The following is a 57,671-nucleotide window of genomic DNA, read 5'->3' on the forward strand; positions in this document are numbered from 1 at the left end:
TTAATAAACCAATAACAATTCAAGGAAAGGCCAACGCCATAGGCAACCAGACAACAAAGCGCCGCGCAAGCAACAAACTCAACGAAAACCCAACCACCACAAGCAACCAGATAAAATACCCAGCACCCGCGCCGCCGCGCACCAGCCTCCCCTTGGGTATCAGACCTTGAAACGCAAAATGCCCGCGCTGAACGCGCTAAAAGCCTTCGAAGTTGCTGGCCGCACGGGCAGCTTCACCCGCGCAGCGGAACTACTGAACGTGACGCAAAGCGCGGTCAGCCGGCAAGTCCGGCAACTGGAAGCGCAACTCGGCGAGACCTTGCTCCAGCGTCACCATCATCACCTGGAGCTCTCGGCCGCCGGCCGCATCCTCCTGCAAGCCCTGCAACAATCGTTCGACCGGATCGAACTCACGGTCCGCAGCCTGCAGGAGAAAACCCACCGCAATCGTCTGCGCATCAACGCGCCGCCCACTTTTACGAGCCGCTGGCTAATGCCGCGTCTCGGGCGTCTGCGTGACGCGCATCCGCATCTCGAACTCAGCCTGTCGACCCGCGTCGACGACAACCTCGCCGAATCCGGTGTGCTCGACTGCGCGATCCGCTTCGGCAACGGCGAGTGGGAAGGCGTCGATAATCGTCTGCTGATGAACGAACGGCACATCGCCGTCTGCGCGCCCGCGTTGCTCGCGCGGCAGGCAGGTCGCGCGGCCATCGACCTGAATCAGTTCACGCTGCTGCATGTGCTCGCGAGCGCCGATCAGCGCTATCTGACGTGGCAGCATTGGTTGAAAGCCGCCGGTATAGAAAACGTCGACACGCGCGGCGGCTATGAATTCGATCTGCTCGATCACGCTATCCGCGCGGCTGTCGACGGACTTGGCGTGACCATCGCTGATCGTCACATGATCGGCCGCGAACTCGCGGAAGGCCAACTCGTGCAGGTGCTCAACGTGCATGTCGACGGTCACCAGTCGTACTGGCTCGTTACGCGCGCGGAACAGGACGAGTTGCAGCACGTCGCATTGTTTCGCGACTGGCTGCAACAGGAGATCTGGCTGACCGAGCGTGCGCTCGATTCATCGGAGTCCGCGCAGTTGGGTTCAGAGGGTTGAGTCGCCGCTAACGATGAATTTCCATCGGTCAGGCAGCCGCCGCCAGCTCCGCCGCGTCAGGTCTGAAGGCGACTTCAGTGGCGGCGTCCTCGAGAATCATCTCGGCGCCCTTCTCCGCCACCATCATCGTCGGCGCATTGATGTTGCCCGACGTGATGTTCGGAAAGATCGACGCATCGACTACGCGCAAGCCAGCAATGCCGTGCACCCGCAAACGCGTATCGACCACGGAGGTGCGCGGGTCGTCGCCCATCGCGCACGAACCGCACAGGTGATAGATCGAACCTGATTGCTCACGGAAATACTGCAGGAAGCCTTCACGCGTATTCACCTGCGGCCCCGGCGAGATTTCCTCGACCGTGATCTCTTTCAGCGCCGGCGATGCCATCACCTTGCGCACCAGTTCGCAGCCCTGAATCACTTCGTCGATATCTTTTTCCGTCGTCAACGCATTGATACGGATTTTCGCGGCGTCTTCCGCGCGATTCGATGCGATCTCGATCGATCCGCGGCTCGTCGGCCGGCACGGATTGAATGCCAACAGGAAGCCCGAGTATGGTTCGGGTTCGAGATTCGCCTTACTGCTCTTTGGAATCCGGTACGACAGCGGATTGAAATACAACTGCAGATTCGGCTGCGCTTCCTGATCGTTGCCTCTGAAGAATCCTCCCGACTGGTTCACGCTCATCGCGAGCGGCCCCTTGCGCGTCAGCAGATACTGCAGGCCGAGCTTGAGCTTGCCAAGCAGCGGACGCATCTCGTCGTTCAGCGTCTTCACGTTCGCGCGATAGTAGAAACTCACGCACAGATGGTCCTGCAGATTCTGCCCCACAGCCGGCAGTTCCTTGACCATCGCGATGCGATGCTTCGCCAGCAATGCGCTGTCGCCCACGCCCGAGAGTTGCAGCAGCTTGGGCGAATCGACCGCGCCCGCCGACAGGATCACCTCACGGGTGGCCATGAACTGCCGCGTAGCGCCGTTCTGTGTCACGCTCACACCAATTGCCCGTTGGTAACCGTCGAATAGAACGCGGCTTGCCAGCACGTCACGTTCGACCGTCAGGTTCTTGCGCGTGAGCACCGGATGCAGATACTCGAAGCTGCTCGACGAACGCTGACCATTGCGTGTATTCACGTCGTAGATGCCGGCGCCTTCGAATTGCGCGCCGTTGAAGTCGTCGCTGCGCTTGTAGCCGGCCTGGTCGCAGCCCTTCAGAAACACGCGACAAATCGGATGCACTGCGTCCTTCATCGGCGAGATGCGAATTGGACCATCCGCGCCGTGATATTCGGTGTTGCCGAGCGGATGCGATTCGAGCTTGCGGAAATACGGCAGCACGTCGCGAAACGCCCATCCCTTGTTACCTGCGGCGGCCCAATCGTCGAAATCGTGCGGCTGGCCGCGTACGTAGATCATCGCGTTGATCGAACCGGAGCCGCCCTGAACTTTGCCGCGCGGACAATAGATCGGCCGGTTGTCGAGTTCTTTTTCGGGCTCGCTGTAGTACATCCAGTTGTAGGTTTCGTTGTAGTACGTCTTGGTGAAACCCACCGGGACCTTGAACCAGAACGAGCTATCTTTGCCGCCTGCTTCGAGCAGCAGCACTGAGTATTGGCCTGACGCCGAAAGGCGATTGGCGAGAATGCAGCCCGCCGAACCTGCGCCGACGATGATGTAATCGTAGTTCATGCTCTATGTCGCCAGACGGCGCCCAATCCATTGAATGCGTAAGGCAGATTAAAACCCGCAGATTAAAACCCGCAGCTTGAAACCCGCAGCTTGAAACCCACAGGTTCAATCCAGGTTCAACCCCTGGCCGGCGCGAGGTCTTTCACGTCGGCGGGTTGTGCCGCCATTTGCAGATGCAGACGCTCGCCGGTGTACGGCGTGTGCTGCCTGACGACGTCCATGTTCAACTCCACACCCAGGCCCGGTTCCTGCGAAGGAATGATGTAGCCGTCTTCCCATTGAATCGGCTTCTTCAACACCGCCGCGTGGAAACCGTCCCATGTGCCGATGCTTTCCTGAATCAGAAAGTTCGGCGTGCAGGCTGCGAGCTGAATACTGGCCGCCGCGCCGATCGGCCCGTTGTACAGATGCGGTGCGATCTGCGCGTAATACACCTCGGCGATCGCGGCAACTTTCTTCGCTTCGAGCAGGCCACCCACGCGCGCCACGTTCAGTTGCAGGATCGACGCCGCGCCCGCTTCGAGCAGCTTGAAGAATTCATATTTGGTGGTCAGGCGTTCGCCCGCAGCAATCGGAATACTCGTGTGCTGCGCGACTTGCGCCATCGCGCCTTCCTGCCCCGGCGGCACCGGTTCTTCGAACCACAACGGATCGTATTTTTCGAGCCGTTTAGCGAGCCGGATTGCCGACGACGGCACCATCTGCCCATGCGTGCCGAACAGCAGATCGGCCTTGCTGCCGACAGCTTCGCGCACGCGCTTGCAGAAAATTTCGCAACGGTCGAGCACTTCCATCGACAGTTGATGACCCGAGTAAGCCGTATACGGCCCCGCCGGATCGAACTTCACGGCAGTAAAGCCGCGTTTTACGTTTTCAACAGCGCATTCGGCGGCGAGATCGGGATCGTCATAGTCGTATTCGCCCTTGCTGTTCTTCGGATACAGGTAGGTGTATGAGCGCAGACGCTGGTTCACCATGCCACCCAGCAGTTCATACACCGGCTTGTTCGCCGCCTTGCCGATGATGTCCCAGCACGCCATTTCCAGCCCGCTGACCACGCCCATCATCGTCAGATCGGGGCGTTGCGTGAAACCGCTCGAATACGCTTCGCGCCAGAGCCGCTCGATATGGTGCGGATCTTTATCGAGCAGGTAGCGGCTGAATACATCGTCGATGATGTGAGTCATCGCCTTCGGATGAAACGTCGCCGAATAGATTTCACCGACACCCTCAATACCGCAATCGGTCTTGAGCTTGACGAAAATCCAGTACATGCCGCCCACGTGCGGCGGCGGTACGGCGACGATATGCGTTTCGAGCGAGACGACTTTCATTTACGCAACCCCTTTCCTGTTAAGCATGTTTCTCAGCGCAAGACCGGCAAAGCCGCCGAGCGCCGCCATTCCGGCCACATAGCCGAAGTAAAGCTGGTAACCGAAGACGCCCGGGAAGTTCTGCGTCAGATAGCCGTTGATCAACGGCAAGAACACGTCGGGCGAGTAGCCGAGTACGGAGATCAGGCCGATAGCAAGGCCCATCGTTTCGACCGGGATATGGCAGCGATCCAGCAGCGACCAGTACAGACCGCGAATCGCGTAAGTCAGAATGCCGATGAACAGCACGAGGAACACCAGCAGAACGTGGCTCGCGATACGCGGCGCCGCCATCAGACCCAGCAGCGACAGTGCAGCGAGGAAGAGTGCGATCACCAGCACCGAGACCTTCGAATAACGGTCGCCGAGAAAGCCGCCGCCAATGCCGCCGATCGGCCGCATCCACAGCTTGAGCGTGGTGATCGTGCCGGCCATCACCACCGTCAAACCGATTTCGCCTTCGTGCAGATACGCGGAGAAGCTGTAGGTGGCCCAGAACACCTGATAGCCGCAGAACACGATGGCCGCGACCAGCCACAACTCGGGAATCGACGCGAGCGTTTTCAGATCGACCAGTACATTGCTGCGTTTCCTCGTGGCGCGATTGGCGGCCGCGTCTTCCGTGCCTTGCGGGTCTTTGACGAGTGCGAGCACCACGCCGAGCCCGATGCACAGAAACGCGTACATGTAGAGGACCAGCTTGAAGCCAGCCGTAACGGGTTCGCCTTTGGTCTGCGTGAACCACGCAAACAACGTGATCGCGACGGTTGCGAGCATCGCTTCGATCAAACCGCGTCCGCCGTCGAGCAAACCGAAGAAGCGGCCCTGCTCGTGCGTGCCGGCGATCATCGTCACGCGTTTGATGACGGCGGCCCAGAACGTCAAACCCGTCGACAGTCCCCAGCCGCCGAAGATCAGCATCAGCATATTGAAGGACGGTGCGGTCGAATACCACAGGCCGAGCACGCCGGTCGCGACCAGCGAAAAGCAGATCAACAGACGCGGTGCGATCCGGTCGGCGAGCCAGCCGCTCGGCAGGTAGCTCAGTAGAAAGATCGTACCGAGCGACGAATACAGATAGCCGAGCTGACTATCGGTGATGTGAAACACTTCGAGCATCGTCGGCTGATAGACCTGCCGAAGATACAGAATCGGGTAAATCGCACCGGCCGCCACGACCAGCAAGATGAGCTGGATGTAGCGTTGAGCCTTGTTGGCTTGCAATGCGGTTTCCGCGGCGCTTGAGGCGAGCGAAGCGGTGGTTTGAACGGGCTGAGATGACACGTGAGCGCTCCTGGAAGACACAGCGCCGGTTCACCGGGCCGCCGGGTCTTCAAATATTTTTATAAGTGCAGCGGATTGCTGCGTTTCTGCGGGTTTCAAGGCGACGCGTGCCGTCTACTCCGAATCGCGCGGCACGCGCCGGTTGCAGCGTCAGTACTTCATGACCACAAGACGGGTCTGGGTGAATTCGAGCATGCCGTGCTTGCCGTCGTCGCCACCGAGACCCGAGCGTTTCCAGCCCGCGTGGAAACCTTGATACGGGTCGGCCGGCGTGCGGTTCACATACAGCTCACCTGCCTCGATGCCGTTGGCGATCTTCATCGCGCTACGATAGTTCTCGGTATAGAGCACCGACGACAAACCAAACTGGTGGTCATTGGCCATCTCCAGCGCTTCGTCGAGCGTGCGGTATTTGACGACCGGCATGATCGGACCGAAGGTCTCTTCCTGGATGATTTCCATGTTCTGACGGCAGTTCGACAGCAGCGTGGCCGGATAGAAGAAGCCCCTGCCTTGCGGAAGCCTGCCGCCGGTTTCAAGCGTGGCGCCCGCCGCGATCGCGCGCTCGACCATCCCATGAATCGACTGGCGCGATGCCTCGTTGACGAGCGGCCCCATCAGCGAAGGCTGTTCGCTGCGATCGCCGCTTTCCACCGCGCTCATGTGCTTCTTCAGCAGCGCGACGAAACGGTCATGCACGCTTTCCTGCACGTAGACCCGTTCGATCGCTGTGCAAAGCTGCCCGCAGTGGGTGGTTTTGGAGGCGACCAGATCGCGCGCGGCTTTCTCCAGATCGGCATCCGCCTCGATGATTGCGGGCGTCTTGCCGCCCAGTTCGAGTGACGGCTTGGCGATGTTCGCCTTGCAGTATTCGAGTACCTTGCGGCCCGCACCGACGCTGCCGGTCAGCGTGATCATGCCGACCTTGGGATGCGTGCAGAGCGCCTCGGCAGTCGCATGGTTCATTGCGAGAATGTTCACGACGCCGGCCGGCAGCCCGGCCTTCTCAACCGCCTTCGCGATCTCGAATGCGGAGGTCGGCGTGTTATTGCTTGGGCGCACCACCACGGTATTGCCGGCGATCAGCGCGGGCGCCACCTTGCGCATGAACGTATAGACCGGGTAATTGAACGGAATCAGGCACGCGACCACACCGATCGGCTCGCGATGCAGCACGAGGTTTTCGTCGGGCGTGTCGCTCGGAATCACCTCGCCTTCGATGCGGCGCGCCCATTCGGCGTGGTAGCGGGTGATCTGGCCGGCGTAGATCGCTTCGTTGGTGGCGTCGGCGACGCTTTTACCCGACTCCAGCGCGAGCGCCGCACCGATGGCGGGCGCGCAGTCGGTGAGCGCGTCGGCGAGCTTGTGCAGATAGACCGCACGCTCCGCCGAAGGCAGCTTGCGCCAGCCCTTCTGGGCGGCTGATGCGGCGTCGACCGCGGCGATAGCCTCGGCCTGGGTGGCGCCCGTGACATGGGCAATCACGGCTTCATTGGCAGGGTTGGTGACGGCGATGAGCTCGTCGCTTGCCGCATCGATAAAGCGGCCGTTAGCAAAATTCCGATCGAGTCGCATGGTCGTCTCCTGAAAAACCTGGTGCAGTGGCGCATTGCCTTCGGCTATCGCCTTCATGCCAAAGGTGCATGAACGGAATTTTTCTCTCCGGCGCGGCCCGCCACAAGCGAATAATTTGCGGGGCAAACATTCGAAAAAATCACGTTTAACCAGGGATGTGCCTCATACGCGAATCCCATCTCGAATAGCAGAATCCGGGCTTTGCCAATAAGCAGCGGCCTTTGAACCCGTTCGAACCCGTTTCGAACCATTGGGTCGCTCATTACCAATGTCTGGAGCTCACAATGAAAAAGAATGTCATCGCTACCGCGGCAATCACCGCACTCGCCTCGCTGGCGGCCCCGTCCGCCTTCGCGCAAAGCAGCGTGACCCTGTACGGCGTGCTTGATGAAGGCATCGACTACACCAACAACGCCGGGCGCGGCGCGGTCTGGGAAATGGCGAGCGGCTATGCGCAAGGCAGCCGCTGGGGCATGAAGGGCTCGGAAGATCTGGGCGGCGGCATGAAGGCGGTGTTCCAGCTGGAAAACGGCTTCGATGTGAGTTCGGGGCGGCTTGGCCAGGGCGGCCGCATGTTCGGCCGCCAGGCCTACGTAGGCTTGAGCGACGATCGGTTCGGCACGGTCACGCTCGGGCGCCAGTACGACTCGGTGGTCGACTATCTCGCGCAGACCACCGCTAACGGCAACTGGGCCGGCTACCTGTTTGCGCACCCGTACGACAACGACAATACGGACAACTCGTTCCGCCTCGGCAACAGCGTGAAGTACGCGAGCCCGGAGATCGCAGGCTTCCAGTTCGGCGGCGTGTACAGTTTCAGCAACGACACGAACTTCGCGAACAACCGCGCCTATAGCTTTGGCGGCCAGTATGCGAACGGCGGACTGCTGATTGCAGCCGCGTACCTGCAGGCGAACAATCCGGGCGCGGGTTCGAGCGGCGCGATCACCGCGAACGACGCGAGTTTCATCGCCGGACGCATGCGGGTGTTCGGCGGCGGCATCAACTACACGTTCGGTGCGGCGACCGCTGGTTTTGCTTACACCAACTCAAACTATAAGGATCCCACCGGCAACGGCTATATCGGCATCCCGCTGGCGGCGTCCGGTGTCAGGTTGAATACGCTGAAGTACCAGAATTTCGAAGTGAACGGCAAATACCAGTTCACGCCGACTTTCTTTATCGGCGCGCAGTATGTGTACACGATGGAAAACTACGATGCGTCGACCGGCAGCGTGAAGCCGAAGATTCACTCGGTCGGTTTGATGGCGGATTACAACCTGTCCAAGCGCACGGACGTATACGTGCAGGGCGAGTACCAGAAGGTCGCGGGCGATTCGACCAACTCGATTCTCGACAGCGCGTTCATTCCGGGCGTGCAGGCGCCGTCGTCGACGGGGAATCAGGTTGCCGTACGGGTCGCGCTGCGGCACAAGTTCTAAGACCCCTCACTCCTCCACCGCCGCCTTCAACCTCAGCAACGCGTGATCCCACTGCTGCGAGATCGCTTCGAGCGCGCGCCGCGCTTCGTCCAGGTGTGCCGGTTCGAACGCCCATAAGCGTTCACGGCCCACCTTGACGTCGCGCACGAGGCCCGCGTCGGCGAGCACCTGCAAATGCTGCGTGATCGACTGCCGGGTGATTTCCGTGCCGGCAGTCAACTGCGCGATCGACATCGCACTGCCCGCGCACAACACTGCGATCAGACGCAGGCGCGTCTCGTCGCCGAGCGCCGCAAAAATCTGCGCGGAACTTCGCAGCATGGCCGCCTTCACTCGCGCATGACCGGTCGCCGGCTTATCCCTTGGCGACATGTTTTTCGATATTGACCATCTGCTGTTCCCAGCCGCCGCTATTCAGGCGGAACGCCTCTTCACGCCGTGCGGCTGGAATCCGGTCGAAGCCTGATTCGACCACGCGCAGCAAGGTGCCCGAGTCGACCTCGGTCAGTTCGAATGCCACCAGCGTGGTCGGCTCCGGTGAGTAGTCGATCGAGATATCCACCGCGGCCGGATGCCAGCGAAACGACAGATGATGTTCCGGTTCGACCCGCTCGACCAGCACGTCCATAACAAGATGTTCGTAGCCCGGATACGTGATGTTGCCTTGCACGGACTGGCCGGCGACAAACTGTTTGCCGCTGAAATTCACGCCGAACCAATTGCCGAATTCTTCGGCGTTGGACAATGCGCGCCACACTCGCGAGCGCGGCGCCTTCAGCAGAATCTGTTTTTCGATGCGATCGGTTGATGAGTCAGATAACGGATTCATATGCAGCCTCCTGACTGCATATTAGGCGCACAACCCGCAACATGCAAGTATTTGCCTGCATATTTTTGGCTCACGGCAAACGCCGCCGAGGCATGGCAGCGCCGCCGTCTCAACCGCCGATCTCGACCACTATCTTGCCGAACGCGCCGCGCGACCGCCATTGGCAGACACGCATCGGCGCGGATGCCGAATTACCTTACTCCGTTGCGTGTGCATGCATCACGTTAGTGTGCATGGACCACGCCATCCACGGACGGCGCAGTGCGACGATCGCGAGGAACGCGCAAGCCGCCAGCGCGCCGAAGGTCGCAAAGCCCATCTGATAGCTGCCCGTGCTTTCCTTCGCGATGCCCATCACGACCGGCAGATAGAATCCGCCGATGCCGCCCGCGGCGCCGACGATGCCCGACATCAGGCCGGTGCGGCCGGCCCAACGATGCGGTACCAGCTGGAAGGTCGCGCCATTACCGAGACCGAAGGCCAGGTACAGGCATAGCAGCAGCGCAATTCCGCCCGCCATCGAAGGCATTGCAGCGGCGAACACGAAGTCACACAGCGAAATGACCGCCAGCAGGAAGGTCAACGCACGCACCCCTGACACCTTGTCGGCGATCAAGCCGCCGAACGGCCGCACGATCGCGCCGGTTGCGGCAAGCAGCGCCATGAACAGACCCGCGTCGATCTTCGACAGTTGATACAGATTGGTCAGCAGCAGCGAAACATACGAGGACATGCCGACAAAACCGCCGAAGGTGATGCTGTACACCAGCATGATCACCCACGTGTCGCGCTCGCCCAGCACCGTGCGATAGCGCTTGGGCAGCACCGCAATCGCCAGCAGCGCGCCAATCACCGGCAACAGCAGCACACCGGTCTTGCCCGAACCGAACAGACCCGCTTCGACCAGCAGCACGAGCACGATCAAACCGACGAGCGTGACGGCAAAGCTGCCGAACGCGCGCAGTACGCTGCCCGATTTGATACCGGAATCATTGGCCCAGAAGTACAGCGTGATTGCGGCAATCGCGAGCAACGGCAGTGCGCCGGCAGTCGCCATTTGCCAGCCGTAGTGCGTGGCCAGTTGCGGGAACATGAAACCGTCGAGTACCGCACCGATGTTGCCTGCTGCGGCAAGACCGAGCACCAGGCCCTGCACCTTCGGCGGATAGTTGCTCCCTGCCATTGGCAGCGCCACGGCGAAGCTTGCACCGCCCACGCCAAGGAACACGCCGAGTACCAGCAGCACGGTGTACGACGGCACGGATGGCATCAGCGGCAGCACGATCGTCGGTACTGCCGAGAGCAATACGCCCATTAACGCGATGCGTTTGCCGTGCGCCGATTGATACAGATTACCGAGGGTCACGCGCAGAATGGCCGCCGACAGCACCGGCACGGCGACCAGCAAACCCTGCTGGGCGGGTGTCATCGCAATGCTCTTGCTGATGAACGGCGCGAGCGGCCCGTACAGCACCCAAACGGTGAAGCCAGTGTCGAAATAGAGAAAGCACGCCACTAACGCTCGCCAATCCCCGCTCTTCAGAGAGCTCATCACGCTTTTCATTAGACATCCTCACATATACTGATTGTTCGATTACCAGGTTCGCGGCGCCTGGCACGGCGCACCGAAACGGTCGCGATGTTGAATACCGGCATTAACACGCAAGCTCCATGCCATCCGGGTCCATCTACTGAGGCGTTATTGGGTGCTCTCTGAAGCCGTGAAACCGCACCGGTTCCGTCTACTTAAAAAATCAATAAACGTCGCGTACGTAGCGCTTTTCCTGCGCCAAACGGGCCACATAATCGGCGGCCTTTTCTTCGCTCATGCCACCGTGCTGGGCGACCACCTCCTTGAGCGTCGTGTCGACGTCTCTCGCCATCCGGCTTGCGTCGCCGCAAACATAGAAATGCGCACCTTCTTCGAGCCATGCCCACAGTTGCGCACCCTGCTCGCGCATGCGGTCCTGCACATAGATCTTTTCCGTTTGATCGCGTGAGAACGCCACGTCGAGCCGGGTCAACACACCGCTGTCGCGCATCGCTTCAAGTTCGTCGCGGTAGTAGAAATCGGTGGCCGCATGTTGTTCGCCGAAGAACAGCCAGTTACGCCCCTTGTCGCCACCTGCACGCCGCTCGTGCAAAAAACCGCGAAACGGTGCAACGCCGGTGCCGGGACCGACCATGATGATCGGCGTATCCGAAACGTGAGGAGGCCGAAAGTGTGCGGATTTCTGCACGAATACCGGTACGCTGACGTCGCCGGCACGGTCGGCGAGAAACGTCGACGAGACACCCTTTCGATGGCGACGGCCATTGCTGTAGCGAACCGCTGAAACCGTCAGATGAACTTCACCGGGATGCGCCTTCGGACTCGATGCAATCGAGTACAAACGCGGTTGCAGACGCTTGAGCACGCCGGTCAATTCGGTGGCCGTCAGCGTCACCGGAAATTCGTGGAGCACGTCCGCGAGTTGCTGACCCCATAGCCATTGTTTGAGATCGGACTTGCGCTCCGGCATCAACAGGTCGCGCAGTGAGCTGTTGATGCTGCGCGCAGCGATAAACGCGAGCGAATCCGGGCTGGGACGCGCGATCTCGTAGTGCTTGCCGAGCGCATCGGCGAGACGCATTTCGCCGACGCCTGACACGTTGACCGCCACCTCGGCGCTCAGGCCGCTCAGACTGATCAACTCGTCGACCAGTTCGGGGCAATTACTCGGCCATACACCCAGTGCATCACCCGCTTCATATTCGATACCCGAATCACCCGCACTCAACGAGAAGTAGCGCGTATCCTTCGCCGCGCCCTGCTTGTTCAGTTGCAGGTTCCTGACGAGCCGCGATGCGGCCGGGCGCGTTTTGGTCGGCACGGCGCCTGGCACCACGGCGTTGATCATGCCGCCCGGCGGCACGGCATGCAGCGCCGCATCTTCTTCGTTGATGCGCACGATGATGCATTCAAGCCAGGCATCGGCACTTTCCTGATACTCGCTGTCGCAGTCGACGCGATCCATCAGACGCAGCGCGCCTTGTTCGGCAAGACGCTCATCAAGCCGACGGCCGTGGCCGCAAAACTGATCGTAATTGCGATCGCCCAGCGCGAGCACCGCATAGCGCACGCCGTCGAGACGAGGCGCTGCGCCGCTGCTCAACTGGGACCAGAAACTTTGCGCGTTGTCGGGCGGATCGCCGTCGCCGAATGTGCTCGTCATGAGCAACACGTATTGCGATTTCGCGAGTGCCGATACCGGATAGTCCGCCATGCATGAGGTGCGGATTTCGAAGCGCGACTCCATCAGACGCGTGGCATAACGCTCCGTAAGCGATTCTGTGTTGCCGGTTTGCGAGGCCCACAGCAGCGTGACTTTGGGCCTTGCGCGCACAATGCGCACGCCGGCAGCGTGCGCGTCGGCCTGCGGCGCGGCAAGCGCACCCACAGGCGCGGCCGCATTCGTTCCGACGCGGCTATAAAGTCCGGCCAGCATGCCGTCCACATATAGACGATTCGTCCGCTCAAACGGTGCGCTGCCCGGCAACACCGGCACGCTGACGATGCCCTGTGCTTCGGCCGAACGCAGGCCGCTGACGAAACCCGTCAGATACGTCCGCTCGGTCTCCGTGAAGGACGGCGCGGGTGTCTGCGGAAGTTGCAACAGGCGGCAAAGTGCTTCGATACGGGGCATGTCCTGTTCCTCGGCGTTCGCCGATATAGCGCTCGCCGGCATAGCGCCGGTTGCAACGGCAGGCTCGTCGGTAAGCGTCTCGTCATCGGTAATCGAAATCGGCTCGATGGCTTCAACCGCAACCGGGCTCAGCGCGACCGCACAGAACTTGAGTTCGGGTTGCTGCGAGATCGGATCGATTGCATCACTGGTGACTGCGTTGATACACAGATCGTCACCAAACACGTCGTTCCAGTGCATCGGCGCAAAACAGTTGCCTGCCTGCACGCGCTCCGTGACGACCGCGGGCAATACGGCGCGTCCGCGCCGTGAACGGATCTCGACGTGGTCCTTGGCCTTGATGCCGAGCGTGGCCGCATCTTCGGGATGAATCTCGACGAACGGGCCAGGGTTGAGTTTGTTGAGCATCGCGACCTTGCCGGTCTTGGTCATGGTGTGCCATTGATGCTGCAAGCGGCCCGTATTCAGCACGATCGGAAATTCCCGATCCGGCAATTCGGCCGGGGCCGCAAAAGCACGGGCAAAGAACACCGCTTTGCCGCTTGCGGTCGGAAATACCAACCGCGGACGGCTACCGTCGGCGAGTTCCTTCAGCGTCTGACTGACGCCGTCGTTGATGTAGCGAATCGGATTGCGGTCAGTCGTGTTGTCAGCGGCAAGCGGCCATTGCAGCGGCTTGCCCTTCAGCCGGCGATGGTTTGCGCCGCGCAGGTCGTAACCCGTTTTCGGATTCGACACGCGGGTAATTTCCGCGAAAACTTCTTCGGCGCTCGCATAGGTGAACGCCGCGGCGAAACCCATTTCACAGGCGACACGCGCGATGATCTGCCAGTCCGGCAACGCGGCGCCCGGCGGCTCGATGCCCTTCTGCATCAACGTCAGGTTGCGCTCCGAGTTGATCATCACGCCTTCGGCTTCGGCCCACAGCGCGCCGGGCAACAACACGTCGGCGTAACGGTTGGTCTCGGTGTCGAGGAACGCGTCCTGCGAAATCACGAGCTCCGCCGCGCGCAATCCAGCGATAGCGTTCTGACGATTCGCGACACTCGCGACCGGATTGGTGCAGATGATCCAGCACGCCTTGATCTCGCCCGCGGCCATGCGGGTGAACATATCAATCGTACCGTTGCCGACTTCGGTCTTCAGCGTGCCCTTTGGAACACCCCACAGATCTTCGATAAATGTGCGGTCTTCTTCGACCAGTACCGAACGCTGTCCGGGCAAACCCGGACCCATGTAGCCCATTTCACGGCCGCCCATCGCGTTGGGCTGGCCCGTCAATGAGAACGGACCGCTGCCGCGGCGGCAGATCTTGCCGGTAGCGAGATGCAGATTGCAGATCGCGTTGGTGTGCCACGTACCGTGCGTACTCTGATTGAGGCCCATGGTCCAGCAGCTCATCCACTCCGGCGCGGCGCCGATCATCTGTGCGGCCCGGCGAATGTCCTCTGCGGCGAGGCCCGTGATTTCCGCGACTTTCTCCGGCGTGTAGGCCGCGAGGAAAGCCGGCATCGCGTCCCAGCCTTGAGTCGCGTCCGCGATAAAAGACGCATCCGTATGGCCGTTTTCGTGCAGAAGATGCAGCAGGCCATTGAGCAAAGCCAGATCGGTACCCGGCTTGATCTGCAGAAAGAGATCGGCCTTGTCAGCCGTCGTATTGCGGCGTGGATCGACCACGATCAGTTTCGCGCCGGCCTTCACGCGATCCATCATGCGCAGGAACAGAATCGGGTGACAGTCAGCCATATTCGCACCGATCACGAAGAACAGGTCGGCGTGATCGATGTCTTCATATGACCCTGGCGGCCCGTCCGCACCGAGCGAGAGCTTGTAGCCGCTGCCCGCGCTCGCCATGCAAAGACGCGAATTCGATTCGATATTGTTGGTGCCGACAAAACCCTTCGCGAGCTTGTTGACGAGGTACTGCGCCTCGATCGACATCTGCCCGGACACATAAAACGAGAGCGCGTCCGGTCCATGCGCGTCGAGCAGGCCGCGCAAACGCGCCGCTGTGTCGCTGATTGCCTGCGCCATCGGCAACGGCACCGGATCCTGGTCGCGGGCATGACGCACGAACGCGCCCTCCAGACGCCCCGACTTGCGCAACGCGACATGCGCCGACTGACCCTTCGTGCAGAGCCGTCCGAAGTTAGATGGATGCTCTTTATCGCCAGAGATTTTCACGACCTGCCCGTCCTCGACGTGCAGCACCATTCCGCAGCCGACGCCGCAGTAGGGGCACACCGTTTTTACGCTGCTGGAGGACATGGCAGGCGGCATCGCTCGGTAAAGTTGGCAAGCAATCAATGACTCACATCGCGACCCACACCTGCCCGTTTTCCACTCGCGCGGCGAACGCGCTGACGGAATACGCCGGTGTTTCGAGGCACTCGCCGGTGCGCAGATCGAAGTGATGCTTGTAGATCGGCGAAGCGACCACGAGACGGTCGCCGAGACTGCCGATCAAGCCGCGCGAAAGCACCGCCGCTTGCGAGCCCGGATCATAGTTTTCGATCGCATACACGATGCTGTCCGCGTCACCGTTTTCCACATGAAACACCGCGACCTGTTCACCGTTGACGAGCGCGCACACGCCCGTGTTGGGAACGATCTCGTCGAGCGGGCAAACCGGTGTCCAGGCAAGCGGAACGCGGTCAAGGTTCATGGCGGAGGTCCTCGGTGAATGACGCAAAAAAGAATCAAACGGTTTCCGCAACCACAGGAATCGAAGCGAGCTTCGAGCGCCGTTCGGTCGTTGTTGCGGGCCGGATCTGCCCACGTTCCTCGACGAAGGTGACATTGCTGTCCGGCTCGCCGCTGTTGACGAAGTGACGGAAGCGCTTGCGTGTCTCAGGATCGGTGACGGCCTTCTTCCATTCGCATTCGTAGGTTTCGACCACGTGCTGCATTTCCGCTTCGAGGTCCGCGGCCACACCCAGACGATCGTTGACGACCACGTCGATCAGATAGTCGAGGCCACCCTCGAGGTTGTCGCGCCACACGCTGGTGCGTTGCAACCGGTCTGCCGTGCGCACGTAGAACATCAGGAAGCGGTCGATGTAGCGCACCAGCGTTTCTTTATCGAGGTCCGACGCGAGCAATTCAGCATGGCGCGGTTTCATGCCGCCGTTGCCGCAGACGTAGAGATTCCAGCCCTTCTCGGTGGCGATGATGCCGACGTCCTTGCCTTGTGCTTCCGCGCATTCGCGCGTGCAGCCGGATACGCCGAACTTGATCTTGTGCGGCGTACGCAGGCCCTTGTAGCGGTTTTCGAGTTCGATCGCGAGACCCACCGAATCGCCGACGCCATAGCGGCACCATGTCGAACCGACACACGACTTCACCGTGCGCAGCGATTTTCCGTACGCATGGCCCGACTCGAAACCGGCTGCGATCAGTTCTTCCCAGATGAACGGCAGTTGCTCGACCCGCGCACCGAACAGGTCGACGCGCTGGCCGCCGGTGATCTTGGTGTAGAGGCCGTATTTCTTCGCCACCTGGCCGACGGCGATCAAACCGTCAGGCGTCACCTCACCCCCTGCCATGCGCGGCACCACCGAATAGGTGCCGTCGCGCTGGATGTTGGCGAGGTAGTAGTCGTTGGTGTCCTGCAACGAAGCGTGCTCCTTCTTCAGCACGAATTCGTTCCAGCACGACGCGAGGATGCTCGCCACGGCCGGCTTGCAGATATCGCAGCCGAGGCCGTGTCCGTGCTTCGCCAGCAATTCGCCGAAGCTGCGCGTGCCTTCCACGCGCACGAGGTGATACAGCTCCTGACGTGAGTGCGGGAAGTGTTCGCACACGTGATTATTGACCGCGAGGCCCTGCTTCTTCATCTCGGCCTTCATCACCTGCGTGACGAGCGGCACGCAGCCGCCGCACGAGGTGCCGGCCTGGGTCGCGCACTTCAACGCGCCAATGTCGGTCGCACCCGCGCAGACGGCGGCGCACAGGTCGCCCTTCGAGACGTTGTTGCACGAGCAGATCTGCGCGGTGGCGGGCAAGGCCTCGACGCCGAGCGCCGGTTTCGCCTTGCCGTCGGACGACGGCAGAATCAGGAATTCAGGCGACTCCGGCAATTCGATCCGGTTCAGCATCATCTGCAGCAGCGTGCCGTACTCGCTCGCGTCGCCCACCATCACGCTGCCGAGCAGATACTTGCCGCAATCGGACACCACCAGCTTCTTGTAGACCTGCTTGCGTTCGTCGCTGAACTGATAGGTACGGCTGCCCGGCGTGTTGCCGTGCGCGTCGCCGATGCTGGCAACGTCCACGCCCATCAGCTTCAGTTTGGTGCTCATGTCGGCACCGGTGAATTCCGCCGAGTCGCCGAGCAGTTGCTTCGCCACCGTGCGCGCCATGTCATAACCGGGCGCGACGAGGCCGAACAGTTGACCGTTCCACAGCGCGCACTCGCCGATCGCATAGATGTGCGGATCGCTGGTGCGGCACGCGTTGTCGATCACGATGCCGCCACGTTGCCCGAGTGCCAGGCCGCTTTCGCGTGCGAGGTCGTCGCGCGGCCGAATGCCCGCGGAGAACACGATCATGTCGGTGTCGAGGAAACTGCCGTCGGCAAATTGCATGCGGTGCGTGCCTTTCTCGCCGTCGACAATCGCCGAGGTGTTCTTCTGCGTGTGGACCGTCAGGCCGAGTTCTTCGATTCTGGTGCGCAGCACGCGGCCGCCGCCGTCATCCACCTGCACCGCCATCAGGCGTGGCGCGAATTCAACCACGTGCGTTTCCAGCCCCATGTCGCGCAATGCTTTCGCACATTCGAGACCCAGCAGACCGCCGCCGACCACCGTACCGGTCTTCGAGCGTGCGCCGCACTCCTGCATGGCTTCGAGGTCGTCGATGGTGCGATAGACGAAGCAATCGGCCCGCTCGCGGCCTGGCACGGGCGGCACGAACGGATAGGAGCCCGTGGCGAACACCAGCTTGTCGTACGGCAATGTCTCACCGGTCGAGACCGTCACGATGCGCGCCTCGCGATCGATCGCCACCGCTTTCGCATTCAGCTTCAGCAAGACGTTCTGGCGTTCGAAGAAACCCGGCTCGACGAGCGACAGATCGTCAGCCGTCTTGCCCGCGAAGAATTCGGACAGGTGCACGCGATCGTATGCCGGCCGGGATTCTTCGCACAGCACAGTGATGTCGAGGCCATGCGCCGCGTCCTGTGCCAGGCATTCGACCAGTTTGTGGCCGACCATCCCGTGACCGATAACGATGATTTTCATGACCGCGGCTTCCTCAATGTGCTGTGCTTCGATCGCTGACGTGGGCATCTGGCGAAAGCGATTCCGGAAATAAAAACGGCGTCCCGCGAACCCAGTCGATGACTGAATTCGGGGGACGCCGTTGTCCTGACCTGTGCTGCAGCGAGTACGTTGTTGTCGCACTCACGACGAATCTACGTTGATCCGCTGGCAAGGCTTAACGCAAAGGCTGTGCCAATTGCGCGAAATTCCCGTTGAAGCCCCGTGGCACGTGGCCTGGGGACGAATGGCACAGGCGTGCCGCGGACATGATGCGCGGCTCGTTTTGATGCAGCGAAGCACATGGATGGTGCGACGCAGCACTGTACGCGTGCGAGCGGCGAGTACCCGGTGCGTGGCCGACACGCCGGCGCCCACGCTGGTCGCCGTGACTCGCCTCGTGCGCGACGAGGACAGGAACGAATCGTTGCGCTCCGGATTCAACCATCATTTCGTCAAGCTCGTGTCGACGCAGGTGATCCTGGCGGCGCTGACCGGGCTTGGCCGGCATGAGTCCCAAGCTAGTCGCCAAAACCCAATTCGGCTTCGACCGCCTGCCCGACCCGTAGCCACGCCCCCGCGCCCCGCGCGACGATTGCATTGTTGCCGAACGTCAACGCCCCGTCCCGCTGCGGATTCGCCCGGTAAACACTCATCGTGTCGGTGGGTTCGTTCGGCCAGTCGGGATCGGGCGCGCCCCTTGCCTGATCGATGGTCGGCATCGGACAGCGCGAGCACGGCTTGACCAGTTGCAGTTGCACGGTTTGATCCTCTACGCCTTCGACACTCAGGCTCTCGACATAATCCTCTTCGTACGCATCGAGTCCCGCCAGCACGACGTTGGGGCGAAACCGGTTGATCGCAATCGACGGTGCACCCTTGCTGTTGAGGCGTACATTCAGATCGTCGAGCGAGGCTTGCCCGATCACGAGTAGCGGAAAACCATCGGCGAAATACGTGGTGGCGCCACCCACGCTCCCGGTGTAGTCCGGATCGACTATCCGTTCGCGCTCGGGATTGAAGCGCAGAAGCCGCGCCGGCACGCCGAGAAAAGTTGAAAACCATGCCGCGCTTTCTTCTCCGGTGTCGAGCCCGTAGGCCGCGTCACGCCACACTGCGGTTTGCACCTTTTGCGGTGCGCTGAGTCCGGCTGCGTCGAGCGGCGTGCGCAGTTCGTTCATGCCCGGCGCGCGCATCACGAGTGCATGTTCGCCGAGTTCGACCTGAATCAGCGCCATGCGTGGAAACGCGCGCTGCGTGAACATCGCGCCGCTCGGGTCGGTGACCATCCAGCATCGATCGTATTCGAGGCCCGTGGCGAGCAGGCGCGCTTCATTGAGCGCAATGCCGGCGCAGGATTTGATCGGATAGACAAACAGCTCGCTGATCGTAGGCATGGTGTGGAGCGTGGGGAACACGCGATTTCTTGTGTTAATACCCGATTGTAAAGCGCATATCGGCAGCGTTGTGGCACCCGTCTGCATCCCATCTGCACTACCCGCACCATCTGCGTTGAAAACGCTGCGCCGGAAACTTCGCGCCTTCGAGCGCAAACCGCTGTGCGACGCTGTGCCGCTATTCCCAACCTTCCAGCCGCAGCGTTGCGCGCACAAGCCGCTGCTCTTCCTGTTCGATTTCCCGTAGGTTCGCACATACGCTATCGATATGATCGGCCGCGGCCTTACGCGCCTGTCCGGGCAGCTTGCCGGTGACGGCGTTGTAGAGCCGTGCATGCTGACGATCGATTACCCGCTTTTGCGGCTCGCGGTGATAAAGATTGTTCACCGACGCGAACACCGAACTCAGCAGCAGATCGGTCAGCGTGCTCAACGTATGCACCAGCACCGGGTTATGCGAGGCCTCGCAAATTGCGAGGTGAAACGCATGATCGAGCCGCGCGTGGGTAGACGCACTCGTCTCCTTGCCGTGCGCCGCGAGCATTTCTTCGTAGCGTCGCGTGATCAGCACGAAGTCGGCAGGCGTGCCGCGCAGCGCCGCAAGCCGTGCGGACTCCGCTTCGAGCAACGCGCGCACTTCGAACAGATCGTAGAGCGTGCGCGGCTGCGAGCCGAGCAAATGCATCATCGGCGTGAGCGTGGGTTGCGCGGTGAGGCTTGCGACAAACGAACCCTTGCCGTGCGAGGTCTCGATGATGCCACGCGCCCGCAAGAGCTTGAGCCCTTCGCGCAGCGCTGTGCGCGACACGCCGAGCTTGTCGGTGAGGCGCCGCTCGGACGGCAGCGCTTGCCCCGTTTTCAGCACGCCGTCGACGATCAATCGTTCGATACGCTCGGCAACGACGTCCGCCACCTGCCGCGAGCTTTCCTGATCCGCTGTCTGCATTGCAATTCCAACTGGTATGACCACCTTGGAATGCTAACACGCAGGAATGAGCTACATCCTTTGTAACCCATATATATCAATTCATCTGGCGTATCCAGTCTGGAGCCATCAATTCAAAAACTGGTACGACCACTTGCTTCATCTGTCGACACCAACCGCCATAGCCGCAACAATCCCGCCTGAGACACGCTCGCACGCCCGTGCCCACGGGTGCGACCACCAGGTTCGCGCGGCACCAGGAGACTCCCCCATGAGCTATCACTACGACGAGCGCATTGACGGCGCGCTTGCGACACACGACAAATCCGCGGTCGTCGCGCAACTACAAGCGCTGATCCCCGATCTGCAACTCCTGCATGAACAGGAAGATCTACGTCCGTTCGAATGCGACGGCCTCGCCGCTTATCGCGCGACGCCGATGCTGGTCGCGCTGCCCGACAAGGTCGAACAGGTCGAAGCGCTGCTGAAATTCGCCAATGCCCAAAAGATTCCAGTGGTCGCGCGCGGTGCCGGTACTGGTTTGTCGGGCGGCGCACTGCCATTGGACAAAGGCATTCTGCTGGTGATGGCGCGCTTTAACCGGATTCTCGGCGTCGATCCCGAGGCCGGCATCGCCCGCGTGCAACCCGGCGTGCGCAATCTCGCGATCTCGCAGGCCGTCGCGCCCCACGGCATGTATTACGCGCCGGACCCCTCGTCGCAGATTGCCTGCTCGATCGGCGGTAATGTCGCGGAAAACGCCGGTGGCGTGCACTGCCTGAAGTACGGACTGACCGTCAACAATATCCTGAAGCTCGAGATCCTCACTATCGACGGCGAGCGCATCACGCTCGGCTCGGATGCACTGGATGCACCCGGTTTCGATTTCCTCGCACTCTTCACCGGCTCGGAAGGCATGCTCGGCATCGTCACCGAAGTCACCGTGAAACTGCTCACCAAGCCGCAAAGTGCGAAGGTCCTGCTCGCCAGTTTCGACGACGTCGAGCAAGCCGGCGCGGCGGTCGCGCAGATCATCGGCGCGGGCGTGATCCCGGGCGGGCTCGAAATGATGGACAACCTCGCGATTCGCGCCGCGGAAGACTTCATCCACGCAGGCTACCCGGTCGACGCCGAAGCAATCCTGCTGTGCGAAGTCGACGGCGCGGAAAGTGACGTACGGGAAGACGTGGAACGGGTCGAAGCGCTCCTGCGCGCGGCGGGCGCAACCGATATCCGGCTTGCGAAAGACGAAGCCGAACGCCAGCGTTTCTGGGCCGGTCGCAAAAACGCATTCCCCGCGGTGGGCCGCATCTCCCCGGATTACTACTGCATGGACGGCACGATCCCGCGCCGCGAATTGCCGCGTGTGCTCAAAGGCATCGAAGACCTCTCGAACGAATATGGGCTGCGCGTGGCCAACGTGTTTCATGCAGGCGACGGCAACATGCATCCGCTGATCCTGTTCGACGCGAACGCGCCTGGCGAGACCGAACGCGCCGAAGCCCTCGGCGCGAAGATCCTCGAACTCTGCGTGGCGGTGGGTGGCAGCATCACCGGCGAACACGGCGTGGGCCGCGAAAAGATCAACCAGATGTGCGCGCAGTTCAATAGCGACGAACTGAGCTTCTTCCACGCGCTGAAAGCCGCTTTCGACCCGAGCGGCCTCCTGAACCCTGGCAAGAACGTGCCGACCCTGCACCGCTGCGCCGAATTCGGCTCGATGCATGTCCACCACGGCGCACTGCCCTTTCCTGAACTGGAGCGTTTCTGATGCTGATCGAACCGGTATCGATGGACGATAGCGAACGGCTCGTCGCCGAAGTCTCGCAAGCATGGGCAAGCGGTACGCCGCTGAAGATTCGCGGCGGCAACAGCAAGGTTTTTCTCGGCCACCCGATGCCAGGCAAGCCAATCGACACGCGCTCGCATCGCGGCATCGTCAGTTACGACCCGACTGAACTCGTGATCACGGCGCGCGCGGGCACGCCGGTCGCTGAACTGAACGCCGCGCTGGATGCGGCCGGTCAGATGCTGCCATGCGAGCCACCCACTTTCGACGGCGCGGCCACCGTCGGCGGGATGGTTGCCGCCGGTCTCGCCGGTCCGCGCCGGCCGTGGTCCGGTGCGGTACGCGACTTCGTGCTGGGATGCCGCGTCATTACCGGTCAGGCGAAGCAACTGCGCTTCGGCGGTGAAGTGATGAAGAACGTTGCGGGCTACGACGTCTCGCGTCTGCTGGCCGGCAGCTTCGGCTGTCTCGGCCTGATCACCGAAGTCTCGCTCAAGGTGTTGCCGAAGCCGCGCGCGACCGGCAGTCTCACGCTCGATCTCGGCGCAGCCGAAGCGCTGCGCGAACTGTCCGTGTGGCGCAAGGCGGCGTTACCGGTCAGCGGCGCCTGTCACATCGACGGACGCCTGCATGTACGGCTCGAAGGCGGTATGGGGTCGGTGGCTTCGGCCGTGGACCGCATCGGCGGCGCCGAACTCGATGTGCGGTTCTGGGACGCGCTGCGCGAACACCGTCTGGCGTTTTTTGACGACCCGCGGCCGTTGTGGCGCCTCTCGCTGCCGAACGCTTCGCCGCTGACCAGTTTGCCCGGCGACACGCTGCTCGACTGGGCCGGCGCGCAACGCTGGCTGAAAAGCGACGCGCCAGCCGCGACGATCCGCCAGATCGCGCATGCTGCCGGCGGCCACGCGACCTGCTTCACGCCCCGCGCGGACGCCGAGCCGTTCACGCCACTGCCGGATGCGCTGTTGCGCTTTCACCAGCAGTTGAAGCAGCAACTCGATCCGCGCGGCCTCTTCAACCCCGGCCGTCTTTATGCCGGTTTGTGAACGCCGGCCTGTGAAGCCCTGAAGGCAAACGACACCATGCAAACCAATCTCAGCGATGCCGCCAAAACCCTGTCGCGTGCCGACGAAGCCGAACAGATCCTGCGCTCGTGCGTGCATTGTGGCTTCTGCAACGCGACCTGCCCGACCTATCAACTGCTCGGCAACGAACTCGACGGGCCGCGCGGGCGCATTTATCTGATCAAACAGATGCTCGAAGGCGAGCCGGTCACGCAGAAAACCCAGTTGCACCTCGACCGCTGCCTGAGCTGCCGCAACTGTGAAACCACCTGCCCGTCAGGTGTCACCTATCACGCGCTGCTCGATATCGGCCGTGCCGAACTGGAGCGGCGCATTATTCGCCCTGCTTCGGAACGCCTGCTGCGCGAGGGTTTGCGCCGTGTGATCCCGAATTCCGCCGTATTCCGCGCGCTGCTTGAAACCGGCCGGGCCATACGTCCATTTCTTCCGGCCGCGCTTGGACGTAAAATCCCCAAGCGAAGCGCTCGGGCAAACGCTGGGACAAAACTGAGGCCGGCGTCGCGGCATCCGCGCAAAATGCTGATGCTGGAAGGCTGCGTGCAACCCGCGCTGTCGCCGAACACCAACGCGGCCGCCGCGCGTGTGCTGGATCGGCTGGGCATCAGCATCGTGGATGCCAGCCGGGCCGGCTGCTGCGGGGCAACCGATTATCATCTGAATGCGCAAGCGGCAGGCCTTGCGCGGGCACGGCGCAATATCGACGCGTGGTGGCCCGCCATCGAGGCCGGCGCCGAGGCGATCGTGCAAACCGCGAGCGGCTGCGGCGCGTTCGTCAAGGAGTACGGGCATCTGTTGCGCGACGACCCTCGCTATGCGTCAAAAGCGCAGCGGGTCAGCGAACTGGCGCGAGACCTCGTGGAGGTATTGGCTAACGAGCCGCTCGATCAGTTGCAGGCGAGTCAATCGCCGGCGAAGTTGCCCACGCAGGGGCTAACGGCGTTGCCAACGCAGGTGTCAACGCCGTTGCCAGATGAGGCGCGGCGGAAAATCGCGTTTCACTGCCCCTGCACGTTGCAGCATGCGCAGAAGCTGGGCGGCGCGGTCGAGTCGATCCTGCAACGGCTCGGCTTCGATCTCACCGCTGTGCCTGACGCCCATCTGTGTTGCGGATCGGCGGGCACGTATTCGATCACCCAGCCGGAGCTTGCGGAAAGATTACGGAGCAACAGGCTCGATGCGCTGGAAAGCGGCAAACCGGAGATGATCGTCACGGCCAACATCGGTTGCCAGACGCATCTGGACGGCGCCGGGCGCACTCCGGTGCGCCACTGGATAGAACTTGTAGAAGCATCCCTACCATAAACGAAACAGGAAATTCATTATGCTGAGCAAACCCGTTTTGACCGTTGCCGAAACGACCCGAATCCTCGAAGCCGCCCGCGCGGAAGCCGAGAAGAACCAGTGGGCCGTCGCTATCGTGGTGGTCGACGACGGTGGCCACCCACTCGGCATGCTGCGTCTGGACGGCAGCGCGCCGGCCAGCTCGTACATCGCGACGGAAAAGGCCCGCACTTCGGCGATTGGCCGCCGCGAGACCAAGGTGTACGAAGACATGATCAACAACGGCCGCACGGCATTCCTGAGCGCGCCGTTGCAAGGCACGCTGGAAGGCGGCGTGCCGGTGATCGTCGACGGCCAGGTGGTCGGCGCGGTCGGCGTGTCGGGCGTCAAGTCGGATCAGGACGCGCAAATCGCCAAGGCGGGTATTCAAGCGATCGCAGCTTAAGTTCGACATCCGTTCGGATGCGTTCAAAGCGGCATCAATAAAAGCAAGAAGCACAACAGGGACCGATGCCCCCACATCGGTCCCATTCAGATGGAGCAGTCGATGACTCAGATGAACCCGCGCGGTGGACTGCAAGTCGCCGCCAACCTCGACCAGTTCGTCGAAACCGAAGCCCTGCCCGGCACCGGACTCGACAGCGCCGCATTCTGGTCGGGTTTCGACGCCCTCGTACACGAGCTGGCGCCCAAAAACCGTGCGCTGCTGGCCGAGCGCGACCGCCTGCAAACCGAACTCGACACCTGGCATCGCGCCAATCCGGGTCCGGTGCGCGATCTGCACGCGTACCGCGCCTTCCTCGAAGGCATCGGCTACATCGTGCCGTCGCCGGCAAGCGTCAAAGCCACGACCGACCACGTGGACACCGAAATCGCCGAACAGGCCGGCCCGCAACTCGTGGTGCCGCTGTCGAATCAGCGCTATGCGCTCAACGCGGCCAACGCACGCTGGGGCAGCCTGTACGACGCGCTGTACGGCACCGATGCGATCCCCGAGACCAACGGCGCTGAAAAGCAGAAGGCCTTCAACCCCGTGCGCGGCGCCGCGGTGATCGCTTATGCCCGCAAGTTTCTCGATCAGGCCGCGCCGCTCGCGAACGGCTCGCACGTCGATGCCACGCTTTATAGCGTCGAGGGCGGCAAGCTCGTGGTTACGCTGAAGAGCGGCAAGACCGAACTGAAGACGCCGGCGCAGTTCATCGGCTATCAGGGCGACGCGAGCGCACCGTCGGCCGTGCTGTTGAAGCACAACGGCCTGCACTTCGAAATCCAGATCGACGCGAACGATTCGATCGGCAAGACCGATTCGGCGCACGTGAAGGATGTGCTGGTCGAAGCCGCGGTGAGCACGATCATCGATTGCGAAGACTCCGTTGCCGCGGTTGATGCGGACGATAAGGTCCAGTTGTATCGCAACTGGCTCGGCCTGATGAACGGCAACCTGACGGAAGAAGTCACGAAGGGCGGCAAGACCTTCACGCGCCGTCTGAACGCCGATCGCGAGTACACCGGTGCGGATGGAAAATCGCAAGTCAAGCTGCATGGCCGCTCGCTGCTGTTCATCCGCAACGTCGGTCATTTGATGACGAACCCGGCGGTGCTGACGAAAGACGGCCTGGAGATTCCGGAAGGCATTCTCGACGGCGTCATCACCACGCTGTGCGCACTGCACGACCGCAAGCACAAGCTGAATTCGCGCACCGGCTCGATCTATATCGTGAAGCCGAAAATGCACGGTCCGGCCGAAGTCGCATTCGCGAGCGAGCTGTTCGCGCGCGTCGAAGACCTGCTGAAGCTGCCGCGCAACACGATCAAGATGGGCATCATGGACGAGGAGCGCCGCACCTCCGTCAATCTGCTCGCCTGTATCGGCGAAGCATCGGAACGTGTCGCGTTCATCAACACGGGTTTCCTCGACCGCACCGGCGACGAAATGCACACGGCGATGGAAGCCGGTCCGATGATGCGCAAGGGCGACATGAAGTCGAGCGCATGGATCACCGCGTACGAGCGCAGCAACGTGCTGGCCGGTTTGAGCGCGGGCCTGCGTGGCCGCTCGCAGATCGGCAAGGGTATGTGGGCAATGCCGGACCTGATGCACGCCATGCTCGAACAGAAGATCGCGCATCCGAAGGCTGGCGCGAACACCGCATGGGTGCCCTCGCCGACCGCCGCGACGCTGCACGCGTTGCACTATCACCAGGTCGACGTGCAAGCGGTTCAGCAGGAACTCGAACGCACAGACTACGCGAAAGTACGCGACGAACTGCTCGACGGCCTGCTGACGATTCCGGTGGTCGCAGAGGCGAAGTGGAACGCGGACGAGATCCGCAGCGAAGTCGAGAACAACGCGCAAGGCATTCTCGGCTACGTGGTGCGCTGGATCGATCAGGGTGTCGGCTGCTCGAAGGTGCCGGACATCCACAACGTCGGCCTGATGGAAGACCGTGCGACGCTGCGTATCTCCAGCCAGCACATCGCCAACTGGCTGCGTCATGGCGTGGTGACGCGTGAGCTGGTCGAAGAAACTTTCAGGCGCATGGCGAAGGTGGTCGACGAGCAGAACGCGGGCGATCCGCACTACCAGCCGATGGCGCCGGGCTTCGACACGCTGGCCTTCAAGGCCGCGCAGGCGCTGGTATTCGAAGGACGCCAGCAGCCGAGCGGCTATACGGAACCGTTGCTGCACAAGTTCCGGCTGGAAGTGAAGAAGGCGCAGTAAAGGCTGTTTGGGCCGCGGCCTGGGTGTAAGGCTCGATTTTTTGGGCTCGGACCATAGCCGCGGACCACGCCGGAAAGAAAGACGGGCGCCGCATGATGCGGCGCCCGTTTTAATTTGCGCGGTAGTGCTGCGCGTTGCTTCTGCGTGAAACATTTGCGGCGGTGAAATCAGGCCGTGCGTTCAAACAGCGCGTTCCGATGACGTGTTCGCGCCGTGGATTAGCACCCCGCGCTCGTGTTTGTGTTCGCGCTCGTGTTCTGAATTCGAACCGCCTGAAATCTTCGGACTTCCGAAGAAGCCCTCGTCTCCTCAGTCTCCAGCAATCAAGCCGCTTCAGCCGTGTACTGCGCCGGCACGCTGGCTTGCATATTCGCCTGCATATACGATTGCAAATACGCTTCGAACTCCGCCTTCACTTCCGGATGGCGCAGCGCGAATTCCACCGTCGCCTTCAGATAACCGAGCTTGCTGCCGCAATCGAAGCGTGTGCCGAAGTAGCGATAGGCGAGCACCTGCTCCTCGGTCAGCAGCGATTGCACCGCATCGGTCAACTGCAGTTCACCGCCCGCGCCCGGCTTGAGCGCGCGGATATGCTTGAAGATAGTCGGCATCAACACATAGCGGCCCACCACGCCCAGGTTCGACGGCGCCTTGTCCGGTGCCGGCTTTTCGATGATGCCGGACAGCTTGATCACATTGTCTTCCCACTCCTTGCCATCCACCACACCGTACGAACGGCTGTCTTCGCGTGCGATAGTTTCGACGCCGATTACCGAGCTGTGATAGTGATTGAACGTGTCGACGAGCTGGCTCATTACCGGCTTCGAGCTATGCAGCAGGTCGTCGGCCAGAATCACGGCGAACGGGCTTTCGCCGACCAGTTTCTCGGCGCAGAGCACTGCGTGGCCCAGACCGAGTGCTTCGGCCTGACGGACGTAGAAGCAATCGACGTTGGCCGGCTTGATGCTGCGCACGAGGTCGAGCAGCTTCTGCTTGTTGCGCGCTTCGAGTTCCGCTTCGATCTCGTAGGATTTGTCGAAATGATCTTCGATAGCGCGCTTGCTGCGGCCCGTCACGAAGATCATCTCGGTGATGCCGGCGGCAATGGCCTCTTCAACCGCGTACTGGATCAGCGGCTTGTCGACGATAGGCAGCATTTCCTTGGGGCTTGCTTTGGTAGCCGGCAGGAATCGTGTCCCGAGGCCCGCTACGGGAAACACGGCTTTGGTGACTTTCAGCATGGTAGGCATTCCCACATCGGTTAGAAATTGGTGTGTTCGCGGGCCTGGCGGCCACTCGATGTCGCCGAAAAGACTAACAAAAAATTAATCCATTTCATGCGTGAAATTTTCTCGATTCGAATAAATAAATCGATTCCATTTCGATATTCCGGATCGTGGCAGGCATCAGGAAACAATTACGTATCTAAATTGAATTATTTTCGGAAATTCCGAAAATTTTACGCATCCGGCGCAGCGGATAGCGGGCTGCCTGGGCGAGTCCTGGCGCGAATCGAGACCGCCCTTGAACGCTCTCCGGCACCGCTCATTCGTTTTCGTCGAGCTGGGGCAGCTTGGCCGGGTTGATGCGAAAACGGCGGATCGGCTCGTTGCGCAGCGCCTCCCGGTAAGCGGAGGCGGCGACAAGGATCAGTAGCACGGCAATGCCGGCGAGTAAATGCAGGTTCATGACTTCACCTCAGGTCAAGAGAATCCATGCCTTAAATTAGCACGACAAAACCGGCAAATAATTCGATGTAGCAAGTACTTATACGTAATTACAATTCGTCACAAAATCGCCATTTAATTCAAATTGGCATGCAATTTTTTATCGATTTTTTGCCGCCACGGTGCACTAGCATGTCATGCATCGCGGGCGCGTATGGCGCCCGGGAATAAGCTTTTCCCTCCGTCAGAATAAGGACCGCGCATGAGCGACTCAGCACTGGATGCCGCCGGCTCATCCCTGCCCCTCTCCCCGTCACGACCGGCTGCCGCGCCGCGCGCGCAGAGCGAAGCGCGCGCCGACAGCGCCGGCAAGGAACATGTAATCGACGCAATGCGCGGCTTCGCAGCGCTTCTGGTCGCCTATTTTCACTGCCGCCAGGTCGAATGGGTCGGTATGCAGACCTTTCACCAAAGTGTCGGCCATTCATTCAGTCTGAGCACGATTGCCGCCTATCTGACGTTCCCAATTGCATGGGGTTCTGCCGGCGTGCCGATTTTCTTCGTGATCAGCGGCTACTGCATTCATCGCGGCGGCGCACTGCGACTGGCAAAAAATCCCGACTACCGGCTCGACGCCGGCAATTTCTGGGTGCGCCGCTTCGCGCGCATTTATCCGGTATTGCTGGCGGCGCTCGTGCTGACGCTGGCACTCGACTGGGTCAGCTTGCAGTTACCGCCGGTCAATCACAAGATCCGTGAGATCGGCCTGCAGGCGTTCCTCGTTAATCTGGTTTCCCTGCAAGGCTTGGCCGGCAAGACGTATGGGTCGAACGGCGCGCTCTGGACGCTCTCGCTCGAAGTGCAGTTCTATGCGATCTATCCGCTGCTATTTGCATTGCGCCGGCGTCTGGGCATGACTTCCGTGCTGGCGATCGTCGCGGTGATCAATGTGGTGTCGGCCTATGTGCTCGAGCGCCACGATATTCAGTTCTTCACGTCCTATTGGTTTTCGTGGATGCTCGGCGCGTGGATCGCCGACGCGAAGGCCCATGCCGCGCCGGATGCGCGCTCGCCGGTCTGGCTCTACGCGCTTGCCGCGGCGTTCATCGCGCTCGGTTGCGCTGCGTTCCATTTCGGCCAGTACGGGGCATTCCAGTTCTGGGCGATCGGCTTCGCGTTCTATCTGTACAAGGCGCTGGAGCGCCGTAATGCCGACACGCCAGGCGTGCGCCTCCTGTCACGGTTCGGCGATTTCAGCTTCTCGCTCTATCTGATCCATCTGCCGATCTTCGTGCTGCTGTCGTCGATCCTGTTCCGTTCGTCGCTGCAGATGTCGATCTGGCCGTCGTTCGGCTACATGCTGGTGGCCGTGCCAGTGGCGTATGTGTTCTACCGGCTGGTCGAACTGCCGGCGATGAAGTGGTCCGCGAGTTTCAAACCGAAGCGTGTAGTAAAGCCAGCCTGAGAGCGATGCGGTAGACAGGTCGGGGAAACACAATGTTCAGTCCAGAAACAGGTTTCTCCTTCAACCATGTAAGCGGGCCGTGACGTGCCGCCGGGACCACGCTGTACAACCCGGTTGCATAGGCGGCGCGCGGCGCAAAAAAAACGGAGCGGAAGTCCCTGGGACTTTCGCTCCGCTGCGCTAACGGCAGGAACCGGCCGAGTCCCTGCCTACCCCCCGCGTTAATTCAACCGGTCAATCACACCGCTGAATCGCCCGCGCAAGCGCCTTAGCGCCCCGCCACGCGCTTCAGAATCCGCTCGACACCCTCGACATACGTCGCAGTGCCGAACCGGCTCAACGCCGTCTGATAGCCGTTCCTGACCAGCTTGTTGCGCAGATCGTCGTTCGAACGCAATTCGGCGAGCGTGTCGGCGAGACCATGCGCGTCGCCGGGGGTGCATAGCACGCCATTTTCGTAATCGTCGATGATCTCCAGCACGCCGCCCGCGCGTGCCGCCACCACTGGCCGCTGTGCCAGCATCCCCTCGACGATCACGCGGCCGAACGGCTCCGGCGTGATTGACGTATGAACGACGGCATCGACCGCGCACATGCAAGCAGCAATATCGTGCTGGAAGCCGAGGAAATGCACCCGTCCGCCGAGGTTGTGTGCGGCGACGAAGGCATGCAGTTCGATCTCGTACGCGTCTTCGCCGAACAGCGGCGCACCCACCAGCACCGCATGCATGTGGGGATTGAGGACCATCGCTTCGAGCAGCACGTGTTGCCCCTTCCAGCGCGCGAGGCGGCTGAACGAGCCGACCAGAAATGCGTCCTGCGGCAAGTTCAGGCGCTGGCGCAGTGTCGCTTGCGGGACTGTGCGCAACGCATCGAACGGTGCCGCGGAAATGCCATTGAACACCACGTCGATACGCTTTTTGTCGAAGCGCGTCAGGTCCGCGAAGGCGCGAGCGGAAGCCGCCGAATTGGCGATCACATGCGTGAGGCCGAGGCGCGCGCACCACTTGATGATCGCCAGTTGCTTGCCGCCGAAATGCTCGGGACTCACGATATCGCGCAAATGCCAAACCACCGGCCGCCTGGCGAGCTTGCCCGCAATCGCGCCGATCACCATCGCGCGCTGCGTGTTGGCGTAGATCACCTCGGCGTCGCGCGCACGTTTCGCGGTGGCGCGTACGAGCGACATCAGACCCTTGAGCGCCTGCCCCTTTGGCAAGGAACCGCCCTGCTTACGGACATTGCGCAATGCGCCCGCGTCCAGCACGTTGACGGTCACGCCGGCCTTGGCCAAAGCCGTGCGGAATGGACCGTCGTCGAACAGCACGACTTCGATGCGCGAGCGCAGGGCTTTGACGATCTCCAGCAGCGACAACTCGGCGCCGCCGAGCACGCCGCTCTGATCGACCGCGAGAATGCGGGGCGCGTTGGCGCCCACGTCCGCTTTGTAGGGAACGTACGGCGGCAGCGTCGCCGAACGCAATGCCGGTACTGAAGCCCGCACATGGGCAAAGAAACGTTCGCGGAAATTGGCGGCGGAGAACTGTTCGGCGTTCGCGCGGCAATCCACTGGCGAAAAATGCTTCACATGGTCGTCGAAACGCTCGACCGCCGCGATGATCGACTCGGCGTTCTGATCGTCGAAAAACATGCCCGTGGGCCGCGCCTCCGACACATCGCGTACGGTTTCGAGCGCCCCGCCCTTGCCGTAGGCGATCACCGGCGTGCCGCACGCCTGCGCTTCGACCACTGAAATGCCAAAGTCTTCTTCCGCGGCGAACACAAATGCTTTCGCGCGGCTCATCTTTTCCTTGAGCACCTTGAACGGCTGGTAGCCCATGATCTCAACATTCGGCCCCGCCTTTGCGCGGATCTTCTGCATGTCGGGACCGTCGCCGATTACCACCAGCTTGCGCTCCGGCATCCGCGCGAACGCCTCGACAATCAGATCGATCTTCTTGTACGGCACCATTCGCGACGCGGTCAGATAGAAATCTTCCTTGTCGGTGCACAGCGAAAACGCTTCGACGTCGACCGGCGGAAAGATCACCTGCGCTTCGCGCTGATAGACCTTCCTGATGCGCCGCGCGATGAAGTCGGAGTTCGCAACAAAGCCGTCCACCGAATTCGACGTGCGGATATCCCAGTTGCGGATGTAGTGAAGAATCAGCCGCGCCATTGCCGACTTAGGCCCGTTGGTCAGCTTCGACTGCTGCAAATACTGGTGCTGCAGATCCCACGCATAGCGGATCGGCGAATGCACGTAGCTGATATGCACCTGGTCGGGACCCGTGAGAATCCCTTTTGCCACGGCGTGGCTGCTCGAGATCACCACGTCGTAGGCCGACACGTCGAGCTGCTCGATCGCAAGCGGCATCAGAGGCAGATACGTGCGGTATTTGGTGCGCGCGAGCGGCAGCTTCTGGATGAACGAGGTCGTGACCGGTTTGCCGCGCAGAAAGCTGCGATCGTCGAGAAAATCGACGAGGCTGAACAGGTCCGCGTCCGGAAAGCACGCAACGATCTGCTCGAGCACCTTCTCGGCGCCCGCATAGGTGACGAGCCAGTCGTGCACGATCGCGACGCGCACCGTCTTGTCGCTACGCATCGTCGTGCGGCGCGACGGCGCCTGAGCGCCGGGAACAGTAGTGAGTTCTGCCAGTGCACTGCGCGTTGCGGGTTGCAGCACGGCTTCTTCAAGGACTTCGTGGTTCATGCGCTTTTCCTCGGATTCAGTCGCAACAGCAGTGAACGCGCAAGATCGCGCAAGGCGGGCGTCATCGTGATCGACCAGGCGACATTCGCGCCTACCATCAACAGACCGGCGACGATCGCCAAAGCGAGACTTGGCAGGAAACTGGCAAGCCATAGGCTGGCCAGCAGAAAAGCGAGGTGGGCCAGCATGTCGAGCGCGATCTGGCGTGCGCGAATTGCCGACAGGCGCAGCAGCACGGCGTAATCGAACAGTGCCCGGCCGGCCACGACCATCGCCGCGCCGGTCAAACCGAAATGCGTAATGCCTAACCACAAAGCCCCTGCAAACAAGGGCAATTCGAACAAACCGACGCGCGCGGCCGTGGCCGGGTTGACCTGCGACTGGATCAGAATCCGTGTGACGTTCGCCTGGCCCACGAGCCAAACCGCGACGATCATGATCCGGCCCACCGGCGCCGCCACGGTGGCGATCTCATTGCCGACCCACAGATGCAGAAACGGCTCAAGCACGAGCATGGCGACCAGCGCGACCGGCGTGAACACACCATTGAGAAATTCGAGCGATTGCTGCGTGATGGTGTCCGCATCGGCACGGCCTACGGCGGACAGCCGCGGAAACAGCGTGCGCACCAGCGCGGTCGGTACGATATTCAAACGCGTCACGAGGTTCTGCGGCACCGTGTAATACGTAACGAAGCGCGCGCCGAGACTCGTGCCGAGCATCACGCGGTCGAGCGATTCGGCGATCATGTTGGTGACGCTCGCAATCAGCATCCAGCCGCCGAAGTTGAAGAGTCCCTTCGCCACGCCGAGTTGCGGCGGAAGAATGCTGCGGATCTCCAGCACCTTTAGCGCGGAACGGCCCAGCAGAATCGCCGCGAGAATTCGTGCTAACACCGCTGCGGCCAGCACGTTCTGCAGGGTTGCGCCCATCCACCATGCGGCACCGAGCGGCAGCAACTGGAACAGGAAGGTGCCGATGGTCTGATTGGTGTTGTAGACACCAAAGCGTTCCGCGCCGTTAATTGCCCCGGCGAACACCCACGACACATTCGCAATCGGGATCGCCACCGCGAGCCACGGCAGCGCCATATAGACTTCATGCTGCAACTCCGGCGACACCTTGGTGAAATACGCGGTGTACAGAAACGCGCCGAAATAGATGATCAGCCCGCCGACGATGCCGGTCGCAAGATTGAGCCACGTCGCGCTCCAGAACACACGTGCGCTTTCACTCTTGTCGCCTGAAGCACGCGCCTTCGAAATGTGATTCTGCGCGGCCATGCTCATGCCGAGATCGAGAATCCCGAAGTAGCCGATCAAGGTCCATACGAGACTGATCACGCCGTAGCGCTCGACGCCGAGCAGCTTGATATACGACGGCACGGTCACGAGCGAGACGAAAGTCGGCAGCACCAGCCCGAAGAAGTTGATCGCTACGTTCTTGAGAATGCCTTTGTCCATCGGTTGCCTTGGGTTAACTCAGTTGCCTGGTTCAGTTGCCTGGTATTGCGAATAAAGCCTTCATGTGCGTCATCAAGGCTTCCAGCGATACATCATCACTTTCCCGCGTGCGTCTTCTTCGACGAACACCAGGTACTCGCCATTGCTGCGCTTCGCGGCGCTGATGCCATTGGGCACATCGACCCAGCCCGACGCGCGGCCCACTTCCGGACCCGGACGAATCACCCCGACCTCCTTGCCCGTGTCCTTGTCCCACACGTGCACTGCGCCGACCGGCTCGACGCCGAAGAGGTATTGCCCTTCAACCGTGAGGCCGATAATCGTGGCGATGGGTTTGGTCTGCGTCGTCCACGGCAGCGTGATCGAATAGCGCTGCACCGGATTGCCGCTCGACCATTTGTCGTAGCGCACCAGCACGCGGCCCACTTCTTTCCAGAAGCCGCGGTCCACCGGTGTGTCGGGCGTATAGCCGGTCACGTACATCGTGTCGGTGTCAGGGTCGTAGATCGCACGATGCAGTTCGGTGAACGGTTGCGGCACCGGGTACTGCGTCATGTTCGAATACGAGTAGATGGGATTGCCCTTCGCATCCAGACCGCCGAAGCGGAAGCGATAGATGCCTTTGTTATCCCGTGTGCGCCAGATGTCGCCGGCGGTATCGACCCACCAGCCCCAGCCGCCCGCGAGCTTCGTACCGCTTGTGTTAAGCGTGAATTCGTCGGTGTTGAACTTGCCGTCGCCGTTCGCATCGCGCCAGATCCAGTCGCCGCCCGGCGGTGCATTCGGCACCTTGGAGACCGCGCGCTCGCGCCCTGCGATGAAGCCCGAAGGAATCGCTGTTTCGCCGTCGTGCTGCGGGTCGAAGCGATAGATCTTCAGGTGGTCCGCGTACATGTCGGTCAGGTACAGGAACGTGTGGCCCTTGAGCTTGCGGGCAATCGGCAAGCCGGGATATTGGTCGGTGTGAAAGACCGGGTCGTCGGGGTACTTGAAGCGGTTCGACAGAAAGCCCGCGTATTTCCAGTCCTGACCTGCAGGCTTCGACAGATCGAGTTCGAAGCGTTTGTTGCCGGTGTAGACGCTATCCGGACGCGACGGATCGATCCATGCGCCGTCGACGAACAACAGGCCTTGCACCTGCCAGTTCTGTTTGCCGTCGGGCGCATAGCTTTCGAGCGTGGCGCCGAGGCCCGCGCCGATCGGTTCGTAGCGCGGTCCGATGCCGTTGGTCGACACGTAGACGTTGCCGCGTGCATCCACGCCCACGCCGGTCAAACCGTTGAAGCGCTGCGGGCCAGGCTTGCCGGGCACGCCGCTGAAAATGCCGCCGCGTTCGCCGAGCGAGCCCGACTCCGTGTAACGGCCGTTGCTCTTGCTGAAAAACAGCACTTGCTGACGCGGGCCGTTGTCGGCGATCAGAACGCGACCCTGCGCATCTATAGCAATATCGACCGCGACCGTATCGGCGGGCAGCGTCAACGTTTCGTCGATGCGCTTGCCCGCAGCGGTGTAGTGCTCCACATGGGGCGCCTTGTCGTTGCGCGTGCCGCTCAACACCCAGAGCGTGCCGTCGGGGGCAAGCGCGATGCGGCCCGGTTCGTGCACGGTCCACGTGGTTTTCTGCTGCATCGATTCCGTGTCATAGACTTCGATGCGATCGCGCGCAGTGTTCGCCGCGTAAAGCGTGGTGTCGTTCGCCGCCAGGCCGCCGATTTCGGCACTCGTGCCCGTCGGCACTTCGTTCATCATCAGGAAACCGGCGGCCAGTTGTGCATGCGGGTCAGCGTTGTTCGCGGCCGGCTGGAACGGCGCGGCGCGCTTTGGATCGGCGATCTGCCGGCGCGAAATACCGAACCATTGTTTGCCCTTCTCCGGCCACACGCCCTGCTCGACCAGATGTCCTTTCTCGTTGCCGACTGAGATCGCGACGAAGGCGTACTTGCGATTCACCGCAATCGCGCTGCCACCGCCATTGCCCCAACCGTGCGTGCCCCCCGCGAAGCCGAGCATCTTGCCGTTCTGGTAGACACTCGCTTCGGCGCCGCTTTCATCCCACGGCGCGTTCGTGTAGACCTTGCCGTCCGGCGCAACCGCAATCGCGGTAATGTTGATCTGTGTCCACGTTCCGTCGCCGAAACCGAAGGTATTGCCGATCCAGGAATTTTTCGCGTTCAACACGGTTTCCGCGGATGCCGTGAAGCTGACCGATGCCGCCGTCATTCCGGCCGCATAAGCGAGCACAGCAATCCAGGTTTTGAACGTGAAACGGGCCAAAGTTATTCCTCCAGTCAGGGCCGTGCCGCAATCGGGCAAATGGCTCTCGCGGGTACAAAATCCAATGAAGTGACGGCAGAGGCCGCTAGAAGCAGAAGCGACGTAAGAACACGAGACTGATTCCCGCACCGATCACATTACGCGCAAAAAACGCCGCAACGAAAATCGAAAATAATTCAAAAATATTCGATACTTTAAGCGTTGTGAACGAAAATGATTTAAAAATAGATTAAATGAAAATAGACGTGGTTCCTTGCGTCTAGCGGCGCCTGGGCCCCTCATCTTTACCGATCCCGCTTGATGCCGGCTGCACTTCTTACGCATTACGACAACTTCAGGACACAAGCATAAAAATCAATTCCGAATGGATAACGAAACACCCTGTTGCAATCTGATTCACTTATCCATTTCATTCCCGTTTTTTCATCAATTTATTTTCCCTAGAATCGAATGCACTTCCGTTGCGACGCGAAACGGGCGCGCCGCTGTTTTCTCAAGCCCTGTTCCTGACTTGAGAAATCGCGCGCGATCCTTCGCTTGGCCCATCCGCTTCACACCATGGACGGTTCATGACTGCTAGTGCACTGCCCTCAGCGCCTTCTCACGCCCGCCGCATCGTGCAGCTCGACGGCCTACGCGCCATCGCCGTGCTCGCGGTATTCGCCCAGCACGCCTTGAAAGCGCCGCTATGGATGGGCGTCGATCTGTTTTTTGTTTTGAGCGGCTTTTTGATTACCGGCATCCTGCTCGAACGCAAGGCGCGTGAGCAGTCGTATTTCGGCTATTTCTATGCGCGCCGGGCGCGGCGGATCCTGCCGCCTTATCTGCTGTTGATGGTGGTGTCGTCGATTCTGTTCGGCTTCGGCTGGGCGCAGCACTGGCAGTGGTATGCATTCTTCGCGACCAATATCGGCGACGCGCTCAATCAAAGCGGTCACGACAGCCTGAACGTGCTGTGGTCGCTGGCCGTTGAAGAGCAGTTCTATATTTTCTGGCCGTTCGTGATTCTGCTGCTCCCCGAGCGCGTGCTCGGCTACGTGGCCGCCGCATTGATCGTGCTGGTGCCCGTGCTGCGCGCGGTCGCCACGCCCTGGTTCGATTCGTTCTGGCCGATCTACTACCTGACGCCGTTCCGCATGGACCTGCTCGCGGCCGGCGCGCTGCTCGCGGTCGCCGTGCGGCGCGATCGCAATGCGCTCGAACCGTTCAAGGGTCTCGCCGTGCTGGGCTTCTTTGCCGCGCTGGCTGTGCTTGCGTGGCTGCATCTGCACTACCCGCGGTTCCGCGCGGCGAATACGCCGCTGTCGAACGCCGGGCTCTACAGCGTTTCATTGGTGCTTTGTACTTCCGTCGTGGTCATCGCCTTGCAAAGCAAGGGCATCGTCAAACGGCTGCTGTGCAACCCCGTGCTGGTCTATATCGGCACCATCAGCTACACGATCTATCTGATTCACCTGAGTGTGCTGTACACGCTGTGGCCGTTGCATCTGAATCGCTATCTGACCGCGGCGCTGGCGCTCGCGATCACCCTCGCCTACGCCAGCATCACGTGGTTCGGGTTCGAAAAGCGGTTGATCTTCGGCTCGGCAGGCAAAACCCCTGCGCCGGCCGGTAACGCGCCGGCGGGCACGTCGCAAGCGCCGCAAAGCCGCGCATGAGGCGCCGCGCGTGGCTCGCCGCGAGCATGTCGGTTGTTGCGTCGCTGCTGGTTTCGCCGGCATTCGATGCGCACGCCCGCAGTCCGGCCGCCACGCAGGTGCTGGTAGACGCCTATGGCGATTCGACCACGCTGGGCATTACCTGCAGCGACGGCCACTGCGGCCCGCAGGCGCAAAACGCCGTGTCGTATCTGCAGAGCGAATTGCAAGCGAGATACGGCGAACGGGTGCGCGTCACGAACTACGGCGTGGGCGGCACGATGGCCACCCAGTTGCGCGACGGCACCGGCAACCGCCGTGCCGGTCCGACTGCCGGTCTGCCGTGGCAGGAACGGCTTGCCGCTTCGTCCGCGCAGATCGTGTTGATCAATTACGGCATCAACGAAGTGATGCAGAACCAGACGCCCGAGCAGTTTTACGCGGCCGAAACCACGCTCGTGAAAACTGCGCGTGCGCTCGGCAAAGAGCCGGTTCTGCAGACGTCGAATCCAATGCCGGACAACCGCCTCAACGCGCGGCTTGCCGCGATGGTGGCGATGACACGCCGCGTGGCGGCCGAACAGCAGGTGCCGCTCGTCGATCAGTTCGCGTACATCAGCAATCTGCCGGACTGGAAAATGCTGATGTCCGATGGCGCGCATCCGAAACCGGGCTTGTACCGGCTCAAGGCTGAACAGGATTTTCAGGTCGTCGATCCGCTGGTGCGGCGACTGCTGGACGGCACGCTCTGAAGTTCTTTTTTCTTTTACCAATATCGAAGGCAAGCTATGAGCCAACCACGCAAAGCGATCATCACCGGCGTATCCGGACAGGACGGCGCCTATCTGACCAAACTGCTGCTCGACAAGGGCTACCACGTGACCGGCACCTACCGGCGCACGAGTTCGGTCAACTTCTGGCGCATTCGTGAGCTCGGCGTGCTCGATCATCCGAATCTGCGTCTGGTCGAACACGATCTGACCGACCTCGGCTCCACGTTGCGCCTGCTCGAAGGCGCGCAGGCCGACGAGTTGTACAACCTGGCCGCGCAGAGTTTCGTGGGTGTCTCGTTCGACCAACCCGTGACGACCGCCGAAGTGACCGGCATCGGCGCGCTGAATCTGCTCGAAGGTATCCGCATTCTGAATCCGAAGACCCGTTTTTATCAGGCGTCGACGTCGGAAATGTTCGGTCTCGTGCAGGCGGTGCCGCAACGCGAAGACACGCCCTTCTATCCGCGCAGCCCGTACGGCGTCGCCAAACTGTTCGCACACTGGTCGACCATCAATTATCGCGAGTCGTACGGTATCTTCGCGAGCAGCGGGATTCTGTTCAACCACGAATCGCCGCTGCGCGGCCGCGAGTTCGTGACGCGCAAGATCACGGATACGGTCGCCAAGATCAAGCTCGGCAAGCAGGACGCGCTGGAACTCGGCAACCTGAGCGCCAAGCGCGACTGGGGCTTCGCGCTGGAATACGTAGAAGGCATGTGGCGCATGCTGCAAGCCGATGAACCCGACACCTTCGTGCTCGCCACCGGCCGCACCGAAACGGTACGCGACTTCGTGCGCATGGCGTTCAGCGCCGCGGGCTACCAGATCGAATGGTCGGGCAAGGACGAGCGCGAGACCGGCATCGACGTCGCCACCGGCAAGACGCTGGTGCGCGTGAATCCGAAGTTCTATCGCCCGGCGGAAGTGGACCTGCTGATCGGTTGCGCGGACAAGGCACACGAGAAGCTCGGCTGGAAACCGGAAACCACGCTCGAACAACTGTGCCACATGATGGTTCATGCGGACCTTGGGCGCAATGAGCATCACGAGACGTTCTGATCCCTGAGTCTGATCCCTGAGTAACGGCTGCTTGCGCAGCCGCCACCCGATGCAAAAAAGGCCTGATCGTTATGATTCAGGCCTTTTTCTACTGCGTCGTGAAGTCTTCAGTGCACCCCACCCGCCGCAATCGCCTCGCTATACACCGACGCCACGCGCTTTGCGATCACCGAGTTATCGAAGTTCTCGCGTGCATAGCGGCGGCAAGCGTCCGAATCCGGTAGTTTCAGCGAACCGTTCAACGCGCCTGCCAGGCCTTCCGCAATCGCCTTCGCGCCCGTCTGCGCCAGCACCAGATTCGGCGACAAGCCTGCCACCGCTTCCGGCAAACCACCTACCGGCGTCACCAGCACCGGCGTGCCCGATGCCAGCGATTCAACGGTAATCAGCCCGAAGCCTTCGAGCGCCACCGTCGGCACCACGCTGATATTCGCCGCGCGGTACAACGCTGCCAGATGCTGATCGGGCACGAAGCCCAACAGTTTCACGTTGTTCTCGAGGCCCGCCTCGGTGATCCGTGCCTGCAACTCGCCTTCGAGCCGTCCTTTGCCCGCGATCAGCAGCAGCACATCGGGCTCAGTGCGTTTGAGCAGCTTCACCGCATCGATCAGGTCCTCGAGGCCCATGCGGCGCACCAGACGCCGCACGGCCAGCACAATCGGCCGGTCTTGCGGCAATTGCAGCTTCAGCCGCGCTTCGGCAGGCGTGATCGGCAGATTGAATTGCTCGACGTCCACGCAGCCCGGCACCACCCGCACGCGGTCCGGTGCGATGCGATAGCGCGACGTCAGGATCTTGCCGAACGCCTCGGACAACACGATCAGCCGCGACGAGCGCGCATACACCGATTGCTCCAGATAGCGCTTGGCACGCTGGCCGAGCGAATCGGCCCCTTCCACGTGACTCTCGTCGGCCCACGGTCCCTGAAAATGCGAAACCTGCGGAATGCCACGCGTCACGTCGAGACCCGGGAACGTGTACAGCGCGAAGTGCGACGAAATCACGTCGGGACGCGAAGTCCTGAGCTCCTGGCGCAGTGCGCGGCGTGCCGCCATCAGCCGCAGCGGCAGCGATTGCGCAGCGGAGCCGAAACCGTTGATCGCGCCACCGGTGTCCGCCGCCACTTTCGACGAGCCGGCCACCACGCCGCGCACCGCGACGCCCGCGCCCGGCAGCGCGCCGACCAGCGAGTAATACATGCGGTCGAGGCCGCCCGCGCGCTCGGGAAACCAGTGCATCCCGATCTGCAGCGATTTGATTGAACTCGTCGTCATGATTGTTGCCCCTGTGCGTTCTGAGAGTTGTAGTGGATTGCGGGATGTTTCGGCCAACTGGTTCGCCAACGGGTCCACCTGCGGGTCTGCGGTCCGGTCCCGCTGTTGTTCCCTGTCAGGGCGCGCATTCATTCCGCGCCCTTCTGCCCGGCCAGCGTGTTCAGCGTCAGCGCGTCGGTCTTGGCTACCACCGTGGCTTCCGCTTCGCTGCGCCGGCGGTCGCTCTGCTGCCCCGCGAGTTGCCGATATAGCGCAATGTATTGCGCGGCCATGCGCGCCCAGCCGAAGCCAGTCGCGAGTTCGTTGGCCGCGACGCCCATCGCGCGACGCGCGTCGTCGTTGTCAGCCAGGCGCGCGACGGCCCCGGCCAGAGCCTTGGGATCGTCCGGATCGTCGAGTACGATCCCGCATGCCGGCGTGATGATTTCGGCGCCGCCCGCCGTGCGCGCCGTGACCACCGGCAAGCCTGCGGCCATCGCTTCAAGCAATGACAGACTCATCGCCTCGTAGCGCGACGGAAACACGAAGGCGTCGACCGAATGCATCAGGACCGGCATTTCCTTGACCAGGCCGAGAAAATGCACGCGATGCGCAATGCCGAGCGCCTTCGCTTCTTCCGGATACGGACTGCCCGGCAGAAACCCCGCCACGGCGATCTGCACATGTTCCGGCAGATGCTTGAGCGCCTGCAGCACCGTGCCGAGGTTTTTACGCGGGGTGCGCAGATCGCCCACGAACAGCAGCAGGAATGCGTCGGCGGGCAGGCCAAATTTCGCGCGGTCGCCCGTTGCAGCCGCGAAGCCTTGCGTATCGACGCCGTTGTAAATCACGTCGACCCGGTTATGCGGCGTCAACCCGATCGCGCGAATTTCATCGGCGACCTTTTGCGATACGGCCGTAATGACCTTCGAACGCCGGTAAGCCCAGCGTTCAAGCAGCGCGTTGCAGCGCGTATAAACCGACTGATACGCAGACCACACGCCCTTCGTCAGTCCGAACGGGTAGTACTTGCTGCCGAACCAGCCGCTATGCACGAAGTGCGAGGTGTTGACGTCGGCGGGCATCCACGTAATGAAACCGTTCACGTGCAGCACGTCGTATTCGCGACGATGCGCGCGCAGCCACATCGCGCTCTTGAATGCGAACACCTGCTGGCGCAGCAGATTGGTGGGCCACCATTTGCCGATTTTGATGGGCGTCCAGCGAACATTCGGATGGGCAAGAAGATCAGGCGCGACATGTGACGCGACCAGCGTCACGCCGATGTTCTCGTCGAGAGCGGCGCGCGCAATCTCGTGGTTGACGCGCCCCTGGCCGTCGTTATGGCGCACGACGTGCGTGACAATGGCGACTCTCAATCAGTGCCTCCGTGGAGAAATAGCGTGCGTCTGCGGTTCATCTTTTCGTAGTGCACCGCGGAAAGGATCGAAAAAACACTCATGAAAAGCAGCAGGCCGCCAGTGCCGACCAGCGAATTGGTGAACACCAGCATCGCGAACGTCGCAAGACTGAGACTCAGGCAAGCGGAGACGAATTTGTCGTTGCGCAGCTTGAACGACGCGAGCGCCGCGCGCACCACCAGCCAGACGATGCCGGACATGTAGAGCAAGGTGCCGGGCCAGCCGAGCACGAACGGGATGTTCATCACGCCGCTGTCGAAGTTGCCGTACTGGCCGAGCTGACCGCCGTCGTTCGAGAGCTTGGTCGAGGTGCCGGTCGCGCCCATGCCTTCGCCGGAGACGTCGGTAAAGGCGGTCTTCGCGAAGGTCGCGTAGAACTCGTTACGCGCGGCATAGCTCTGGTCGTCGCTCAGGTTGACGAGCGTGTTCAGGCGCGCCTGCATCCGCTCGGCAACCGGGCCGACCGTCAGCAGCGGCACGCAAAGACCGGCAAGCAGCACCGCGCTTGCCACGATCCGCACGCGCACCTTGTTGTTCGACTTGACCAGCTGGATCAGGAGCGCAATCACCCAGCCGCCCCACGTCGAACGCACGAGGCTCAGTGCGAACGCAAAGAAGCCCAGCGCTGCCGCGACCCAGCGCACGCGGTGCGTCGCCGCCATCACGTAGACCATCGCGCCCATCATCGCGAACGCGAACGGCCCCGACGAGTTCATCGTGCTGAATACACGTACGCCCATCGGCACGGCGTCGCCTTGCGAATTCATTTGCGAGCCGAGCATCCATAGCGCGTCCCACGGCGGCATGATGAAGAACTGGATCAGGCCGTAGCCGCCCATCACCAGCATGCCCCAGATGAAGGTATTGACGATGGTGTCGCGATACTTCGGATACTGGCGCGTGTGCGCCATGATGTGAAAGCCGATCAGGATCGGATAGAGCCAGTTCGCGAGGTCATAGGTCGCGGCGAGCGGTCCGCTCGACATCACGCCGATCATGAACGCGTAGGCGAGCCCCATCAGAATCAGCAGCACCGGCAGGCCGCGCCGCTGCGAAAGCACCTTGTAGTAGCGGAGCAAGGAAAACCCGCTGATCATCGTCACCGCGAGCGGCGCGATCTGGATCAGGCTGGTCGGCGTGAACGAGCCTTTGGACCAGTCGGCGAGACGCCGCACTTCCGGGCTCAGAAACCACAGCCACCACATGAAACCGATGTAGCGCGCCGGGCTCCTGAAGTAGAGCCAGAGACCCGTCAGGATCGCGAGCACCGGGAATCCGAGCGTGAGCACCGTGCCCTGATGCGCACCGATCAGCATCGCCGTGATCAGCCACAGCAAGGCCTCCGGCAGCCACTCCTTGCGCGCGCCAGAGAGGGTCCGCTCCGCGTTGTCGCCACCGGCTCGCGTAATCGTCGACATCGTTTAAAGGCCCCCGCGTGATTCGCGCGCAGGGCGTTGAGCTTGCCCCTGGCTGCCCGCGCGAACGCGCACCGGCGGGTTCGCCGTGGCAGAGGCTGGCGCGGCACGCGGTGTTGTCACCTCGGCGTCGGCCGCGCCTGCCGTCGCGCGTCCACGCGCCGCTGCGCGCGCTCGCAGCATCTCCTGCGTAATCTTCACGTGCTGCATCGCATAGTTCTGCGTGGTCAGATCGCGTGACAGCAAACCGGCGGCCGCCGCCTGCGCCTGGTGCAACGCATCCGCGGGAGAGGCTGCGAGCTGGTCCACCGCCTCACGCAACGCCTGCGGGTTGAACGGCGGGATATAAGCCGCCTCGCCGGCCGGGAAATAATCCTGCAACGCGCCGACGTTGGTGGCCACCATCGGCTTGCCGACCGCTGCAGCTTCCAGCATCACGGTGATGCCCGAGGCGTGCGAATTCGGCCGCAGCGGCACGACGATCACGTCGGCCCAGTCGTAGAGTTCGTGCTGTTTTTTGATGCCCGAGAACAACGCGATCTCGACGTTCGGCGCGCGCAGCGAGGCGGGAATGCGGCGGCGTGTCGCGAGCCTGACCGTGTAACGCGCGTCGTTGCCGAAGGCTTTGATCAGGGTCTCCCAGTCACGGTCGCGATCGTTGCCGATCGCGGCGATGCGGATCGGCGTATGCGGTTTCCACTCGGTCGGGGCCTTCACAGGAAAGTCCTGCGTATTCAGACCGTAGTGGAGATGCTTCGCGTCGCGGTTGAAATAGCGCTGGCACAACTCGGCGTTTTCGCTGGCGAGCGTGGTCAGCTGATCGGCGCGCTTCATCAGCTTGCGATACAGCCAGCTGCGCAAAATCCCGTAGGAAGGCCACTTATCGAGCAGCCACACGCTTTGCGCGAGCAGCAAGGGCCCTGCCTCCGCCCCCGCCTTGCGGCCGCTCAGCAGCAGCATGAGGGCCGCAGAGAGCCATTCCTGCTCGGTATGCGTCCAGATCACGTCCGAGCGCAGCATTTCGGCGCGGTTGCGCCACGTGTGGATGAAATCGAACCCGAGCGCCGCCTTCAGCGCGCGGCGCAGCAGACGCACCGGCTTGCTCTCACGGGCGTCCTCCGAATAGGTCAGCGCGAACGCATCGGACTGCGCGTGGTGATAGCCGTACAGACAGCCGATGTCGTCGCCCGGCCGGTAAAAGCGCGGGTCGGCGCCGTAAAACAGGTGAACGTGAACTTTCGTACTCATGCAGACACTCCGCTCTGCCGGTGGAAAGAAGCATCGGCGGGCGCTCGCGGGCGCACGTGCCGATGCACGAACGTGCAGGACGATTGGGTCACGCCGGGGCGCGGGATCATGCGGTCCGGGACAGCGCGCGACGCGCTTCATGCGCGCCGGTACGCACCGCGCGCCAGCGGGACAGCCTCAGACTCGCCTGTTTCGAAACCAGCCCGAGCGCGGCATGCGTGAGGCCTGGATAGACGCGCGTGCCGACCAGCGTCCACCACCACCACGCGGTTTCGCGGCGCAGCGGCGGCAACTGGTCGCGCAGGATCAGATGAAAATTGAAGGCGGCATTGCGCAACGCCGTCATGGTTTGCGCGTCGCGCCGGTCGTCGTCGAAACGTTCGGCCGGAAAATGGTCGACGGCCACGCGTGGGTCGTACATCAGCTTCCAGCCGGCGTTTTTCACGCTCAGGCTGAAGGCCATGTCGTTGTGAACCTGGGCACCCGCGCCGCGCAGGCGCAGATCGAAGCGGATCGTGCGCACTGCCTCGCGCCGGTAGCTCATGTTGGCGCCCTTCAGGATGTCGACTTCGCGTGCGCCGCCCACACCCAGGTGGTGATTGCCGATGATCTTGCCGTGCGCCGTGACCTTGCCGACCAGCGGCCGTTCTCCATCCAGCACGCGGCCTTTTTCATGCACCCAGTCGCGGCCGCCCAGCGCGCCCAGGCGCGCGTCGCTCTCAAACGCGGCGGCAATACGGCCGACCCAGTCGACGTGCGGCGCGGCATCGTCGTCGGTAATCGCGATAACGTCACCGTTGGCCGCATCCAGTCCGCGATTCAGGGCCGCAACCTGGCCTGGCACTTCCACCAGCGCGACGGACAGCGGCAACGTGCCCGGCACGGCGGGATCGCGCAGGCAGGCGTGGGTCGCTTCGTCGTCGGCGCGCGCGACCACCACCACTTCGTCCGGCGCGCGCGACTGCCGTTGCAACGCCGCAAGGCAGCGCGCCAGGTCGGCCGGGCGGCGGTAAGTCGGAACCAGTACCGTCACTTTCATCGTGATGTCCTTGTTTATCGTGTTTGCGCTGGGATCAGAACAATGGGCTCAGCCTCTGAGGCTCAGCCTCAGGTGCTCAAATATTCCTGGACCGCGGCATAGCTGCGGTCGTAGCCGCCGCGCGAGCGTGCCGGCATCCCGTTGAAGATGCCGCCCTGCACGTGCACGCCGGCCGCGCGCAGGCGCTTCAATGCGTCGGCGATCTCGCCTTCGCTGTGCACACCCGAGCGCATCACGAAGAAGGTCGCGCCCGCATAGGCACCGATGATCGACGCGTCGGTCACGGCCAGCACCGGCGGCGTATCGATCAGAATCACGTCGTAACGTTTGGCAAGGCCGTCCAGGTATTGCGGCAGACGCGGCGACATCAGCAGTTCCGACGGATTCGGAGGACGGCGGCCGCACGAGATGAAGCTCAGACCTTCGACGTTCGAGGCGCGGATCGCTTCCTCGAGCGAGATCTGCCCGCTCAGCAATTCCGACAGGCCGTTCTCCTGCGCCCCGCCCACATAACGCTCGAGCGCGCCGCGGCGCATATCGCCGTCGATCATCAGCACGCGTTTGCCCGAGTTCGCGAGCAGCACCGCCAGGTTGACCGTCAGGAAACTCTTGCCGACGCCGGCCATGGGCCCGGTCAGCATGACGATGCGGTTCTTCGCGTCCATCATCGTGAACTGCATCGAGGTGCGCAGGCTGCGCAGGCTTTCGATCGTGACGTCCTTCGGCCGCGCATTCGCCAGCACCGAACGCAGGCGTTCGCCGCCGCGTTCGAAACCGCTTTCGAGCAACGCCTGTTCGGCGCTCAACGGCACGAGACCGTACACCGGCAGATGGAACGCGCGCTCGATATGGTCGGGGTCGTCGATACCCTTGAACATATTGCGGCGCAGGAACACGAAACCGGTGCCGCAAATCAGGCCCAGAATCACCGCCGCCGACAGGATCAGCACCTTCTTCGGCTTGACCGGCGCGCCCGGACGCATCGCCTGATCGACGATATGCACATTGCCGCCAGTACCGGCCTTCTGCACCGACAACTCCTGCACGCGATTGAGCAGCAGCACGTAAATGTCTTCCGCCACCTTCGCGTCGCGTTGCAGTTGCACGGCCTTGACTTCGGTCGCCGGCAGATCACGGAAGCGGTCAGCATATTTGGCGCGTTGCGCCTCCAGTTCGGCCATCTGCTGGCGCGCGGCGACGAGCATCGGATGGTCGTCGCCGTAGCGCTCGGCGAGCTGCACCATCTGCAGACGCAAACCGGCGATCTGCTGCTCGTACTGCACGCTGCCTTCCAGGTAGACCTTGGCTTCGTCGCTCGCGTTGATCGAGCCGGACTGGCGCTGGTACGCGGTCAACGCGGCTTCAGCCCGTTCGAGATCGGACTTCAGGCGCGGCTCTTCACTTTTCAGGAAGTCGAGCATCTTGCTCGCGTCGACCTGTTTGTTCGAAATGTGCTGACGCACATACGACTGCGCGAGCGCATTGGCCACCAGCGCGGCGTGCTCAGGACTCTTGTCCTCCAGCGAAATCTGGATCACGCCGGTCTGCTTGCCCTGCTCCTGCACGGTGATCGCCGACTGGAACGCGGTGATCGCGTCGAGGTCGTTAAAACGCGTCACGGTGAACTCTTCACCCGGACGGGCCACCAGCTTGCTGACGAGGATCGTCACGCCGCCGCCCTGCTCCTGCTGACCGACCTGGCCGCGCAACAGCAGCGAGCCGTTATCTGCGTAGAGTTCGTAGTGCTGCTCGTCGAACACCTTCATCGTCAGTTTCTGGCCTTCCAGCGCGGGCACCACGTCGATCGAATCGACCTCGGCGTCTTCACCGCCCCACGCGTACGAGGACAGCCCCAGCCACGGCCGCGCCGGCTGGCCCGGCGTCGCCATGTGCGCAGCAATGCTTCCCAGCAGCGGAAGCGTCTTCGGCACGACGCTGAAGTTCAGCTTCAGTTGCTGGACCACCGGGCCGACTACGCCGCGGCTCTTGATGATTTCGATTTCGGCGTCCGTCGGCAACGAAGTCGAGCCAGTGGTGATCGCCGCCCCCGTTTGCGTTTGCGTGAGCGCCTGCGAGGTGTTGTCGGACTGCTCGACGCGCACGTGGGCATCGGCCGAATAGATCGGCTTGGCGAGGAAACAGTACGCGGCGGCCAGTGCGACGATCACCGCGGCGATCGTGATCAGCCACCAGATGTCGTCGAGGATCACCTGGACCAGTTGCCCGAGGACGACGTCCTCTTCTTCGGTCTTGATCGGACCGGCCATGTGTGGAGTGATTTGATTGCTCACAATTCGCTTCCCGTATCGGTTGCGTCAGCGTTGACTGCTGTTTTTGCTTCGACGTTTGCTTCGGCGTTTGCTTCGGTCCCGCGCCCTGGGAGAGCGGCGCGGGCCTGTCGACGGCTCAGACGGTTATTTCGTCAGCTGCTTCAGGTAGAACAGCGTCTGTACGCTCGGCAAGACTTGCTGCAACACACGGTTAAACGTGGTCGAAGCGGCGGTGCCCACATACACGACGTCCATCGGTTGCAACTGGAACTGGGACGACAGCATGATCGCGTCGGGCTGCGTCATGTCGAGGCGGTACACGTCCGGCGTGGTCGGATGTTCGCGCATGCCGCGCATCACGAAGATCTGGCGCGGATTGGCGTCCGTGTCGAGAATGCCGCCGGCCTGGGTGAGCGCATCGGCGATCGTCAGGCGGCCCTTCAGCATCGGAAGCTGGATCGGTGTCTTCACCTCGCCCATCACGAAGATGCGGCTGTCGGTGTGATCCGGCACGTTGATCACGTCGCCGTTTTGCAGCATGACGTTCTGCGTGGTGTCGCCCTGGTCGAGCATGCGGTTGGCGTCGAGTACGTACAGCTTGTTGTTGCGCGTGAGGCGCACACGCTGGATGTCCGCGTCGGTGTTGGTGCCGCCCGAGCGGGTAATCGCGTCGACCAGCGTGAGCGGCACGTCGCTGATAGCGAGCGGGCCCGGCGTCTTCACTTCGCCGGTCACCTGCACTTTCTGGCCGCGATACGACAGCACGCGCACGTCGACCTGCGGATTACGGATGTAGCGCACGAGGCCGGCGCTCAATTGATCGCGCAACTCGCCCACCGTCTTGCCCGCGGCCCTGATGCGGCCGACGAACGGGAAAAAGATCGTGCCGTCGGCGGCAACGGTCTGGCCGTAAGGATCGGCCTGACCCGGCAGCGCGGCGGTATACGGCTGCTGCAAAGCGCCGCCGATCGACTGGGTGGTATTACCGCCCGCCGACAGCGTGCTGCCCTGCGGGGTAGTCAATTCAGGGTGATCCCACACGGTGATGCCGAGAATGTCCTGCGGCGAGAGCCGGTACACATACTGCGACGGGTCGGTAACGCGCGAGGTCGGCAGCGCCTGCTGCGCGGCGGCGGCGGCTTGCGCCTGCGCTTGCGCCGCAACCAGCGGGCCGTCGATCATATGGACCGGGTAGGTTTCGTTCGCCTGTTGACTCTGATGCTGGCCGTCGTCTTTCAGACGGGACGTGTCGAGGTAATTGCCAGGTGCGGTAGCGCAGGCCGACAGAAAGGACGTCAGCAAAAGCGTGGCGGCGAATTTCGATGTAAAGCCCGTCGATGTAACGCCCGTCGATTGAAAGCCCGTCGAGTTGAAGTTCGCGAATGTGTGTGCAGTGAGTTTTTTCATCAGCATATTTTCTTCAGCCATCCCATGACCAGGTGTTCGATGAGCACGAGACTCTCCCTATAGTCGGCTTCCACGTGGCCATGCGGATCAGCGACGTCGGAGTCGCCCTCCCATTTCCCGAGTGGATAGACCTTGCCGCGCGAGGCCGGATCGAGCGCTTCCACCGCGCCCACCTGCGCGCGCTCGGTGACGAGCACCAGATCGGCGGAGCGCACGAGCTGGCGGTCGAGGCGCCGTGAATAGTGGATCCCGGATGCGACGCCCTGCTCGTCGAGCAGGCGCCGCATCACCGGGTCCATGCCGTGGCCGTTCGCGGCACGAAGACCCGCTGAATGAAACGCGATCGGCGCTGAGGACGACCGCGACGGCACGCGCTGCCGGGCCTTGAACAGCATCTCGGCTGCGGGCGAACGGCACACGTTGGCGTGGCAGACGATCAGAACGTTGGCGAACATAGCGGGCTCCTTAACGATGCGTGGCGACGCGACGGCTTACTGACCGGCCTCGATCGCGTCGGCCGAACGCGCCGCCCCGGTCGTTATCGGCAGGCCGTTCGCGCCGACCTTCGCCGGCGCATTGCGTAACGCGGCTTGACGGCCGATCGCGTGATACTCGATACCGAGTTCGAGCAGCGCGTCCGGTTCGTACAGATTGCGGCCGTCGAAAATCAGCGGCGTGTTGAGGCTCTCCTTGAGCGAACCAAAGTCGGGGCTCTTGAAGACCTTCCATTCGGTCAGGATCACGAGCGCATCGGCGCCCTCGGCCGCTTCCATCTCCTCGTTCACGAAGGACAGACGCGCGTGCTGTTGCGGCACGTCCTTCAGATCGAGCGCGAACACGCGCTTCGATTCGTCGATCGCGACCGGGTCATAGGCTTTCACGCGCGCACCGCGGCGCAGCAGCTCGGCGATCAACGGGCGGCTCGGCGCTTCGCGCATGTCGTCCGTGTTTGGTTTGAATGCGAGGCCCCACACACCAAAGGTGCGATCCGACAGGTCTTCACCCAGACGATCGACGATCTTGTGCGCGAGGATCTTTTTCTGCGTGTCGTTGACGGCTTCCACCGCTTCGAGAATGCGCAGGTTGGCCTTGTGGTCGGCTGCCGTGCGAATCAGCGCCTGCACGTCTTTCGGGAAGCACGAACCGCCGTAGCCGCAACCGGCATACAGGAAGTCGTAACCGATACGCGGATCGGAACCGATGCCGCGGCGCACCGCCTCGATATCCGCGCCGACGCGGTCAGCCAGATTCGCGAGCTCGTTCATGTACGAGATGCGCGTGGCAAGCATCGCGTTGGCCGCGTACTTGGTGAACTCGGCCGAACGCACGTCCATGTACAGCGTGCGTTCGCGATTGCGGTTGAACGGCGCATAGAGGCGCTTCATCAGCTCGCGCGCTTTTTCGCCCGGCACGTCTTCATCGCAACCGAGCACGATGCGATCGGGCCGGGTGAAGTCTTCCACGGCCGCGCCTTCTTTCAGGAACTCCGGATTCGACACCACGGAGAACATGTGACCGGCGTTACGCGTGGCCAGTTCCTCGGCGATCACGTCGCGCACGCGCGACGCCGTGCCGACCGGCACCGTCGATTTGTCGACGATCACCTTGAAGCCCGTCATATGGCGGCCGATGTTGCGTGCGGCGGCGAGCACGTATTGCAGGTCGGCGGACCCGTCTTCGTCGGATGGGGTGCCCACTGCGATGAACTGGATGTCGCCGTGCGCGACCGCAGCCGGGATGTCGGTCGAGAATTTCAGGCGGCCTGCACGGCGATTGCGCGCAATGATCTCTTGCAGACCCGGTTCATGGATCGGCACGCCGCCGTTGTTGAGCACGTCGATCTTGCGCTGATCGACGTCGAGACAGAACACGTCGTGGCCGATGTCAGCCAGACAAGCGCCCGTCACGAGGCCTACGTAGCCACTACCGATGATCGTCAGGTTCATGTATTACACCTCGGAAAATGGAGTTGATTCAGGAGAGCCGCCACGCGATGCGTTGCGCGGCCGCTGCTCGATAAACGTTCAATACGCCGCTCAGTAAGCGTTGCTGCCCGCAAAGCCCTTCCACAACGTGAGCACGACGATCTTGATGTCGAGCCAGAAGGTCCAGTGCTGCATGTAGTACAGATCGAGCTTGACGCGGCCCATCATCTTTTCGATGCGGTCGGTTTCGCCGCGATAGCCGTTGATCTGTGCCCACCCGGTGATGCCAGGCTTGATCCGGTAGCGGTGCATGTAGCCCTTCACCAGATCCTTGTAGATGTCGTCGTGTTCGAGCGCGTGGGGACGCGGACCGACCACGGACATCTCGCCGCGCAGCACGTTGATGAATTGCGGCAACTCATCGAGGCTGGTGCGCCGCAGGAACGCGCCGACCGCGGTAATACGCGGATCGCGCCGTGTGGCCTGGGTGATCTTGCCGGCCTCTTCCTTGTGCATCTTCATCGAGCGAAACTTGTAGATCTCGAACTGGTTGCCGTCGATGCCTTTGCGCTTCTGGCGGAAGAACACCGGGCCTGGCGAACTCACCTTCACCATCACCGCGATCACCAGCATCACCGGCGACAGCGCGGTCAATGCCGCCAGCGCGAACAGACGGTCGAAGACGCGCTTGGGCAGCACGCGCAGATCGGTAATCGGCGAGGCGGCCAGGTTGATCGCCGGCACGCCGAGCAGATCCACCATCGGCTGATTGAAAAGCGTGAGGCTGCGCACGTCCGGAATGAAGCGGATGTTCACGAAGTCGTTGCGCAAGTCCATCACGAAGCGGTGAATCGCCTTCTCCTTCGAGATCGGCAGTGCGAGCCACAACTCGCGAATCGCACGCTGACGCACCAGCTGAAGCATCCGCGCGTAATCACGCTCAACCGGCACGCCTTCGATCGAGTCGCTCGCATCCGGGTCTTCATACGGATTGATCGTGCCGTCCTCATCGAACACCACGACGGGGCTAAAGCCCGCTTCCGGGCGGGTGCGCATCTGTTCGATCAGGAAGCGCCCATACGGCGCGCCACCCACGATCGCCACCGCGCGCTGATTGAAGCCTTCGCGGCGCAGTCCACGCAGGATCGAATAAACGATCACCTTGGTGACGATCAGCAGCACGATCGTGGCGACCGCCCAGTAGAAGAGCCACAGACGCGACAGGCTGTCCGAGCGGTGCAGGCTGAAGCTGATCAGGATGCCGGTGACCTCCACCATCACCCAGCCGCCCGCGACGCGGCACAACAGGTCGTAGAGCGGCTTGCCACGCCACGACTGATAGATACCCAGCGCAGGAAAAAACACCACCACCAACAGGCAATCGAACGCGAGCGACACACTTTGGACGTCGTCCAGCCACACCAATTTCCCGCTGTGCACGGCCGTCGCGATGGCGGCGCCGAGCGCGACCATGGCGATGTCGATGATTCTCGATAGAACGCTCAGCATGCGCCGCCCCTCAGTTCGTCAGTCAAGTGCCATCCATTGGTTGGTTGAATTCCCGTCACACCCATCAAACCGCCGGGCGCACAACGCCGGTATTCGCGCCTGCCAGATAAATGCGCGACGCGAATCTGATTGAACCGGTGCTAATTGCCCTGATGCTTTCCGAACTAAAAATTGCCCAGTCGGCCGACTCGGAAAATGCGTGTCTGGATGAGTGAATACCCTTGTACAGGTATAGATAAAGCTATATTAAAATTCGCGCTGCAAGACCGCAAAATATCTCAAATTGTATCGGTCAAAGTTTCGGCATTTTTTCTGAATTTTGTGCAGCAATTGTTACCGAATCCGGCATTTTAAAGACCTTTTTATGCCTTTCTGAAGGCCGTGGCGAGCCAATCTGTCCGTTCTCCTACGAAGCTTACGTCTCGCCTTTCGTCTCCATTCTGCGTCAATTCGTCAGATAAAAAAATTGCCCGTGATTTTTTTCGTGTAATTTTTATTTTTTAAAAATCAGGCGGACATTTTTTCTTCACGAAACGGATAATTTTATTAAGCGTTTTATATAGTTTCTATTTAACACGCTTTTATTGATTCCTTACTTCGTGATAAAACTCGACGCATTCACCCAGCCTCGAGGAGTCCATCATGACAGCTCCGGTTACGGCCACGCCCGCCGACACCCGGTCCACGCAAGCTATGCCACTTAACGTCAAACTCAAAGTTCATCCCGTGATTCTGGCGGGCGGCTCCGGTACACGGTTGTGGCCGATGTCGCGCGAACAGCATCCGAAACAACTGATTGGTCTGCTCGGCGACGACTCGCTGTTGCAATCGACCACTCGCCGGCTCGACGGGCTGGAAGCCGACCACCCGCTCGCCGAGCAACTCATCGTTGTGGCCAACGAAGAGCAGCGCTTTACGACCGCCGAGCAATTGCGCACGAGCGGCAAGCCGACCCGGCTGATTCTCGAGCCCGCCGGGCGCGACACGGCGCCGGCGCTGACGGTAGCCGCCCTTTCGATCGCCGCGCAGGACGAGGACGGCATCATGGTCGTGATGCCCGCCGATCACGCAGTGACCGATATCGATGGTTTTCATGCCGCGGTGGCCGCCGGCGTGCAGCATGCGGCCGCCGGCCACATCGTGACGATGGGCATCGTGCCGACGCGTGCAGAAACGGGCTACGGTTATATCCGCATTGGTGCGGCGCTTGGTACACCTGATGACACGCATGAAGCAGACAGCGATGCAGCCGGCAAGATCGGCGCGCACAAGCTCGATCGCTTCGTCGAAAAACCGCATCTGGAACTGGCGCGGCGCTATATCGAATCGCAGGAATACTGGTGGAATAGCGGTATTTTCATCATGCGCGCATCGACCTGGCTGAAGGCGATCCGCCACTTCCAGCCGGCGATTTACGAAGCCTGCGAAGCCGCGTTCGCAGGCGGCAAAGCGGACGGCGATTTCTTCCGCCTGCAACGTGACGCCTTCGGCGCCTCGCCGTCGAATTCGATCGACTACGCGGTGATGGAACAACTGGGCAACGATCAGACCGCTGCGTCAGGCGTCGTCGTGCCGCTGCAGGCGGGCTGGTCGGACGTGGGTTCGTGGGACGCGATCTGGGACATCTCGGAGAAAGACGCGGATCAGAACGTGGGCCGCGGCCGCGTGATGTTTGAGGGGGCGAGCTCGACCTTCGCGCATTCGGAAGGACGCCTGATCGCCTGCGTCGGCACGCAGGATCTCGTGGTGGTCGAAACGGCCGATGCGATTCTGGTCGCGGACAAATCGCGCGTGCAGGACGTCAAGAAGATCGTCGGACGGATTCGAAGCGATGGCGGGCTGGAAGCATCCAACCATCGCAAGGTGCATCGCCCGTGGGGCAACTACGATTCCGTCGACACCGGCGAGCGCTTCCAGGTGAAACGCATCGTCGTGAAGCCGGGTGCGCGGCTTTCGTTGCAAATGCACCATCACCGCGCGGAACATTGGATCGTCGTGCGCGGCACCGCGCTCGTCACGCGGGGTGAAGAGCGCTTCATCGTCTCCGAAAACGAATCGGCTTATATTCCGCTCGGCGTCACCCACCGTCTCGAGAACCCCGGCAAGATGCCGCTCGAAATGATCGAGGTACAGTCCGGCTCGTATCTCGGCGAAGACGATATCGTGCGCTTCGACGACACGTATGGGCGGCAGTGAAGCACACCAATGAAGCACGCGACTGACGCACGCCGATGAAAGCGTGCAGATGAGGAAACGCCGGTGAACGATGCCGGCGCACAACCTTGAATCAGCGCCAAAGCAACGCCCTGGCAACGTCAATCGACATTCAACGCCAGTCAGGTAACACCAATGATTCACAACGGATGAAGCGGGAACCTGCGGCGGTTGCTCCTACCGGCCGCGGGGTGCTGCTGTTTTAACTGCTCTGTTCTAGCTACTCTGTTCTAGCTGTCGCGCCTAAAGCCGTGCTAGCCGCCGCACTCACCCCGCATGGGAAATGAGTTCTGGGTACGACGGAAAACGATCCGATGCACTGCTTTCCGTCGCGGTTGCGGGTGCTGCCGGTTCACTCGGGTAACGGCGCAGCGGGCCACGGAACGCATTGAGCGGACCGTGCAAAGGCCCGCCGTGATTCGCCGTGACCGGCTCGGGCACATGGCGCATGGCCGGCAACGGACGCGCCACCGCCGCCGCTGCGTTGACTGCGGGTGCAGCCTCTGCAGCCGCCTGCGTGCGGCATTCACGGTCGATCCACTGCCGTGCCCATTCGAGCGCGTGTTGCTCCGCTTCGTCGGCTTCCGCAAAGCGTGGACCGACGAGGCCGGAACGCTCGACGCGCTTGCCGTCCTTCATGATTTCCGCCCATGCGCGATACATCGCGTTGGGCACCTGCTCCGCCGCAACGTAGATCACGTAGCCGTGCTGGTCGGCGACCTGCGTGCCGCGTGGCGCGAGGCTCATCGACAGCGGACTGCGCTGATCGTCGAGTTGCTGCGCACGGCGTGCCGACGTAATGGCTGAATCCAGGCTGTGCATTGCCGCACCCACCGCCCGCGCTTCGTCCATGCTTTGCAGATCGGCACGCATAGCAGGCCGCGCTGCAAGTGACGAGGATGCCGACGGCGAGCGCGACACCGGTGGCACATTCGTCAGCCCGGATAGCTGGCGTGTGATATCGGCGATCGGATCGGCCGAACGCCAACTGCTCAGACTGCTCGACATGCCGGGCGCCTGCCATGACTCAGGACTCTTCCACGACACGCCGCGCAGATTTTCGTCACGCACGCTGGGGGGTTCTGCTACCGGTGCTGCCGGTTTGGCCGCTGCGGGCGGCGCCGGTTGCGGGACGTACGCAAAGGTGCGCCCGGTTTGCGACAACAGCCGAACCATCTCGAGGAGAGTGCCGTTCAATTGCCATTCTTCAAAACGGCGCCGGCATGTGGGACCCGACGGATAGCGGCCTGGCAGCTTCGACCAGGGTTCGCCAGTTGTCAGAATCCACAGGACGGCATTCGCCACGATGCGTGGTTCGGCGCGGGGCCGTCCGCGTCGGTTCAGACGGACGGCCGGCTCATCAGAGACAAGCGCTGCCAGCAGCGCCCATTCGTCATTGCTTAGCTCATCGAAAAACATTGGGTTTTCTCCACGCAGCCTGGCCGGGCCGCGGCTTTGGACAG

At 61.9% G+C, this 57,671-nt stretch carries 40 protein-coding genes; 12 read left to right on the forward strand and 28 right to left on the reverse strand.

The features are described 5' to 3' along the window. Positions 1-178 precede the first annotated feature (178 nt). Positions 179-1,114, forward strand: a complete 936-nt coding sequence (locus PQR40_RS11765) for a LysR substrate-binding domain-containing protein (protein ID WP_408223190.1) — start codon at positions 179-181, stop codon at positions 1,112-1,114. Between the two features lie 28 nt (positions 1,115-1,142). Here the strand turns inward: PQR40_RS11765 and PQR40_RS11770 are convergent, their stop codons facing one another. The 4 genes from PQR40_RS11770 to aldA all read right to left on the reverse strand — a co-directional run bounded on the left by PQR40_RS11770 (position 1,143) and on the right by aldA (position 7,036). Beyond that, complete coding sequence (locus PQR40_RS11770) at positions 1,143-2,804, reverse strand: GMC family oxidoreductase (protein WP_408223188.1); 1,662 nt, start codon at positions 2,802-2,804, stop codon at positions 1,143-1,145. Between the two features lie 116 nt (positions 2,805-2,920). Next, a complete protein-coding gene (locus PQR40_RS11775) occupies positions 2,921-4,138 on the reverse strand; it encodes a mandelate racemase/muconate lactonizing enzyme family protein (RefSeq protein WP_408388836.1) in 1,218 nt (405 codons plus the stop codon). Further along, a complete protein-coding gene (locus tag PQR40_RS11780; RefSeq protein WP_408223184.1) occupies positions 4,139-5,461 on the reverse strand; it encodes an MFS transporter in 1,323 nt (440 codons plus the stop codon). 150 nt (positions 5,462-5,611) lie between these two features. Next, positions 5,612-7,036: an aldehyde dehydrogenase gene (gene aldA, locus PQR40_RS11785; protein WP_408388834.1), complete on the reverse strand. Its 1,425-nt coding sequence runs from the start codon at positions 7,034-7,036 to the stop codon at positions 5,612-5,614. 284 nt (positions 7,037-7,320) lie between these two features. Here aldA and PQR40_RS11790 point away from each other — a divergent pair, with 284 nt between their 5' ends. Then, positions 7,321-8,478: a porin gene (locus PQR40_RS11790; RefSeq protein WP_408335398.1), complete on the forward strand. Its 1,158-nt coding sequence runs from the start codon at positions 7,321-7,323 to the stop codon at positions 8,476-8,478. Between the two features lie 6 nt (positions 8,479-8,484). On the opposite strand, the gene PQR40_RS11795 is transcribed toward PQR40_RS11790, so the two are convergent. The 8 genes from PQR40_RS11795 to glcC all read right to left on the reverse strand — a co-directional run bounded on the left by PQR40_RS11795 (position 8,485) and on the right by glcC (position 20,594). After that, positions 8,485-8,850: an ArsR/SmtB family transcription factor gene (locus PQR40_RS11795; RefSeq protein ID WP_408223178.1), complete on the reverse strand. Its 366-nt coding sequence runs from the start codon at positions 8,848-8,850 to the stop codon at positions 8,485-8,487. Then, positions 8,834-9,307, reverse strand: coding sequence for an SRPBCC family protein (locus PQR40_RS11800; protein WP_408388832.1), 474 nt, complete (start codon positions 9,305-9,307; stop codon positions 8,834-8,836). Before PQR40_RS11800 ends, PQR40_RS11795 begins: the two co-directional genes overlap by 17 nt. A gap of 196 nt (positions 9,308-9,503) precedes the next feature. Beyond that, positions 9,504-10,871 carry an MFS transporter gene (locus PQR40_RS11805; protein WP_408335401.1) on the reverse strand — a complete coding sequence of 456 codons (1,368 nt, stop codon included), beginning with the start codon at positions 10,869-10,871 and terminating at the stop codon, positions 9,504-9,506. Positions 10,872-11,061: 190 nt separating this feature from the next. Further along, a complete protein-coding gene (locus tag PQR40_RS11810) occupies positions 11,062-15,261 on the reverse strand; it encodes a bifunctional nitrate reductase/sulfite reductase flavoprotein subunit alpha (protein ID WP_408509052.1) in 4,200 nt (1,399 codons plus the stop codon). Between the two features lie 43 nt (positions 15,262-15,304). Beyond that, on the reverse strand, positions 15,305-15,658 hold the full coding sequence (gene nirD / locus PQR40_RS11815; protein WP_408223170.1) for a nitrite reductase small subunit NirD: 354 nt from the start codon (positions 15,656-15,658) through the stop codon (positions 15,305-15,307). A gap of 34 nt (positions 15,659-15,692) precedes the next feature. Next, entirely contained in the window at positions 15,693-18,233 is a 2,541-nt protein-coding gene (nirB, locus tag PQR40_RS11820) for a nitrite reductase large subunit NirB (RefSeq protein WP_408509053.1), read from the reverse strand. Between the two features lie 539 nt (positions 18,234-18,772). Continuing rightward, positions 18,773-19,648, reverse strand: coding sequence for an MOSC domain-containing protein (locus PQR40_RS11825; protein ID WP_408509054.1), 876 nt, complete (start codon positions 19,646-19,648; stop codon positions 18,773-18,775). A 178-nt stretch (positions 19,649-19,826) separates the two neighbouring features. Beyond that, a complete protein-coding gene (glcC, locus tag PQR40_RS11830; protein WP_408223164.1) occupies positions 19,827-20,594 on the reverse strand; it encodes a transcriptional regulator GlcC in 768 nt (255 codons plus the stop codon). Positions 20,595-20,844: 250 nt separating this feature from the next. Between glcC and glcD the strand changes: the two genes are divergently transcribed. From glcD to PQR40_RS11855, 5 genes are all read left to right on the forward strand, one after another. Next, on the forward strand, positions 20,845-22,344 hold the full coding sequence (glcD, locus tag PQR40_RS11835) for a glycolate oxidase subunit GlcD (protein WP_408509055.1): 1,500 nt from the start codon (positions 20,845-20,847) through the stop codon (positions 22,342-22,344). Next, positions 22,344-23,411 carry a glycolate oxidase subunit GlcE gene (gene glcE, locus PQR40_RS11840; protein ID WP_408509056.1) on the forward strand — a complete coding sequence of 356 codons (1,068 nt, stop codon included), beginning with the start codon at positions 22,344-22,346 and terminating at the stop codon, positions 23,409-23,411. Before glcD ends, glcE begins: the two co-directional genes overlap by 1 nt. A gap of 36 nt (positions 23,412-23,447) precedes the next feature. After that, positions 23,448-24,752, forward strand: coding sequence for a glycolate oxidase subunit GlcF (gene glcF / locus PQR40_RS11845; RefSeq protein WP_408388819.1), 1,305 nt, complete (start codon positions 23,448-23,450; stop codon positions 24,750-24,752). Between the two features lie 19 nt (positions 24,753-24,771). Then, on the forward strand, positions 24,772-25,176 hold the full coding sequence (locus tag PQR40_RS11850) for a heme-binding protein (RefSeq protein ID WP_120291848.1): 405 nt from the start codon (positions 24,772-24,774) through the stop codon (positions 25,174-25,176). 102 nt (positions 25,177-25,278) lie between these two features. Beyond that, a complete protein-coding gene (locus PQR40_RS11855) occupies positions 25,279-27,453 on the forward strand; it encodes a malate synthase G (protein WP_408223156.1) in 2,175 nt (724 codons plus the stop codon). A 323-nt stretch (positions 27,454-27,776) separates the two neighbouring features. Here PQR40_RS11855 and galU read toward each other — a convergent pair whose 3' ends face one another. Together galU and PQR40_RS11865 are read right to left on the reverse strand one after the other, a co-directional pair. Next, positions 27,777-28,694, reverse strand: a complete 918-nt coding sequence (gene galU / locus PQR40_RS11860; RefSeq protein ID WP_408223154.1) for a UTP--glucose-1-phosphate uridylyltransferase GalU — start codon at positions 28,692-28,694, stop codon at positions 27,777-27,779. Between the two features lie 304 nt (positions 28,695-28,998). After that, complete coding sequence (locus PQR40_RS11865) at positions 28,999-29,142, reverse strand: hypothetical protein (RefSeq protein WP_325043959.1); 144 nt, start codon at positions 29,140-29,142, stop codon at positions 28,999-29,001. Between the two features lie 240 nt (positions 29,143-29,382). Here PQR40_RS11865 and PQR40_RS11870 point away from each other — a divergent pair, with 240 nt between their 5' ends. Continuing rightward, complete coding sequence (locus PQR40_RS11870) at positions 29,383-30,585, forward strand: acyltransferase family protein (RefSeq protein ID WP_408509057.1); 1,203 nt, start codon at positions 29,383-29,385, stop codon at positions 30,583-30,585. A 268-nt stretch (positions 30,586-30,853) separates the two neighbouring features. On the opposite strand, the gene PQR40_RS11875 is transcribed toward PQR40_RS11870, so the two are convergent. The 3 genes from PQR40_RS11875 to PQR40_RS11885 form a co-directional block, all read right to left on the reverse strand. Next, on the reverse strand, positions 30,854-33,301 hold the full coding sequence (locus tag PQR40_RS11875) for a glycosyltransferase family 4 protein (RefSeq protein ID WP_408388814.1): 2,448 nt from the start codon (positions 33,299-33,301) through the stop codon (positions 30,854-30,856). Then, entirely contained in the window at positions 33,298-34,764 is a 1,467-nt protein-coding gene (locus PQR40_RS11880; protein ID WP_408223148.1) for a flippase, read from the reverse strand. Before PQR40_RS11880 ends, PQR40_RS11875 begins: the two co-directional genes overlap by 4 nt. A gap of 72 nt (positions 34,765-34,836) precedes the next feature. Next, the gene (locus PQR40_RS11885; RefSeq protein ID WP_408509058.1) at positions 34,837-37,038 is read right to left on the reverse strand and encodes an NHL repeat-containing protein; all 2,202 of its coding nucleotides are present in this window, start codon (positions 37,036-37,038) and stop codon (positions 34,837-34,839) included. A gap of 569 nt (positions 37,039-37,607) precedes the next feature. Here PQR40_RS11885 and PQR40_RS11890 point away from each other — a divergent pair. From PQR40_RS11890 to gmd, 3 genes are read left to right on the forward strand one after another with little or no spacing between them, the layout of a single operon-like run. Further along, positions 37,608-38,696 (forward strand): acyltransferase family protein, encoded by a 1,089-nt coding sequence (locus PQR40_RS11890; RefSeq protein ID WP_408223144.1) that lies wholly within the window; start codon positions 37,608-37,610, stop codon positions 38,694-38,696. After that, a complete protein-coding gene (locus PQR40_RS11895; protein ID WP_408335438.1) occupies positions 38,693-39,427 on the forward strand; it encodes an SGNH/GDSL hydrolase family protein in 735 nt (244 codons plus the stop codon). The genes PQR40_RS11890 and PQR40_RS11895 overlap by 4 nt, the downstream gene beginning before the upstream one ends. A gap of 36 nt (positions 39,428-39,463) precedes the next feature. Then, the gene (gene gmd / locus PQR40_RS11900; RefSeq protein WP_408223140.1) at positions 39,464-40,507 is read left to right on the forward strand and encodes a GDP-mannose 4,6-dehydratase; all 1,044 of its coding nucleotides are present in this window, start codon (positions 39,464-39,466) and stop codon (positions 40,505-40,507) included. A gap of 107 nt (positions 40,508-40,614) precedes the next feature. Here gmd and PQR40_RS11905 read toward each other — a convergent pair whose 3' ends face one another. The 10 genes from PQR40_RS11905 to PQR40_RS11950 form a co-directional block, all read right to left on the reverse strand. After that, the gene (locus tag PQR40_RS11905) at positions 40,615-41,781 is read right to left on the reverse strand and encodes a glycosyltransferase family 4 protein (protein WP_408223138.1); all 1,167 of its coding nucleotides are present in this window, start codon (positions 41,779-41,781) and stop codon (positions 40,615-40,617) included. Positions 41,782-41,909: 128 nt separating this feature from the next. Beyond that, positions 41,910-43,139 carry a glycosyltransferase family 4 protein gene (locus tag PQR40_RS11910; RefSeq protein WP_408223136.1) on the reverse strand — a complete coding sequence of 410 codons (1,230 nt, stop codon included), beginning with the start codon at positions 43,137-43,139 and terminating at the stop codon, positions 41,910-41,912. After that, the gene (locus PQR40_RS11915) at positions 43,136-44,599 is read right to left on the reverse strand and encodes a glucose-6-phosphate isomerase (protein ID WP_408223134.1); all 1,464 of its coding nucleotides are present in this window, start codon (positions 44,597-44,599) and stop codon (positions 43,136-43,138) included. The genes PQR40_RS11910 and PQR40_RS11915 overlap by 4 nt, the downstream gene beginning before the upstream one ends. A 3-nt stretch (positions 44,600-44,602) precedes the next feature. After that, a complete protein-coding gene (locus PQR40_RS11920) occupies positions 44,603-45,844 on the reverse strand; it encodes a glycosyltransferase family 4 protein (protein ID WP_408335441.1) in 1,242 nt (413 codons plus the stop codon). A gap of 106 nt (positions 45,845-45,950) precedes the next feature. Beyond that, positions 45,951-46,883, reverse strand: coding sequence for a glycosyltransferase family 2 protein (locus PQR40_RS11925; RefSeq protein ID WP_408223130.1), 933 nt, complete (start codon positions 46,881-46,883; stop codon positions 45,951-45,953). A gap of 68 nt (positions 46,884-46,951) precedes the next feature. Then, positions 46,952-49,150 carry a polysaccharide biosynthesis tyrosine autokinase gene (locus PQR40_RS11930; RefSeq protein WP_408335734.1) on the reverse strand — a complete coding sequence of 733 codons (2,199 nt, stop codon included), beginning with the start codon at positions 49,148-49,150 and terminating at the stop codon, positions 46,952-46,954. A gap of 147 nt (positions 49,151-49,297) precedes the next feature. Further along, positions 49,298-50,560, reverse strand: a complete 1,263-nt coding sequence (locus PQR40_RS11935; RefSeq protein ID WP_408223128.1) for a polysaccharide biosynthesis/export family protein — start codon at positions 50,558-50,560, stop codon at positions 49,298-49,300. Continuing rightward, on the reverse strand, positions 50,560-51,015 hold the full coding sequence (locus tag PQR40_RS11940; protein WP_408223126.1) for an arsenate reductase/protein-tyrosine-phosphatase family protein: 456 nt from the start codon (positions 51,013-51,015) through the stop codon (positions 50,560-50,562). Before PQR40_RS11940 ends, PQR40_RS11935 begins: the two co-directional genes overlap by 1 nt. Positions 51,016-51,051: 36 nt before the next feature. After that, positions 51,052-52,506: a UDP-glucose dehydrogenase family protein gene (locus tag PQR40_RS11945; RefSeq protein ID WP_408335447.1), complete on the reverse strand. Its 1,455-nt coding sequence runs from the start codon at positions 52,504-52,506 to the stop codon at positions 51,052-51,054. A 90-nt stretch (positions 52,507-52,596) separates the two neighbouring features. Beyond that, positions 52,597-53,994 (reverse strand): undecaprenyl-phosphate glucose phosphotransferase, encoded by a 1,398-nt coding sequence (locus tag PQR40_RS11950; protein WP_408335450.1) that lies wholly within the window; start codon positions 53,992-53,994, stop codon positions 52,597-52,599. A gap of 642 nt (positions 53,995-54,636) precedes the next feature. On the opposite strand from PQR40_RS11950, the gene PQR40_RS11955 reads away from it, so the two are divergent. Continuing rightward, positions 54,637-56,190: a mannose-1-phosphate guanylyltransferase/mannose-6-phosphate isomerase gene (locus PQR40_RS11955; RefSeq protein ID WP_408509059.1), complete on the forward strand. Its 1,554-nt coding sequence runs from the start codon at positions 54,637-54,639 to the stop codon at positions 56,188-56,190. Positions 56,191-56,475: 285 nt separating this feature from the next. On the opposite strand, the gene PQR40_RS11960 is transcribed toward PQR40_RS11955, so the two are convergent. Continuing rightward, positions 56,476-57,627, reverse strand: a complete 1,152-nt coding sequence (locus PQR40_RS11960) for a DUF6566 family protein (protein ID WP_408223118.1) — start codon at positions 57,625-57,627, stop codon at positions 56,476-56,478. Positions 57,628-57,671: the final 44 nt, after the last annotated feature.

The sequence above is a fragment of the Paraburkholderia sediminicola genome (genome assembly GCF_046026855.1).
Lineage (GTDB): Bacteria > Pseudomonadota > Gammaproteobacteria > Burkholderiales > Burkholderiaceae > Paraburkholderia > Paraburkholderia sediminicola_A.

Excerpts from the sequence above, each read along its gene's own strand:
- PQR40_RS11765 (WP_408223190.1), top strand. The coding sequence starts at position 179 with ATGCCCGCGCTGAACGCGCTAAAAGCCTTCGAAGTTGCTGGCCGCACG.
- PQR40_RS11770 (WP_408223188.1), bottom strand. The coding sequence starts at position 2,804 with ATGAACTACGATTACATCATCGTCGGCGCAGGTTCGGCGGGCTGCATT.
- PQR40_RS11775 (WP_408388836.1), bottom strand. The coding sequence starts at position 4,138 with ATGAAAGTCGTCTCGCTCGAAACGCATATCGTCGCCGTACCGCCGCCG.
- aldA (WP_408388834.1), bottom strand. The coding sequence starts at position 7,036 with ATGCGACTCGATCGGAATTTTGCTAACGGCCGCTTTATCGATGCGGCA.
- PQR40_RS11790 (WP_408335398.1), top strand. The coding sequence starts at position 7,321 with ATGAAAAAGAATGTCATCGCTACCGCGGCAATCACCGCACTCGCCTCG.
- PQR40_RS11795 (WP_408223178.1), bottom strand. The coding sequence starts at position 8,850 with ATGTCGCCAAGGGATAAGCCGGCGACCGGTCATGCGCGAGTGAAGGCG.
- PQR40_RS11800 (WP_408388832.1), bottom strand. The coding sequence starts at position 9,307 with ATGAATCCGTTATCTGACTCATCAACCGATCGCATCGAAAAACAGATT.
- PQR40_RS11805 (WP_408335401.1), bottom strand. The coding sequence starts at position 10,871 with ATGAAAAGCGTGATGAGCTCTCTGAAGAGCGGGGATTGGCGAGCGTTA.
- PQR40_RS11810 (WP_408509052.1), bottom strand. The coding sequence starts at position 15,261 with ATGTCCTCCAGCAGCGTAAAAACGGTGTGCCCCTACTGCGGCGTCGGC.
- nirD (WP_408223170.1), bottom strand. The coding sequence starts at position 15,658 with ATGAACCTTGACCGCGTTCCGCTTGCCTGGACACCGGTTTGCCCGCTC.
- nirB (WP_408509053.1), bottom strand. The coding sequence starts at position 18,233 with ATGAAAATCATCGTTATCGGTCACGGGATGGTCGGCCACAAACTGGTC.
- PQR40_RS11825 (WP_408509054.1), bottom strand. The coding sequence starts at position 19,648 with ATGCCTACGATCAGCGAGCTGTTTGTCTATCCGATCAAATCCTGCGCC.
- glcC (WP_408223164.1), bottom strand. The coding sequence starts at position 20,594 with ATGCAGACAGCGGATCAGGAAAGCTCGCGGCAGGTGGCGGACGTCGTT.
- glcD (WP_408509055.1), top strand. The coding sequence starts at position 20,845 with ATGAGCTATCACTACGACGAGCGCATTGACGGCGCGCTTGCGACACAC.
- glcE (WP_408509056.1), top strand. The coding sequence starts at position 22,344 with ATGCTGATCGAACCGGTATCGATGGACGATAGCGAACGGCTCGTCGCC.
- glcF (WP_408388819.1), top strand. The coding sequence starts at position 23,448 with ATGCAAACCAATCTCAGCGATGCCGCCAAAACCCTGTCGCGTGCCGAC.
- PQR40_RS11850 (WP_120291848.1), top strand. The coding sequence starts at position 24,772 with ATGCTGAGCAAACCCGTTTTGACCGTTGCCGAAACGACCCGAATCCTC.
- PQR40_RS11855 (WP_408223156.1), top strand. The coding sequence starts at position 25,279 with ATGACTCAGATGAACCCGCGCGGTGGACTGCAAGTCGCCGCCAACCTC.
- galU (WP_408223154.1), bottom strand. The coding sequence starts at position 28,694 with ATGCTGAAAGTCACCAAAGCCGTGTTTCCCGTAGCGGGCCTCGGGACA.
- PQR40_RS11865 (WP_325043959.1), bottom strand. The coding sequence starts at position 29,142 with ATGAACCTGCATTTACTCGCCGGCATTGCCGTGCTACTGATCCTTGTC.
- PQR40_RS11870 (WP_408509057.1), top strand. The coding sequence starts at position 29,383 with ATGAGCGACTCAGCACTGGATGCCGCCGGCTCATCCCTGCCCCTCTCC.
- PQR40_RS11875 (WP_408388814.1), bottom strand. The coding sequence starts at position 33,301 with ATGAACCACGAAGTCCTTGAAGAAGCCGTGCTGCAACCCGCAACGCGC.
- PQR40_RS11880 (WP_408223148.1), bottom strand. The coding sequence starts at position 34,764 with ATGGACAAAGGCATTCTCAAGAACGTAGCGATCAACTTCTTCGGGCTG.
- PQR40_RS11890 (WP_408223144.1), top strand. The coding sequence starts at position 37,608 with ATGACTGCTAGTGCACTGCCCTCAGCGCCTTCTCACGCCCGCCGCATC.
- PQR40_RS11895 (WP_408335438.1), top strand. The coding sequence starts at position 38,693 with ATGAGGCGCCGCGCGTGGCTCGCCGCGAGCATGTCGGTTGTTGCGTCG.
- gmd (WP_408223140.1), top strand. The coding sequence starts at position 39,464 with ATGAGCCAACCACGCAAAGCGATCATCACCGGCGTATCCGGACAGGAC.
- PQR40_RS11905 (WP_408223138.1), bottom strand. The coding sequence starts at position 41,781 with ATGACGACGAGTTCAATCAAATCGCTGCAGATCGGGATGCACTGGTTT.
- PQR40_RS11915 (WP_408223134.1), bottom strand. The coding sequence starts at position 44,599 with ATGTCGACGATTACGCGAGCCGGTGGCGACAACGCGGAGCGGACCCTC.
- PQR40_RS11920 (WP_408335441.1), bottom strand. The coding sequence starts at position 45,844 with ATGAGTACGAAAGTTCACGTTCACCTGTTTTACGGCGCCGACCCGCGC.
- PQR40_RS11925 (WP_408223130.1), bottom strand. The coding sequence starts at position 46,883 with ATGAAAGTGACGGTACTGGTTCCGACTTACCGCCGCCCGGCCGACCTG.
- PQR40_RS11930 (WP_408335734.1), bottom strand. The coding sequence starts at position 49,150 with ATGGCCGGTCCGATCAAGACCGAAGAAGAGGACGTCGTCCTCGGGCAA.
- PQR40_RS11935 (WP_408223128.1), bottom strand. The coding sequence starts at position 50,560 with ATGAAAAAACTCACTGCACACACATTCGCGAACTTCAACTCGACGGGC.
- PQR40_RS11940 (WP_408223126.1), bottom strand. The coding sequence starts at position 51,015 with ATGTTCGCCAACGTTCTGATCGTCTGCCACGCCAACGTGTGCCGTTCG.
- PQR40_RS11945 (WP_408335447.1), bottom strand. The coding sequence starts at position 52,506 with ATGAACCTGACGATCATCGGTAGTGGCTACGTAGGCCTCGTGACGGGC.
- PQR40_RS11950 (WP_408335450.1), bottom strand. The coding sequence starts at position 53,994 with ATGCTGAGCGTTCTATCGAGAATCATCGACATCGCCATGGTCGCGCTC.
- PQR40_RS11955 (WP_408509059.1), top strand. The coding sequence starts at position 54,637 with ATGACAGCTCCGGTTACGGCCACGCCCGCCGACACCCGGTCCACGCAA.
- PQR40_RS11960 (WP_408223118.1), bottom strand. The coding sequence starts at position 57,627 with ATGTTTTTCGATGAGCTAAGCAATGACGAATGGGCGCTGCTGGCAGCG.